The organism is Mesorhizobium sp. M1050, assembly GCF_040318715.1.
Taxonomy (GTDB): Bacteria; Pseudomonadota; Alphaproteobacteria; order Rhizobiales; family Rhizobiaceae; genus Mesorhizobium.
In genome coordinates, this window is record NZ_JAMYMV010000001.1 from 1 (window position 1) to 56305 (window position 56305).

At 62.7% G+C, this 56305-nt stretch carries 51 protein-coding genes, 2 tRNA genes and 3 pseudogenes (1 of these 56 cut by a window edge); 20 read left to right on the forward strand and 36 right to left on the reverse strand.

Annotated features, from left to right (window positions below; translation table 11 throughout):
* Window positions 1–10 precede the first annotated feature (10 nt).
* The 10 genes and pseudogenes from NKH57_RS00005 to fdnG form a co-directional block, all read right to left on the reverse strand.
* Entirely contained in the window at window positions 11–685 is a 675-nt protein-coding gene (locus tag NKH57_RS00005; protein WP_352940725.1) for a protein-L-isoaspartate(D-aspartate) O-methyltransferase, read from the reverse strand.
* Window positions 686–1298: 613 nt separating this feature from the next.
* Entirely contained in the window at window positions 1299–1754 is a 456-nt protein-coding gene (locus NKH57_RS00010) for a hypothetical protein (protein WP_352940727.1), read from the reverse strand.
* Window positions 1755–1769: 15 nt separating this feature from the next.
* Window positions 1770–1865 (reverse strand) — tRNA-Sec (locus NKH57_RS00015).
* Window positions 1866–1988: 123 nt separating this feature from the next.
* A pseudogene (selB, locus tag NKH57_RS00020) lies at window positions 1989–3824 on the reverse strand (selenocysteine-specific translation elongation factor); the annotation flags it as partial.
* Entirely contained in the window at window positions 3821–4609 is a 789-nt protein-coding gene (locus NKH57_RS00025) for a tetratricopeptide repeat protein (protein WP_352940729.1), read from the reverse strand. The gene NKH57_RS00025 and the pseudogene selB, both read right to left, overlap by 4 nt.
* Window positions 4596–6017 carry an L-seryl-tRNA(Sec) selenium transferase gene (gene selA, locus NKH57_RS00030; RefSeq protein ID WP_352940731.1) on the reverse strand — a complete coding sequence of 474 codons (1422 nt, stop codon included), beginning with the start codon at window positions 6015–6017 and terminating at the stop codon, window positions 4596–4598. Before selA ends, NKH57_RS00025 begins: the two co-directional genes overlap by 14 nt.
* Before the next feature lie 7 nt (window positions 6018–6024).
* Entirely contained in the window at window positions 6025–6945 is a 921-nt protein-coding gene (gene fdhE / locus NKH57_RS00035; RefSeq protein WP_352608795.1) for a formate dehydrogenase accessory protein FdhE, read from the reverse strand.
* 114 nt (window positions 6946–7059) lie between these two features.
* Entirely contained in the window at window positions 7060–7758 is a 699-nt protein-coding gene (locus NKH57_RS00040; protein ID WP_352608796.1) for a formate dehydrogenase subunit gamma, read from the reverse strand.
* Window positions 7745–8695, reverse strand: coding sequence for a formate dehydrogenase subunit beta (fdxH, locus tag NKH57_RS00045; RefSeq protein ID WP_352608797.1), 951 nt, complete (start codon window positions 8693–8695; stop codon window positions 7745–7747). The genes NKH57_RS00040 and fdxH overlap by 14 nt, the downstream gene beginning before the upstream one ends.
* A 12-nt stretch (window positions 8696–8707) precedes the next feature.
* Entirely contained in the window at window positions 8708–11794 is a 3087-nt protein-coding gene (gene fdnG, locus NKH57_RS00050; protein ID WP_352940734.1) for a formate dehydrogenase-N subunit alpha, read from the reverse strand.
* Window positions 11795–12237: 443 nt separating this feature from the next.
* Here fdnG and selD point away from each other — a divergent pair, with 443 nt between their 5' ends.
* On the forward strand, window positions 12238–13314 hold the full coding sequence (gene selD / locus NKH57_RS00055; protein ID WP_352608799.1) for a selenide, water dikinase SelD: 1077 nt from the start codon (window positions 12238–12240) through the stop codon (window positions 13312–13314).
* 386 nt (window positions 13315–13700) lie between these two features.
* A pseudogene (locus tag NKH57_RS00060) lies at window positions 13701–14024 on the forward strand (SAM-dependent methyltransferase); the annotation flags it as partial.
* A 313-nt stretch (window positions 14025–14337) separates the two neighbouring features.
* On the opposite strand, the gene NKH57_RS00065 reads toward NKH57_RS00060, so the two are convergent.
* Together NKH57_RS00065 and NKH57_RS00070 are read right to left on the reverse strand one after the other, a co-directional pair.
* Entirely contained in the window at window positions 14338–14838 is a 501-nt protein-coding gene (locus tag NKH57_RS00065) for an ATP-dependent DNA ligase (RefSeq protein ID WP_352940737.1), read from the reverse strand.
* A gap of 246 nt (window positions 14839–15084) precedes the next feature.
* Complete coding sequence (locus NKH57_RS00070; protein ID WP_352940739.1) at window positions 15085–15369, reverse strand: DUF4242 domain-containing protein; 285 nt, start codon at window positions 15367–15369, stop codon at window positions 15085–15087.
* 107 nt (window positions 15370–15476) lie between these two features.
* Here NKH57_RS00070 and NKH57_RS00075 point away from each other — a divergent pair, with 107 nt between their 5' ends.
* Window positions 15477–16406, forward strand: coding sequence for a LysR family transcriptional regulator (locus tag NKH57_RS00075; RefSeq protein ID WP_352837465.1), 930 nt, complete (start codon window positions 15477–15479; stop codon window positions 16404–16406).
* Window positions 16407–16626: 220 nt separating this feature from the next.
* Here the strand turns inward: NKH57_RS00075 and NKH57_RS00080 are convergent.
* Window positions 16627–16702 (reverse strand) — tRNA-Ile (locus NKH57_RS00080).
* 134 nt (window positions 16703–16836) lie between these two features.
* Here NKH57_RS00080 and NKH57_RS00085 point away from each other — a divergent pair.
* A complete protein-coding gene (locus NKH57_RS00085) occupies window positions 16837–17547 on the forward strand; it encodes an SIMPL domain-containing protein (protein ID WP_352940741.1) in 711 nt (236 codons plus the stop codon).
* 303 nt (window positions 17548–17850) lie between these two features.
* On the opposite strand, the gene NKH57_RS00090 is transcribed toward NKH57_RS00085, so the two are convergent.
* The 3 genes from NKH57_RS00090 to NKH57_RS00100 form a co-directional block, all read right to left on the reverse strand.
* Window positions 17851–18231, reverse strand: a complete 381-nt coding sequence (locus NKH57_RS00090; protein WP_352607940.1) for a hypothetical protein — start codon at window positions 18229–18231, stop codon at window positions 17851–17853.
* A 278-nt stretch (window positions 18232–18509) separates the two neighbouring features.
* Window positions 18510–18956 (reverse strand): YcgN family cysteine cluster protein, encoded by a 447-nt coding sequence (locus NKH57_RS00095; protein WP_352941016.1) that lies wholly within the window; start codon window positions 18954–18956, stop codon window positions 18510–18512.
* Between the two features lie 358 nt (window positions 18957–19314).
* On the reverse strand, window positions 19315–20094 hold the full coding sequence (locus NKH57_RS00100) for a hypothetical protein (RefSeq protein WP_352940744.1): 780 nt from the start codon (window positions 20092–20094) through the stop codon (window positions 19315–19317).
* Between NKH57_RS00100 and NKH57_RS00105 the strand changes: the two genes are divergently transcribed.
* The gene (locus tag NKH57_RS00105) at window positions 20053–21288 is read left to right on the forward strand and encodes an OmpA family protein (protein WP_023761814.1); all 1236 of its coding nucleotides are present in this window, start codon (window positions 20053–20055) and stop codon (window positions 21286–21288) included. The genes NKH57_RS00100 and NKH57_RS00105 overlap by 42 nt on opposite strands.
* Window positions 21289–21782: 494 nt before the next feature.
* Here NKH57_RS00105 and NKH57_RS00110 read toward each other — a convergent pair whose 3' ends face one another.
* Window positions 21783–22649: an SDR family oxidoreductase gene (locus NKH57_RS00110; RefSeq protein WP_352940746.1), complete on the reverse strand. Its 867-nt coding sequence runs from the start codon at window positions 22647–22649 to the stop codon at window positions 21783–21785.
* Between the two features lie 167 nt (window positions 22650–22816).
* Between NKH57_RS00110 and NKH57_RS00115 the strand changes: the two genes are divergently transcribed.
* Both NKH57_RS00115 and NKH57_RS00120 read left to right on the forward strand, forming a co-directional pair.
* Entirely contained in the window at window positions 22817–23083 is a 267-nt protein-coding gene (locus tag NKH57_RS00115) for a type II toxin-antitoxin system VapB family antitoxin (protein WP_352607932.1), read from the forward strand.
* Complete coding sequence (locus NKH57_RS00120) at window positions 23080–23466, forward strand: type II toxin-antitoxin system VapC family toxin (protein ID WP_352607930.1); 387 nt, start codon at window positions 23080–23082, stop codon at window positions 23464–23466. Before NKH57_RS00115 ends, NKH57_RS00120 begins: the two co-directional genes overlap by 4 nt.
* Window positions 23467–23473: 7 nt before the next feature.
* On the opposite strand, the gene NKH57_RS00125 is transcribed toward NKH57_RS00120, so the two are convergent.
* A complete protein-coding gene (locus NKH57_RS00125) occupies window positions 23474–24109 on the reverse strand; it encodes a helix-turn-helix transcriptional regulator (RefSeq protein ID WP_352940749.1) in 636 nt (211 codons plus the stop codon).
* A gap of 8 nt (window positions 24110–24117) precedes the next feature.
* The gene (locus NKH57_RS00130) at window positions 24118–24990 is read right to left on the reverse strand and encodes a S1C family serine protease (RefSeq protein WP_352940751.1); all 873 of its coding nucleotides are present in this window, start codon (window positions 24988–24990) and stop codon (window positions 24118–24120) included.
* A 226-nt stretch (window positions 24991–25216) separates the two neighbouring features.
* Here NKH57_RS00130 and NKH57_RS00135 point away from each other — a divergent pair, with 226 nt between their 5' ends.
* On the forward strand, window positions 25217–26182 hold the full coding sequence (locus NKH57_RS00135; protein ID WP_352940753.1) for a S1C family serine protease: 966 nt from the start codon (window positions 25217–25219) through the stop codon (window positions 26180–26182).
* 9 nt (window positions 26183–26191) lie between these two features.
* On the opposite strand, the gene NKH57_RS00140 is transcribed toward NKH57_RS00135, so the two are convergent.
* Window positions 26192–26617 carry a VOC family protein gene (locus tag NKH57_RS00140; protein ID WP_352940755.1) on the reverse strand — a complete coding sequence of 142 codons (426 nt, stop codon included), beginning with the start codon at window positions 26615–26617 and terminating at the stop codon, window positions 26192–26194.
* A gap of 66 nt (window positions 26618–26683) precedes the next feature.
* On the opposite strand from NKH57_RS00140, the gene NKH57_RS00145 reads away from it, so the two are divergent.
* On the forward strand, window positions 26684–27310 hold the full coding sequence (locus tag NKH57_RS00145; RefSeq protein ID WP_352940757.1) for a TetR/AcrR family transcriptional regulator: 627 nt from the start codon (window positions 26684–26686) through the stop codon (window positions 27308–27310).
* Here NKH57_RS00145 and NKH57_RS00150 read toward each other — a convergent pair.
* Window positions 27243–28199, reverse strand: coding sequence for a LysR family transcriptional regulator (locus NKH57_RS00150; protein WP_352940759.1), 957 nt, complete (start codon window positions 28197–28199; stop codon window positions 27243–27245). The genes NKH57_RS00145 and NKH57_RS00150 overlap by 68 nt on opposite strands.
* 111 nt (window positions 28200–28310) lie before the next feature.
* Between NKH57_RS00150 and NKH57_RS00155 the strand changes: the two genes are divergently transcribed.
* The gene (locus tag NKH57_RS00155) at window positions 28311–28946 is read left to right on the forward strand and encodes an FMN-dependent NADH-azoreductase (RefSeq protein WP_352940761.1); all 636 of its coding nucleotides are present in this window, start codon (window positions 28311–28313) and stop codon (window positions 28944–28946) included.
* 58 nt (window positions 28947–29004) lie between these two features.
* Here the strand turns inward: NKH57_RS00155 and NKH57_RS00160 are convergent, their stop codons facing one another.
* Together NKH57_RS00160 and NKH57_RS00165 are read right to left on the reverse strand one after the other, a co-directional pair.
* Window positions 29005–29304, reverse strand: a complete 300-nt coding sequence (locus tag NKH57_RS00160) for an AzlD family protein (protein ID WP_352940763.1) — start codon at window positions 29302–29304, stop codon at window positions 29005–29007.
* A complete protein-coding gene (locus tag NKH57_RS00165; RefSeq protein WP_352940765.1) occupies window positions 29301–30035 on the reverse strand; it encodes an AzlC family ABC transporter permease in 735 nt (244 codons plus the stop codon). The genes NKH57_RS00160 and NKH57_RS00165 overlap by 4 nt, the downstream gene beginning before the upstream one ends.
* Before the next feature lie 169 nt (window positions 30036–30204).
* Between NKH57_RS00165 and NKH57_RS00170 the strand changes: the two genes are divergently transcribed.
* Window positions 30205–30663, forward strand: coding sequence for an Lrp/AsnC family transcriptional regulator (locus NKH57_RS00170; protein WP_023761827.1), 459 nt, complete (start codon window positions 30205–30207; stop codon window positions 30661–30663).
* A 184-nt stretch (window positions 30664–30847) separates the two neighbouring features.
* A complete protein-coding gene (locus NKH57_RS00175) occupies window positions 30848–32050 on the forward strand; it encodes an MFS transporter (RefSeq protein ID WP_352940768.1) in 1203 nt (400 codons plus the stop codon).
* A 138-nt stretch (window positions 32051–32188) separates the two neighbouring features.
* Here NKH57_RS00175 and NKH57_RS00180 read toward each other — a convergent pair whose 3' ends face one another.
* The 9 genes from NKH57_RS00180 to NKH57_RS00220 all read right to left on the reverse strand — a co-directional run bounded on the left by NKH57_RS00180 (window position 32189) and on the right by NKH57_RS00220 (window position 40588).
* Window positions 32189–32629, reverse strand: a complete 441-nt coding sequence (locus NKH57_RS00180) for a lipid-binding SYLF domain-containing protein (RefSeq protein WP_023761829.1) — start codon at window positions 32627–32629, stop codon at window positions 32189–32191.
* A 132-nt stretch (window positions 32630–32761) separates the two neighbouring features.
* Window positions 32762–33244, reverse strand: a complete 483-nt coding sequence (greA, locus tag NKH57_RS00185; RefSeq protein ID WP_352607912.1) for a transcription elongation factor GreA — start codon at window positions 33242–33244, stop codon at window positions 32762–32764.
* A 106-nt stretch (window positions 33245–33350) separates the two neighbouring features.
* Window positions 33351–33647 (reverse strand): HlyU family transcriptional regulator, encoded by a 297-nt coding sequence (locus tag NKH57_RS00190; RefSeq protein WP_023761831.1) that lies wholly within the window; start codon window positions 33645–33647, stop codon window positions 33351–33353.
* Window positions 33648–33760: 113 nt separating this feature from the next.
* Complete coding sequence (locus NKH57_RS00195) at window positions 33761–34429, reverse strand: PadR family transcriptional regulator (protein ID WP_352940771.1); 669 nt, start codon at window positions 34427–34429, stop codon at window positions 33761–33763.
* Window positions 34430–34630: 201 nt separating this feature from the next.
* Window positions 34631–34999 carry a thiol-disulfide oxidoreductase DCC family protein gene (locus tag NKH57_RS00200; protein WP_352941019.1) on the reverse strand — a complete coding sequence of 123 codons (369 nt, stop codon included), beginning with the start codon at window positions 34997–34999 and terminating at the stop codon, window positions 34631–34633.
* Window positions 35000–35133: 134 nt separating this feature from the next.
* Window positions 35134–35427 (reverse strand): GYD domain-containing protein, encoded by a 294-nt coding sequence (locus NKH57_RS00205; RefSeq protein ID WP_023761834.1) that lies wholly within the window; start codon window positions 35425–35427, stop codon window positions 35134–35136.
* 181 nt (window positions 35428–35608) lie between these two features.
* Window positions 35609–37630, reverse strand: coding sequence for an RNA polymerase sigma factor RpoD (gene rpoD / locus NKH57_RS00210; RefSeq protein ID WP_023761835.1), 2022 nt, complete (start codon window positions 37628–37630; stop codon window positions 35609–35611).
* 511 nt (window positions 37631–38141) lie between these two features.
* Window positions 38142–40076, reverse strand: a complete 1935-nt coding sequence (gene dnaG / locus NKH57_RS00215; protein ID WP_352731860.1) for a DNA primase — start codon at window positions 40074–40076, stop codon at window positions 38142–38144.
* 140 nt (window positions 40077–40216) lie between these two features.
* The gene (locus NKH57_RS00220) at window positions 40217–40588 is read right to left on the reverse strand and encodes an RcnB family protein (protein ID WP_352940774.1); all 372 of its coding nucleotides are present in this window, start codon (window positions 40586–40588) and stop codon (window positions 40217–40219) included.
* A gap of 397 nt (window positions 40589–40985) precedes the next feature.
* Between NKH57_RS00220 and NKH57_RS00225 the strand changes: the two genes are divergently transcribed.
* From NKH57_RS00225 to NKH57_RS00235, 3 genes are all read left to right on the forward strand, one after another.
* Window positions 40986–42650: a Na/Pi cotransporter family protein gene (locus NKH57_RS00225; protein ID WP_023761837.1), complete on the forward strand. Its 1665-nt coding sequence runs from the start codon at window positions 40986–40988 to the stop codon at window positions 42648–42650.
* 107 nt (window positions 42651–42757) lie between these two features.
* Window positions 42758–42955, forward strand: coding sequence for a DUF2061 domain-containing protein (locus NKH57_RS00230; RefSeq protein ID WP_023761838.1), 198 nt, complete (start codon window positions 42758–42760; stop codon window positions 42953–42955).
* A 174-nt stretch (window positions 42956–43129) separates the two neighbouring features.
* Window positions 43130–44314 (forward strand): MFS transporter, encoded by a 1185-nt coding sequence (locus tag NKH57_RS00235; protein WP_352940776.1) that lies wholly within the window; start codon window positions 43130–43132, stop codon window positions 44312–44314.
* Here the strand turns inward: NKH57_RS00235 and NKH57_RS00240 are convergent.
* Window positions 44257–44517: pseudogene (locus tag NKH57_RS00240) on the reverse strand (hypothetical protein); the annotation flags it as partial. The gene NKH57_RS00235 and the pseudogene NKH57_RS00240 sit on opposite strands and share 58 nt — an antisense overlap.
* Before the next feature lie 176 nt (window positions 44518–44693).
* Between NKH57_RS00240 and NKH57_RS00245 the strand changes: the two are divergent.
* Both NKH57_RS00245 and NKH57_RS00250 read left to right on the forward strand, forming a co-directional pair.
* Window positions 44694–45797 carry a glycosyltransferase family 4 protein gene (locus NKH57_RS00245; protein WP_352940778.1) on the forward strand — a complete coding sequence of 368 codons (1104 nt, stop codon included), beginning with the start codon at window positions 44694–44696 and terminating at the stop codon, window positions 45795–45797.
* Window positions 45798–46002: 205 nt separating this feature from the next.
* Complete coding sequence (locus NKH57_RS00250) at window positions 46003–48171, forward strand: amylo-alpha-1,6-glucosidase (protein WP_352940780.1); 2169 nt, start codon at window positions 46003–46005, stop codon at window positions 48169–48171.
* A gap of 103 nt (window positions 48172–48274) precedes the next feature.
* On the opposite strand, the gene NKH57_RS00255 is transcribed toward NKH57_RS00250, so the two are convergent.
* On the reverse strand, window positions 48275–50485 hold the full coding sequence (locus NKH57_RS00255) for a heavy metal translocating P-type ATPase (RefSeq protein ID WP_352940782.1): 2211 nt from the start codon (window positions 50483–50485) through the stop codon (window positions 48275–48277).
* Window positions 50486–50592: 107 nt separating this feature from the next.
* Between NKH57_RS00255 and NKH57_RS00260 the strand changes: the two genes are divergently transcribed.
* Entirely contained in the window at window positions 50593–51009 is a 417-nt protein-coding gene (locus NKH57_RS00260) for a MerR family transcriptional regulator (protein WP_352940784.1), read from the forward strand.
* A gap of 185 nt (window positions 51010–51194) precedes the next feature.
* On the opposite strand, the gene NKH57_RS00265 is transcribed toward NKH57_RS00260, so the two are convergent.
* Entirely contained in the window at window positions 51195–51752 is a 558-nt protein-coding gene (locus NKH57_RS00265) for a GNAT family N-acetyltransferase (protein ID WP_352940786.1), read from the reverse strand.
* 167 nt (window positions 51753–51919) lie between these two features.
* Window positions 51920–54115 (reverse strand): catalase/peroxidase HPI, encoded by a 2196-nt coding sequence (gene katG / locus NKH57_RS00270; protein ID WP_352940788.1) that lies wholly within the window; start codon window positions 54113–54115, stop codon window positions 51920–51922.
* 259 nt (window positions 54116–54374) lie between these two features.
* Here katG and NKH57_RS00275 point away from each other — a divergent pair, with 259 nt between their 5' ends.
* Both NKH57_RS00275 and NKH57_RS00280 read left to right on the forward strand, forming a co-directional pair.
* A complete protein-coding gene (locus NKH57_RS00275; protein WP_352940790.1) occupies window positions 54375–55322 on the forward strand; it encodes a hydrogen peroxide-inducible genes activator in 948 nt (315 codons plus the stop codon).
* Window positions 55323–55417: 95 nt separating this feature from the next.
* Window positions 55418–56305, forward strand: the 5' portion of a protein-coding gene (locus tag NKH57_RS00280) for a hypothetical protein (RefSeq protein ID WP_352940792.1). Its footprint extends 90 nt past the window's final position; 888 of the gene's 978 nt are visible here — the first part of the coding sequence; the start codon lies at window positions 55418–55420; the stop codon falls past the right edge of the window.

The window sequence follows — 56305 nt, forward strand, 5'->3', positions numbered from 1 at the left end:
GCGGTCCTCATTAGACGGTTTCGAGCCGGCTGAACCGAACGGGGATGAGTTTCCGAGTCTTGAGTTGCCCTGCCACGTCCTTGTCTATGACAGTCAGAAACTGTGCGTCTTCAGACGCCAAAGGCAGAACCAGGCGTCCCCCTGGCTTGAGCTGGTTCAGCAAAGCCGGCGGCGTCCGCTCAGCGGCTACGCTAACCAGGATCTTGTCGAATGGGGCGTGCTCGGGCCAGCCGCGAGACCCGTCTCCGACACGAATGGCGACATTGGAGAAGCCAAGGCCCTGCAGCAGAGTCTCGGCATGGCTTGCGAATTCCTCGATGATTTCGACGCTCCAAACTTGCCCGGCGAGCTCCGCAAGAATTGCGGTTTGATAGCCCAGGCCGGTGCCGATCTCGAGCACTGCCTCGTGCGGTTGGGGAGCAAGGAGATCGGTCATCAGAGCGACAATGAAGGGCTGCGAGACGGTCTTGTCGAAGCCGATCGGCAGCGGCATGTCCTGGTAGGCATAGGACGCGACCTGGGCTGGTACGAAGAGATGCCGCGGGACCCGCCGCATCGATGCCATCACTCGCTCATCGAGCGTTGCCTTGCCGAGTTCTTCGCTTGCAAGGTCGGCATGGATCGCAATCATCTCGACCATGTGCCTGCGTAAAATCGCAAGGTGCTCTTCGGTCATCGGTTTCATGACGGTGGCGCTTTCTCCAACCAGTCTGCTGCCAGGTACAGTCTACCACTGTCGCGAATCGAAAGGCGATCCTCGGTGTGCGCTCGAAGTGGCGGGCCCGGGCCTGGAAGCAGGAAGGCTGACGCTCCGCAGAGGCCAGTGCCGCCGCCGAGATTCTCGGCGCGGACATCGAGTTCTTCGACGCCGACGACTAAATCCACATGTCACAGGCCGATTGGCGAATGTGGTGCAAGTTTCTTGTCGCTGAGAGTAAAGCCGGTTCTTCTGTCGTGCAGAAGATCTCCCCTGGCAAACAGCGCGGAGCATAAGGGCTGTCCCGACAATAGTGCCAGTCTCCGTGGGGAACGCACGACAGTGGCTAGGGCTGCATCGTTGATCGCGACATGCTGTAGGTGTGGAGCCTCAACAGGTAGCCCGTCAATTTGTGAACATCGACGACATAAGTTCGTAATATGGCTCCTATGTCATGGGAGTGAACGCCTTGCGGCGTCCGCGCCCAAAGCAGCTGCTTGCGGCGGTGAGCGAGGCGCCGGTTCCCGCATCGTGTCGTCGGCAAAAAAAGCGACGTTCCGCTCTTTGCTTTCACGTCCGGGTACGCCGACAAGTCCGGCGGTCAAAAATCGACCAGCGGCGTGTCCACGATCTGGTGCTCGAACAGCAGCCAGAACGGCGATCCCCGGGATTCGGAGTACCAATGCTCAAAAATCGCAAGGGCCTCGCCGATATTGGTGGCGGGTTCGTCCTCGGGTGGCTTCGCGGCCTGGAACAACGCAAGCGCAACGGGACCAAAATGCGTGATCGCTTCCGTGCGCGCCTCGCTGTCCGCACTCCAGCCGAGCCGCAAGCGCAGGACGGCCAAAGCGCTGGCCACGGCGATCTCCTCACTTTCGGCCGAGGCCACGGCATCCGAGCTCGCCTGCATGAGGTTGAGCCGCCTGAAGGCGAAAGCGCGCTCCTGCTCCAGAACCGCGATCTGATTGGCCGCTTGTCGCCTGAAGCTTGCCTCGGTTGTCCTGGCGGTCTCAGCCGTCGTCTTCAGGTCATTCAGATACGAAGCCGTCGGGTTCATCTTTGCTCACCAGGATGGCGGAAGAGAGTGGGAGTCGAACCCACCAGAGACCGACTCGCGGCCCCTCCCGGATTTGAAGTCCGGACGCCCCACCGGGGGCGATGCTCCTCCAGAAATTTGCGCCGTCGGCGGCTCACCCTCGCCTGTCAGGCGGAACAGGTCCAGCTTGCGCCTGTTCAGGCGGCGCAAGTCTCCCCGCCGCAGCGTCACGCCGTGCCGATCGAGAAATTCGAGGATATGGATGGCGACCTTGCGTCCGCTGCCCACGCGATCGCGAAATTGAGCTGCGGTGAACTCGTCTGTGGGCATCGACGCAGCGAGGTCGCGCGCGATCTCGACGATCTGCGCCAACGCCTCGCGCTGGAAGAAGTGGTCATGAGCGACCTCATGGACCTTCCCCATGCGGCCGGCAAGCTTCAGAAGCCGCCGGATTTCCGTCTCCGGCGCGGCCAGCGCCTCGGCAATATCCCACACTCTCGGCGGATGGAACCGTTCGGGTCCGCTGATGAGAGGCTGGATTTGCAGCCAGAAAGTTTCATCCTTTGCCGTCAGGTGCGCCTCATGACCCGGCAGCCGCACCCAGGCGCCATTCAAGGCAACTTCTCCAGCGTGCGAAAGGCTCCGCAGAACTGCCGTGAAAGCGGGCGCCGGCAGACGTGGATCGAGCCCAATACGCAGTCTCTCCATTCCTACGCCCGGCAAATCCGGATTGTCGGCATGGAAGGCCCCCAGGGTCGCGGCCAAGTCGCGCTTGAATCGCAACCAGCGCTCCGGCGACAGCACGAGAAGCATCTCTCCCACGGCAAAACGGACAAGCCCGAGTTGATCGATCAGGCCTTCCGTCTCGCAGTCGCTAAGCGCCCTGTCGCGCGCGAAACCCTTCAGGTCGAAATAGTGGGGCGGCGCGCCAAGGAGTGCGGCGGCGGCCAGTTCAGGCGCCAACAGCGCATGGGCATCGAGTTGGATCAGCCGTTCCGGCGCGCGGCGTTTGCGGCTGGGTGCCCGCAGATCGAGAAAATGTCCGCCGCCGATGGTTCGCTGCGCGGAGGTGTCGCGCACCACGTAAACGTCGCCGGCAGCGGCCGCGATCGGACTGTCCAGCACCAATTGAACATTGGCCGTGCCGCCAGGCCCGATCGGTTCGTCCGCGAGGAGTACGATGCGTGCCCCGACGTCCGTCGCGGCATGGTGGAGCCGCACCGGAAACCATTGGCCGATCGGCTTGCGTTCATCCGGCAGAACGCGAAGGCTTGCATCAATCCGGTCCGTCGGCGCGTGAAGCTTCGGATCGACAATCACGTCGCCGCGCCGGATCGCCTCCTTGGAAACCCTTTCGCCGGTCAGATTGAGCGCGCAGCGGTCTCCCGCTCGACCACGTTCAGCCGGCCGGTTCTGGGCGTGGATCGATCGAACCCGCGCAAGCAATCCCGACGGGCTTACGACCACGTTGTCTCCAATACCGAGAGAACCCGAAAGCACGGTGCCCGTCACGACGGTGCCCACGCCGCGCAGCGTGAACGAGCGGTCTACCGCTAATCGAAAACGGCCCGAAACTGCACGCCGGGCAAGATGCGACGCCTCCTCGAACAAGAGATACCTGAGTTCATCGATACCTTCGCCTGTAACGACCGAGACGGGAATCAGGTGGGCCTCGGCAAGCATCGTCCCGGCAAGCACCGAGCGGATATCACTCGCCACCGCATTGCGTTGCTGGGGACTGGCCAGATCGCATTTCGTAAGCAGGATGGCGCCGCGCTTGACACCGAGCAGATCGATGATGGCGAGATGCTCCCGGGTTTGCGGCATGACGCCGTCATCGGCAGCCACCACGAGCAAGACGAAGTCGATGCCGCTGGCGCCGGCGAGCATCGTGTGTACGAAACGCTCGTGCCCGGGAACATCGACGAAGCCGATGCTATCCCCACCCGGTACCGGCAAATAGGCGAAGCCGAGATCGATGGTCATGCCGCGTGTCTTTTCGTCCTGCAAACGATCGGTGTTTATACCGGTCAGCGCATGCACCAGCGCGGTTTTGCCATGATCGACATGTCCCGCCGTGCCGACGATCATGATGCGGTCTCCGGCAACGGCGCGGCGGCGCGACGCTCGGCCTCGGCGGCATCGCCCGCGCTCAATTCGGCCCGCACCGCAGCCAGATAGCGGCGGGCAAGGGCGCTGCCGCCAGCCTCGGCACGCAGGAGCCAAGCCAGCGCCTCGACCGCGTCGGGCGGCACGCCCGTGCCAAGATGGCAGGCGGCGCCGAGCATTGCCTGCCCTTCGGCGTCTCCTCGCATGGCAGCACGGCGCCACCAGCGGACAGCCTCGTGCGGATCGCGCGGCACGCCGAGCGCATTGTGATAAAGCATGCCAATCCGGGTCATCGCGCATGCGATGCCCCGATCGGCCGCGGCAAGCGCCCAGCGTCGCGCCTCGCCGGCATCGGGAGCCATCACTTCGCCCTCCAGCAGCATCCAGCTCAGCATATCCTGCGCCGGTCCGTCGCCAGTTTCCGCTGCGGCCCGATAGAGTTCGGCAGCCCGGCGAAAGTCCTGCTGAACGCCTTCGCCGCGGAAATAGAGCGACGCCAGGTTCCTTTGCCCGACAGGATCTCCTGCCTCGGCGGCGAGCGCCAGCCAGCGAAACGCCATATCCGCGTCACGCTCGACGCCGAGCCCTTCGGCGAAGCAGGCGCCGACATTGTTCTGAGCGCGGGCAACGCCCTGGTGAGCCAACGGTTCCCATATGGAGAGAGCCACGGCATGATCGCCTCGCCGAGCGGCTTCGAGGGCCTCGGTCATGCGTGCGGCCATAGGCGTCTCGGCTGGGCGGCGCGAAAGGCGGTCAAGCCAGCGCATCGGTTCCTCCCGGATTTAAGCCGGCTAGATTGGCGACGAAGTTCGCCTCGTCTTCCAGGCAGCGCAAATCGAGCACGAGCGCCTGGCTTTCGATGCGCCCGATGACGGGGACGCCCAGCCCGCGCAGCGCAGCCGCAAGCGCTTCGAGCGCCCGGCTGCTCCCTGAGCGAGGCTTGAGAGCAAGCCCAGCGCTTGGCACAGTTTCGAGCGGCAGCGCGCCGGATCCGACTTGGCTCCGGCACTCCACCTTGTCGACCGCAAAGGCTTCGCCCACGGCGTCAGCAACCAGGGGAGCAAGGCGCTTTGCCTGCGCTGCAATCTCCCTCACCGGGCGCGCCAGCAGCCTTAGCGTCGGCAGGCGCTCGGCCAGGCGGTCGGGGTCGCGGTAGAGCTTCAACGTCGCCTCGAGCGCGGCCAAACGAAGCTTGTCGACCCTGAGCGCCCGCTTCATCGGGTTGCGGCTGATCGCTGCGAGCAGGTCCCTGCTGCCGACGATGAAACCCGCCTGAGGACCGCCAAGCAGCTTGTCGCCGGAGAATGTGACGAGATCGGCGCCTTCGGCGACCGCCTCGCGCACGGTCGTCTCGCGCCCAAGGCCGTAGCGGGCTAGATCGACCAGCGTGCCCGAACCGAGATCATGGACCAGCGGTATCCCATGCTCCTTGGCGATTGAAGCGAGCTCGGGTGCCCGGATCTCGGACGTGAACCCTTCGACCCGATAGTTCGATGTGTGCACCTTGAGGATGAGCCCGGTCTCCGGGCCGATCGCCGCGACGTAGTCTTTGCGATGCGTCCGGTTGGTGGTGCCGACCTCGACAAGCCTGGTGCCGGCGCGCGTCATGATCTCGGGCATCCGGAAAGAGCCGCCGATCTCGATCAACTCGCCTCGCGAAACGATCGCTTCGCGACCGAGCGCCAGCGTGTTGAGGACGAGAAGGACGGCAGCCGCATTGTTGTTGACGACGGTTGCATCCTCGGCTCCGGTCAGCTCGCAAACGAGCGATCGAAGATGATCGTCCCGTTCGCCGCGCTCGCCTTTCTCGACATCGAATTCGAGAGCCACCGCTTCGCGCATCGCCAGCCGAACAGCCTCGACTGCCTCTTTCGCGAGGAGAGCTCGTCCGAGATTGGTATGCAGCACCGTTCCGGTCAGGTTGAAAACGGGACGCAGGGAAGAGCGTTCGCCGTCCCTGAGCTGCCCGAGCGCGTCGCCGGCAACATCGTTCGCCTCCGGCACGACGGCTCCGGCATTGCGGGAGGCCATTCGTGCATCGGCGAGGGCCCGGCGAATGGCCTCCGTCGCGGCCTGCCGCCCGAAGCGCTCGATTGCGGCCGCCGCCAGCGGGGTCCTCAGCACGTGGTCGACCGACGGAAGATTGCGCAAAGGGTTTGCGGATGAAGTGGTCATCGCATCCTCAATAGCCAACAAGGAACGGATTGAACGATCCGCGGCGATGGCCGCCCTCGCGGACGAGCAGGTCGAGGCCGAGCGTCGCCACGTCGTCGGCGACTGGATCGAGAGCCGGATCCTTGTATTGGTACAGGATCTTTGCGTAGCAGCCGCATGCATCGCAGGTCTCGGCCTTGACCGTGCCAGGACCTCCCTCGATTTCCTGATAGCCTATCCCCTTGGTCGAGCCGCACAGCGTACATTTGATGCGGACGTGGTTCCACAATGTTCCACACAGCGCGCAGGCGCAGAACCGCGCCCCATGTGCGCCGTGCCAGCCGACGATGATCGAGGATACGGGCGGCCCGCCGCAGGCCGGACAGGCGCCGTCGGCAACCGCAACGAGCTTCGAGCTGTCGAGACATGCCGCGAGGCGGGCGAAGTGAACCTGCAGCGCGGCCGCAACATAGACATGCTCGGCAAGCGCTTTGATTGGGATCGCATCGGTGAGCACATTGCGCACCATGGAATCGACCCCCGACGCATCGATGTTTACCAGCCTGCCCAAGGCGGCTGCGGCCGCTTCGGGTTTTTCGATCGTGGCTGCCACTTCGAACAGGCGGCCGAGTGTCATTCCAAGGGCGGCATCCGAAGTGAATTGGTTGCGATCGAGCGGCGGCATACCGAAGATTCGTGCGCGCTCGCGCGCCTCCGCGGTCGGCAATTCGATCTCCGGCAAGCCGTCCTGGATGCGGTGCTGCGCATCCGTCAGTGCGGCGAGGAAGCGGAGATAGGGGCCGAGCTGGTGGTCATCCGCCAACACAATCAATCGTTCGGAGCGGCGAATGAACAAGGTCCGCGGATCAGGCACGCGCGCAAAGGGTGGGGCCGAGACTTCGCCGATTACAGTCGGGTCAGGGCGTGACGGATCTTGTTGCCTTGGCATTTCAACCTCACGAACCTCACGGGCCACGTGGTCGGCTTGATACTGCTCCAGAGCAATTCCACGAAAAGTGTATACCGGTTTTCCGTCCGGAATTGCGTAAAAACAAATACCTGGTCATTCGGCGGGATTCGATCCCGAACGTCCGTTCGGCTTGCCTGCGATCAGTTCACGCAGCCATTTGCGATGATGCCGCCACGCCCAGCCGCCGGTCACCCGTCCGCGCGTCATGGCGGGAATGGTGCCGCGTACCCAGATGGCCGAGTAGAAATGAATAATCCAGACGCCGATGATCGCCACGGCAGCGATCGAATGAACAAGCAGCGCTACCCGCTGCTGGCCGATCGTGGTGTAAGCGGCGAAATATTGTTGCCAGATGACGACGCCGCTCGAAATCAGGATGATGATGAGGATCGACATTGACCAGAAGACGAGCTTCTGGCCGGCGTTGTACTTGCCGACTTCGGGGACGTTGTCCTCGTGATTGGACAATACGTCACGGAAACGGGCGAGCCACGTTCCGTCCTCGGGCATCCACAAATTGGCCTTCCAGAACCGAAGGAAAAGCCCAAGGAAGCTAACGAAGAGCAAGACGCCGATCCATGGGTGAATGAAGCGCGTGAACTGGCCGCCGCCAAACAGCCGCGACAGGAAGAACAGGCTCGGGTGAAACATGGCAAGGCCGGACAAGGCGAGCAGGATCAGGCTGGCCGCCGTGATCCAATGGTTGATCCGCGCGCCCACCGTGTAGCGGTCCACGATGACTGGCTTGCCGGGATGTACTTGCTCGTTCGACTTCACGTCATGCGCGGCCATCGTTGTTGCCTTCCGTCAGCTGTTCGGCGTGCTCCTCATCCGTCTCGGAGACCCGGTTCGGTCCCATGACCAGATGGTGAAGCAGGCCGACGCCGGCCGCCACGCCGAGAATGGTGAGGCCGGCATATTTGGTCACGCCCTTCCACGCCTCCACCAGCGGACTGATCTTCGGCTCCTTCGGCAGACCCGAATAGAGCTCCGGCTGGTCGGCGTGGTGCAGCACATACATCACATGCGTTCCTCCGACGCCGGGCGGATCGTAGAGGCCGGCATTCGAATAGCCGCGCGATTTCAGGTCCTTGATGCGGCCGTCGGCGTGCTTTTTCATCTCGTCTTTCGTGCCGAACACGATCGCCTGGGTCGGACAGGCCTTGGCGCAGGCCGGCCCCTGGCCGACAGCCACGCGGTCGGAGCAGAGCGTGCATTTGTAGGCCGTGTGATCGACTTTGGAGATGCGCGGAATGTTGAACGGGCAACCCTTGATGCAATAGCCGCAGCCGATGCAGTTCTCATGGACGAAATCGACGATGCCGTTCGAATACTGCACTATGGCGCCTGGTGCCGGACAAGCCTTGAGGCAGCCCGGATCAGCACAATGCATACAGCCATCCTTGCGGATCAGCCATTCGAGTTCGTTGGTCTCGGGATTGTCCCATTCGCTGTAGCGCATCAGCGTGAACATGTCCGGCGTGAGATCGGCAGGATTCTCATAGACGCCGGCATTGAGGCCGATCTCCGGATGCGTGTCGTTCCATTCGATGCAGGCCGTCTGGCATGCCTTGCAGCCGATGCATTTCGAAACATCGATGAGCTTGGCGACTTCCGTCAATTGCTGCTCGGGCGCGGGAACCGTCGAGGCAGAGCGGCGGATGAGGTCCTTGTCGGAAAAACGCGGTGCGGTATCCGTCGTCGAAGGATTTGGAAGTGGAGGAAACATCGCTTACTCCTCCTACGCTACCGGCCCGGCGACGGGCTCGATGTTGACAAGGAACGCCTTGTATTCCGGCGTCTCGATGTTGGCGTCGCCGACAAAGGGGGTGAGCATGTTGGGGCCAAAGCCTTTCTTTGCCGCTCCCGTGAAGCCCCAGTGCAGCGGTATTCCGACGATGTGGACGGTCTTGCCATCGCAGGTGAGCGGCCTGATCCGTTTGGTCACCATGGCCTTCGCCACAACGGAACCGCGCTTCGACCAGACGCGCACCCAGCCGCCTTTGGTGATGCCTTTCTCGGCCGCAAGCTGTTCCGAAATTTCCACGAAAAACTCCGGCTGCATCACCGCATTGGTGATGACGTGCTTGGTCCAGAAGTGGAAATGCTCGGTCAGTCGGTAGGAGGTCGCCGCGTAGGGAAACTCCTGCGAAGCCGATTCGGCGAACTGGGCCATATCGCCTTCGAACACCCGCGCTGCGGGGTTGCCGCGGACTTTGGGAGCTATCGGGTTCGCGATGGGCGACTCGAATGGCTCGTAGTGCGCCGGGAATGGTCCGTCGCGCATCATGCCTCGGGTAAAGAGGCGCGAGACGCCTTCCGGATTCATGATGAACGGGCCTACTTGATCGGGCTTTGCCGTTGGCAAGATGTCGGGGACATCGTAGCCTGACCATTTCGTGCCGTCCCATTCAATCACCTTGCGGCTTGGATCCCAAGCCTTTCCGGTGAGGTCAGCCGACGCCCTGTTGTAGAGAATGCGACGGTTGGCAGGCCATGAGAACGCCCATTTGGAATAGGCGCCGGTTTCGTCAGGATCGGTGGTGTCCCGCCTGGCCATGTTGTTGCCGTTCTCGTTGAAGCAGCCGGAATAGATCCAGCAGCCGCAGGAGGTGGAGCCGTCGTCGCGCAGCGCGGCGAAGCCCGGCAAGAGCTTTCCGGCCTCGGCCAGCACCTTTGTCGGGTCGGCCGTGTCGGTTACCCTGGCGAGCGCCCTGCCATTGATCTCCTGGGCAAGCTCCTCGGCCTTCGGATCGCCGGGATCGGCATAAGGCCAGTTGAGCTTAACGATCGGATCCGCGAAGGCGCCACCTTCCTTGGTGTAGAGCTCCTTCAGGCGCAGATAGAGCTGTGCCATAATCCAGGTATCGCGTTTGGCCTCGCCGGGCGGCGTGCCGCCGGCCCAATGCCACTGCAGCCAGCGCCCCGAATTGACCAGCGAGCCGTCGTCCTCGGCGAAGCAGGTGGAGGGAAGCTGGTAGACTTCCGTCTGAATCTGCGACGGATCGACATCGTTGTACGGCCCGTGGTTCTCCCAGAACCGGCCCGTCTCCGTGTCCAACGGATCCATGATGACGAGGTATTTGAGCTTCGAGAGGGACTCGATCACCTTCTTCTTGTTCGGAGCTGCCTGTAGCGGGTTGAAGCCCTGGCAGAAATAGCCGTTCATCTTGCCTTGATGCATCAGCTCGAAAGCCCGCAGCAGATCGTAGCCCGGCAGGTCGAGCTTCGGCAGGTAGTCATAGGCGAAGCCGTTCTCCGGCGTTGCCGCGTTGCCCCACATTGACTTTTGGAAGCTTACGAAGAACTTCCTGTAGTTCTGCCAGTAGCTCATCTGGTTCGGCCGGAGCGGCTTGAAGCCTCGGGTCGACATGTAGGCTGCCAGATCGACCTCCTTCTCGGTCGGCAGCGTCAGATAACCGGGCAGCAGGTTCGACATCAGCCCGAGGTCGGTCAGCCCCTGGATATTGGAGTGACCGCGAAGCGCGTTCATGCCGCCGCCGCGTATACCAATGTTGCCGAGAACAAGCTGCAGCATCGCCATGGCGCGGATGTTCTGCGAGCCCTTCGAGTGCTGGGTCCAGCCGAGCGCGTACATCGAGGTCATCGCCTTGGTCGGAGACGACGTCTCGGCGACCATCGCGGCCACCTTCAGGAACCGGTCCTTCGGTGTGCCGCAGATGCGCTCGACCATCTCCGGCGTGTAGACCGCGACATGCTTCTTGAGCAGATTCCAGACGCAGCGGGGATTGGCCAATGTCGCGTCGATAACGGCAAAGCCGTCCGGGCCTATGTCATAGTCCCAACTGGACTTGTCATAGTCTCGCTTCGCCTCGTTGTAGCCGGAGAAGAGGCCGTCCTGATAGGTGAAGCCCTCCTTGACGACATACGTCGCGTTAGTGAAGGCCTTCAGATAGTCCCATTGCACCTTATCGTTCTGGATGCAGTAGTTGATCAGCCCGAGCAGGAAGGCGATGTCCGTTCCCTGGCGGATCGGCGCGTAAAGATCCGACACCGAAGCCGAGCGCGTAAAGCGCGGGTCGACGACGATGAGCTTGGCGCCGCGGTTGGCCTTCGCCTCTGTGACCCATTTGAAGCCGCAAGGATGCGCTTCCGCGGCATTGCCGCCCATGATGACGACGAGATCCGTGTTCTTGATGTCGGTCCAGGAATTGGTCATTGCGCCGCGGCCGAATGTTGGGGCGAGACTCGCCACCGTCGGGCCGTGTCAGACACGTGCCTGGTTGTCGAACACCAGCATGCCCGCGCTGCGGACCACCTTGTAGGTCGCGAACGCGGTTTCATTGGTCGAAGCCGAGGCGGCGAGGAAGCCGGTGGTGATCCACCGGTTGACCGTCACGCCGTCATTGTTCGTCGCGACGAAGTTCTTGTCGCGATCGTCCTTCATAAGGTGGGCGATGCGGCCGAGCGCGTCTTCCCAGCTTATCGGCTCGAACTTGTCCGAGCCGGGTCTGCGGATCATCGGATGTTGCAGACGGGTCGGCGACTTGACAAATCCGAGCAGGGCCGACCCTTTGGGGCACAAGGTGCCGCGATTGGTCGGATGATCAGTGTCCCCCTCGATATGGGTGATCTCGGCCGGCTCGCCCTTTCTGAGATCGCCCTTCGAATACAAGATTATGCCGCAAGCCACCGAGCAGTATGGACAGGTGTTGCGTGTTTCGGTGGTGTTCGCGAGCTTGAACGGCCGTATAGCCGCCGCGTGTGCGGCCTCGCTATCGCCGAAGCCGAGAGCTCCAAGCGAAGTACCGGCGACACCCGCGCCTGCTGTTTGCAGGAACGCGCGTCGAGAAAGATTGATGTTCATGGGTTCCTCCCGAAGCCGATGCCCCACAAGGCAACTCGAACCAACGGTCAATCCGACTAACTAGTGTCGGACCAAATAAAATCAATGCCAAGGAACAAGGCGCGTACGGTGCAGCAAAAGTGCCCCTTCGAACCGCCTTCCTGCAACAGGTTTGTGCCCGCAAATCGGCATTGTGACCGCGACTGCGATTGACGAAAATGAACGCATTGCCATAGAGTAAGGCGTGGCGATGAAACAGCTCCCGCGGGTCGGGGCGCCTTTCGATCGATACCCAATGACGGCGATGCCTCGCACGCCGGATAGTGCCCTTGGCTTTTCTAACTCAACGAAATCCGCTGAAAGCAAGCGTGCTCCAAACGTGCCATGCGTTGGGCGATCTTATTTTCCATGCCGGTTGACTTTGATCCCCACTAAAGCGTGCTAGCAGAGGAGGCTATACGATCATGGCAATCGCCCTCTCGCCTGAAATCACCAAAGCGCCCGTTGTGCGCCTGACCAGCCTCGCCCATGGCGGCGGTTGCGGCTGCAAGCTGGCGCCGTCAGTGCTGCAGCAGCTTCTCGCCGATCCGACGGCTGCCAGCCCCTATCATCAACTTCTCGTCGGCACGGAGACCGGGGACGATGCGGCAGTTTGGCAACTCGACAGCGCGACTTGCGTCATTGCGACCACCGACTTCTTCATGCCTATGGTAGATGACCCCTACGATTTTGGTCGGATTGCCGCGACCAACGCCCTGTCCGATATCTATGCGATGGGTGGCCGGCCGATCATGGCGTTGGCCATTCTCGGCATGCCTCTCGACAAGATCCCGACGGTCATCGTCCGCGAAATCCTCAGAGGTGGCGAAGCTGTCTGCGCCGACGCCGGAATCCCGGTTGCCGGCGGCCACTCAATCGACTCGCCGGAGCCGATTTACGGCCTTGCAGTCATCGGCACCTGCCGACCCGAGGACATCCGACGCAATTCTGACGCCAGACCGGGCGACGCCTTGATCCTGACGAAAGGGCTCGGCGTCGGCATCTATTCCGCCGCCATCAAGAAGCAGGCGCTTTCCGAGAGCGGCTATCGCGAAATGATCGCCTCCACCACCCTTCTCAACCGGATCGGATCGGAACTGGCGCAGGACGCGAGCGTCCACGCCGTAACCGACGTGACCGGATTTGGCTTGCTCGGACATGCCCTCGAGATGGCACGCGGTTCCGGGTGCACGCTCATAATTTGCAGCCACGACGTGCCGCTCTTTTCCGAAGCTGCCTCGCTCACGGTCGACGGCCACGTTACCGGCGCATCGCGGCGCAACTGGGCGAGTTATGGCGACGCGATAAGCTTACCTCCCGGCATGCCCGACTGGCGACGCCATCTTCTCACGGATCCACAGACTTCGGGCGGGTTGCTGGTTGCTTGCGAGACCGACCGCGCAGCGGCGCTCGTTGAGAGGATCGTCGCGGACGGCTATCCTTCGGCTCGCATCATCGGCCATGCCAGGCCCGGCGCGCCGACAATAGTAGTAGAGGCCTGAACGGCCGCTCCGCTTCCCGCCAGATGACGGGGTGCGCCCTCCAGTTCGCGGCACTCCACCTCCTGCCACCACTGGATCGGCAGGCAAAGACGCCGCCTGCCCTGTCCACGCTGGATTGGCGGCGAACGCTGCGGAAACATCAGCTCCTCTATCCGGAGAATCGTTCCACTTGGCCATGCGTTCGGAACGCGTGCTCGCCATGGTCACACCCGTGAACCACCGCGACGTGACGCTCATCGCGATGTCGCGGGCGCCCTGAGGCGACCGATCCCCCGCTCCCACCCGAAAGCTTATCACCGCTGTTCAGTGTCGATGTCCAAGCGGCGGTCGCGTCTATCGGCGGAGTACCGAATCGGCCGGGCGCAGGAGCGGTTGGTCCGCGACGGCTGTCGGCGCAGACGGTGGCCGGCTATGTCGAATATGACGAGGCGGGCGACAGCTTCTACCTCAGCCCCGAGCAGGAGCAGGTCTTCGTCAACGAGGACAGCCCCGCCTTCATAGCCGGTGCGTTCGAGGTCGTCTTGGCGCTGTGGCTCGACGGGGAGAAGGTGCGGCAGGCCTTCCGCACCGGCAAGGGACTGGGCTGGCACGACCACAGCGCCTGCCTGTTTCGCGGCACCGAACGCTTCTTCCGGACAAGCTACAACGCCAATCTGATCGGCTCCTGGTTGCCGGCGCTCGATGACGTAATCGACAAGCTGGAGCGGGGGCATAGGCGAAGTCGGTGAAATGGTGGCCATAGCCGCCCAGCGAATTTCTGTCGCTCGGTATCAACTCACCGGCTACGAAATGATGCAGCGAGCGGAGCGGATCGTGGCGCTGTTGCGGCGAGCCGCAGCCTCGCGGTCAAGACTGGGGCGATGAAGCCGGCCGAGACGCACCCTTCTTAAGCGTTACTACGAGATCTCTCGACGAGATCGTTGAGTAAGGCAGATGCGTCAGGACTTCGAAGATGTCCGGTTCGGTTCCTGCTGCCGACATGGATGCGACGCTGACCTATTGCGGCCGCCTCGCTTCGGTCACTTAGAAATCGGGTGCCTCGAAGCAATTTGCCTTCAGCCATGTATTCGAGGGTCCGCTCCTGTAGCGGCTATCGGCGCGCTTCGAGATAATGCTTTCGAGCCCCATTTTTTCGATGACGCGGAAAATCGCTAGCGCACTGCCCTCGAAATACTCGCTGTACTGGAGCTTGCCGAGGCCATGCTCAACCAGTTGCCACAGCGCCTGCTTGCGTGCCAGCAGCGGCAAGGAGCCTAGATTGCGACCGTCGAGATGGAGGATGTCGAACGCGACGAACACCAGCCGGCTCGGTTCGTTCCAGATCGCGGCTTCCAGCGCAGGGCAATCGGGAGCGCCCTGCTCGCCTGGCACCATGACCTCGCCGTCGATAATGGCAGCCCGGCATGGCAGCTCGACAGCCAGCGCGATGGGCCAGTATTTCGTGGTCCAGTCACGGCCGTTTTTGCTGTAAAGACGCACGCCGCCTTGATCGATGATGATCTGCGTTAGGTAGAACCAGCACACCGATTGACATGACGAAGCTAACTATTGGCAGCACTTTGACCGTGTAGCTCTGGACCTCGGTGGTTCCGTTGGCAATGAATTCTCGACGTGCAATCTCCTGCATGAAGGCGTCCTCCCCGTGGGGACCGACCTACCGATGAGAAAAGATGGACCGATCAGTTGTTTTTTACCGGACGAGCAGTCTGTATCGGTACAAATGGAATTTAATCCCGGTGTCAAAGTCGAGACTCGGGCGAAGCGATCAGTTCAGTTGTTGGCGGTAAGTGGATCGATGACTTGTGTGATCTCGGTGATGGCCGCAATCGGGATCCCACTCAGCTCCGAGTGCCTGCGGATTGCCGCTTCATCCTTGGCCAGGTAGACACAAAACGTCTTGTCCGCGGCCACGTAGCTGTGTTGCCATTGGATTCCAGGACCGACCTTGTCGATGGCTTGGTTGGAGGCACGAGCTGCGCCGCAAAGCTCCACAAGCGACATTGCACCGATACCGGGAATGTCTCGTTCGATGACAAACCGTTTCATCTGCGACATCTTTAAAACTCCTCCGCGAATTACCGCCAGGTCATTGTCCTCCAAGGGCGCGCTAAAGCAATCCAAATGTTCTTTACGAGTCTAAAGCTAACCTTTACCAACGGTGGATGATTCCGACGCATCTCAAATCGCTGCAGGCACTGGAGCTTGCCATGCGGACCGGCTCTTTGACGGCGGCGGGAAAGCTGCTGGGGATTACAACGGCGGCCGTCGGGCAAAGGATCAAGACGCTAGAAGAGCATCTCGGCTTCGACCTTCTTGTGCGCGCAAGGTCCGGCATTCGCTTGACGCCGGAACTTTCAGCTGCTCTCCCGCACATTGCGGCAGCGTTCAGGGAATTGGAAACGGCCGCGCACCTTCTTGATTTCCAGAGAGGGCTCGAAATCCATGTCCTGGCGAACACAGATTGGGCCGAGCTGTGGCTGAAAACACGGCTCTCGGAATTCAAAGCAGCGAACCCGAACATCCTATTCTGCGTCAACGGCGTGGGCGACGTGCCTCTGCGACTGGGACAGGCCGATTGCGAGGTCTGGTTCGGCGAGCCACGCGGAGGGTACGGCGAGGAGATGCTATTTCGAGACTATCTGCTTCCCGTCGCATCGCCAGAAAATACCAAGCGTGTGTCGAGTTTGGACGCAGCGGAACGTCTTGAGGGATTTCCCCTGCTCCATCTCAATTGCTACCGGACAGACCCTGTCGCCATCGGCTGGCCGGAGTGGATCAGCGCACACGGCTACAGGAAGACTGCTGCGGAACGGGGCATCCGCTATGCCCATGTCCTCCAAGCACTTGAGGCGGTATTTTCCGATGCCGGGATGCTGATCTGTGGCCTAGCTCTGGTTCAGAGCCAGTTGGAGAGCGGGATAATCTCTTTGCCGTTTGCAATATCCCAGGGGGCATGGACAGAGCATGCATATTACGCGGCTTTCCGCGAAAGCGCCGTTCGCCGGACGCAAGTTGCCGCATTCCGCTCTTGGCTCCTGGAAAAAAGCAGCGAAACAACTGGGCATCTGGAGAAACTGTTGGCGCGAGATTAATCGTTCAAGCCCGGTCTTCGGAGAGCATCCACAAATCTGATGTCCCGATGAGCCGACCCTGCCCGACAAGGCGCGGATGTCCGGTCGCCAGGCCGGCCAGGCAGGGAACGCTCCGCTGGCAAAGCGAGAATGGGGGCCGCATCACCCGCCATTGCTTCTGACGATAAGCCGGAAAGTTGGGGTTCTGAGCCGGAGTTCATAGTGGTGGTGGCGGACTGAATGGTGGGCCCGGAGGGACTCGAACCCCCAACCAAGCGGTTATGAGCCGCCGGCTCTAACCATTGAGCTACAGGCCCCACGCCGGCTGGATTAATGTTTTTCCTGTCGCCGCACAAGGCTTTCCCGACGGGCTTCCGCAGATCGCCCAAATCAACCCATAATCGCGCTCTACGCAACCTTTGCGAGCAGATCGCAGACCAAGGAGATTTTCATGACCAGACACCTTTTGCCTCTCGCGCTCACCGCTGCAATCGCTTTTCCGGCGATGGCTGGAGCCACCGATTTGCCGACGCCGCCCCGCATCATCGTGTCAGGCGAAGGCGAGGCAACCGTAGCCCCCGATCTGGCGGTCCTGACGCTGAGTGTCATGCGAGAGGCCAAGACCGCGCGCGCCGCGCTCGACGCCAACAATGACGCCATGGCCGCCGTGATCGCGGCGATGAAGTCGGCCGGCATCAACGACCGCGACCTGCAGACCGCAGGCATCCAGATCAATCCGCGTTACAATTACACCAACAAGCCGGACGGCAGCCAAGAGGCCGAACTGGTCGCCTATCAGGTGACCAACACGCTTTCGGTGCGGGTGCGCGATGTCGACAAGACCGGCGAGATCCTCGACAAGGCGGTGTCGCTTGGCGTCAACCAGGGCGGCGGCATCGCCTTCACCAATGACAACCCGGCGGCAACAGTCACCGAAGCGCGCAAGAAGGCGGTCGCCAATGCGATGGCCAAGGCCAAGACGCTGGCCGGGGCCGCCGGCGTCAGCCTCGGCAAGGTACTCGAGATCACCGACCAGAACATCGCGCCGACGCCGATGCCGATCAACGCCAAGGCCTTCGACGCCGCGGGTGCCGCGGCTCCGGTGCAGGCCGGCGAGAATTCCTACAATGTGCAGGTCACCGTCACCTTCGAACTGAAGTAAGCGGGCTCTGACGATCCATGGCTGAGGCTTGTCCAGCCACGGATCCGACCACCAGCCACCAACGCGCATGAAAAACCCCGCGGGATCGCCCCCGCGGGGTTTTTCGAGCCACACCCTTCCGGCGGAAAGGGGGCCCGTTAGTCCAGACCGACCTTCGCAGAAGGTCGTATCCCGGCTGATCCTCGCAGAGGATCATGCCGCCTGATCTTCGCAGAAGATCATGTTCTCAGGTTGATAGTCGCAGCAGGCTCATCCACGCAGAAGATCATGCTTCTATGAGTACGGACGAGTCCGGCCTCAGCCTTAGCGGTAGATAACCGGGCAACCGCGCTCGTTGGCGAACACGACCACGACGCGGTCGCCGTCCTGGCGGCCCATCACCTTCACCGTACGACGGCTGACGTCGACGATGCGGGCACGGTAGAGGCCCATGCGTTCGGCCTTGTCGAGGGCGCGGTCCGGCGAACAGCCACGATGCCAGCCGCCGCGGCGTTCATCACGCCAGTCGCCGCGGCGTTCATCATGGCGATAGCGATAGCCGTCGTCGCCGGTATAGACGCCGAAACGCGGGTCGTTGTTGTTGCCGAAGCCAAGATAGAGGCTGTCGGCATGAGCGGGAATAGCCGTCAGCGTGCCGAGACCGACCAGAGCCGAAAGGGCTGCCGTCTTGATGGTGGTGAACATTGTCTTCTCTCCTTTATTGCGGGCTTTCGCCCGTCCTCGTGAACCGATGGAGGGAGAATGCACTGGCCTGTCTGAACTCTTTGCGAACCTGACGTTCATCTCTGGTTCATGTGGCGGGAAAAAGGAAATTGCCGACCATTCGTCCCCATCCCGGTGAACGATAGGAACGCCGCCTGTTTCCGATCCAACCGATTGGCTGAGGGTCAGGCGTCCCCGGCGCGAACCCTGTGGTTCGTCGTCCCAGCGCGAGCCTCTGGCTCGTCGTCCCAGCGCGAGCCTTACGGCTCCTCGTCGAGCATGTAATCAAAATAGTCTTCCGGCTCGGCGAGATCGGTTTCGCTCGCCTTGACCCGGCCGCGCATCGACATGCCGGCTTCATGCACGGTCTCGGCGCTGCCCGACACCAGCCGGTGCCACCAGTAGAGATCGTGGCCCTCGGCCACCAGCCGGTATGCGCAAGTGCTGGGCAGCCAGCTGATGGTGCGGACATTCTGTGGCGTCAGCCCGACGCAGTCGGGGACGCGTGCCAGCCGGTTGGCGTAGTCCGAACAGCGACAGGTCTGGGCGTCGAACAGCCAGCAGCCGACGCTGGTCCAGTAAATCTCACCAGAATCCTCATCCTCAAGCTTCGACAGGCAGCATTTGCCGCAGCCGTCGCAGAGCGATTCCCACTCGGTCGGGCTCATCGCCTCCAGGGATTTGGTTTTCCAGAATGGCGTTTCCATCCCCGGCATGTGGCCCCAGCCGCCGGCAAGGTCAAGCATGGCAACGGGAGGAATGCGCCGGCGGCGGGTGAAAGACACGAAGTTGCCTTAAAAAGGGCGGCCAATCGCCCTGCGCGGCCTCTATTCACGCCAAACCGGAACCAATCGGCGCAAGATAGGTTTCGGCAAGGATGGGACCCCATAAGGAGAGTTTTCGATGAAACGCCAACCACGGATTCTGGCCGGTACCGCACTTGGCCTGCTGATGGCATCCACGCCTTTGGGCGCGTTCCCGCTTCAGGAAAGTGCCGCGTTCGGCCCTACCCAGCGCACGTCGGTCCCATTCAATTTGGCGCAAGCAGCCTGCGCCGAGGGCGAATCAGCAGAAGCCTGCGCAAAGAAGCAGCAGGCGGAGCCGAAACAAAAGCCCGAGCGCAAGAGGCCCGAGCCTGAACAGCAGGCAGCGCCTGCCCAGCGCGAGCAGCCCGCCGAGGAGCAGCAGCCACGCAGGAAGAAGCGCGATCAGCAGCAGCAGATCCAGCAGGCGCCGACCGAACAGGCCGCTCCAGCCGAGGAACAGCAGCCGCGCAGAAAGAGGCGCGATCAGCAGCAGCAGATCCAGCAGGCGCCGGCCGAACAGGCCGTTCCGGCCGAAGAACAGCAGCCGCGTAGGAAGAAGCGCGATCAGCAGCAGCAGACCCAGCAGGCGCCTGCCGAACAGGCCGCTCCGGCCGAGCAACCACAGCCGCGCAGGAAGAAGCGCGACCAGCAGCAGCAGACGGAGCAGGCGCCGGCTGAACAGCCTGCACAGCAGGCCGCCCCGGCAAACGACAACAATCCACAGCCCCTGCGCAAGAAGCACAAGCAGGACCAGCAGATCGAAGCCGCACCCGCCGAACAGGCGCCAGCCAGGAAGCAAGCGCCCGCCGGCGAGCCGGTTCCGCAGGCCGAGCCGCTTCAGCCCGAGCAACAGGCGGCGCCGGCCGAGGGCAAACAGCCTCAGGAAAAGAAGAAGCGCGGCAAGAAGCCTGTCGGCGAACAGCCGGCAACGGCAGAGCAGCCGGCCACCGGAGAACAACCGTCGACGGCCGAACAACCCGCCAATGGCCGGCAGCCGGTGACTGGCAAACAGCCGGCCCCAGGTGAACAGCCGGCCCAAGGTGAAAATGCGACCCAGACTGAGGCCCCGGCCGACAAGAATGCAGCCCCCATCCTAGACAGCCAGAAGGATGTCCTGCGCAAGCGCAAGGGCAAGAATGGCCGGCAGGGAGGCGAGAATGCGAGTGAGCAGGCCAACCAGCCCACCCAGCAGAATGGTCAGCAGGCGCAGGCTCCAAAGCCTGCTCCGGTCGACCAGGGACCACCACCCACCGACGACAGGGCGGCCCAGCAGGCAATCCAGCCTGAAAAGATCGCTCCCGTGACGGAGGAAAAGGGCAAACGCGTCGAGCGCGCACCCGATGAGAACGTCCGCGACCGCCGGCGTCCGCAAGGCGTCGACGTCGTCAGGGAACTCGGCGACCGCGTCATCCTCCAGTTCAACAACCAGACGATCGTGGAAAGCAGTGACGCTCCACGTATGCATCGCGGCGCCAGGAACGTGTATTATGAGGACCTGTCGGGCGATCGCACCCGGGAAATTGTCGAGCGTGACAACGGTGTCCGGATCATCACCATCCGCAACCGCTACGGCGACATCATCCAGCGTTCGCGAATCGCTCCGGATGGGCACGAGTATGTGCTGAGCTATGTCGACGAGAGCCAGTATGAGGATGAGGGCGACTGGCGCGATCCGGGCGACGACCTGCCGCCGATGCGGCTCACCATTCCGCGCGAGGAGTACATACTGGACTCCGAGAATGTAGAGGATCCGGACGACTACTACACCTTCCTCGAACAGCCGCCGGTGGAACGGGTGCAACGCCTCTACTCAATCGACGAGGTCAAGCGCTCGGCCCGTGTGCGCGACATCGCACGGCGCGTCGATCTCGATACGCTCAACTTCGATTTCGGTTCGGCCTCGATCTCCGACACCGAGGTGCAGAAGCTCGAGGGCGTCGCCACCGCCATGGAGAAACTGTTGAAGAAGAACCCGGCCGAGACCTTCCTGATCGAAGGCCACACCGACGCGGTGGGCACGCCGGAGGCAAACCTGGCTCTGTCCGATCGCCGCGCGGAAGCGGTGGCGCAGGCGCTGACCAACGCGTTCGGCATTCCGCCGGAAAACCTGACGACACAGGGCTATGGCGAGGAGTATCTGAAGGTCAACACGGCGGGACCCAACCGCGAGAACCGACGCGTTGCGATCCGCCGTATCACCCCGCTGGTGGCGCCTGTCGCCAGCAACAATTAAGCCATGATTTCAATGCCATGACCTGGTTTGTGGAATCGGCACGAGAAGCATCCATCCCCGGCTTCACCGGGGATGGATCGACGTCCCAAGTTCAAGAAATGTTCCGGTATGCAACCGGGCTCATTGAATAGAAGGCGCACCTACCCCAGATTCAGGATTGGGCGTTCCCTGCCCCGTCCCGACTCCAGCGGGACGTATTGAGCCCCGCCGGACCCTCTCCGGCGGGGTTTTGTCATGCAAATTGCAAACCGGAGCGACCTGACCTAAATACGGCTCCGCAGCCCGCAGCGCCGACCGGAACCAGGCGGCGCTCGCTCAGCCCATGGACACGCCATCACGGATCAGCTGACAGCTCGTCAATCGACGCGCTTGTGGCTCCACGCTTCTGAGTTCTCCGGAAAACTGCTCTAATTCTTGTTTTGACGCAATTCCCAAGGGAAAGCGCTATGCGCTTCTCCCGGGAAAACCGTTTTCACACTTTTCCTGGAATTACTCTAATAGATCCCTCTTATCTCCGTGCTCGAATTAGCAAACACCTCGTCCGGCACAAAAAAGTCGCCGGCCAGAGGCCCGTTCGCGTCAGGTGAATAGACCGAGAAATCGCTGACGCCCTCGGCGCGCAGCACCTCTTCATCGATGTAGAAATTGCCCGTGGTCTCGCGCGCCGGCCGCATGAAGATGGCATGCGCGGCATCGGCAATGATGTCGGGCAAACGGCTCATCGCCGCCACTGTCGCGCCGCCGAGCAGATTGCGCACCGCCGCCGTGTCGATGGTCGAGATCGGCCACAGCGAATTGACCGCAATGCCGTCCCTGGCGAATTCGGCGCTCATCCCCAGCGTGCACATCGACATGCCGAACTTGGCCATCGTGTAGGCGACGTGGTTCTTGAACCATTTGGCCTTCATGTCGAGCGGCGGCGCCAGATTCAGGATATGAGGATTGCTGGCTAACCTCAGGTGTGGAATGCACATTTTGGACACGAGGAAGGTACCGCGCGTGTTGATCTGATGCATCAGGTCATAGCGTTTCATGTCGGTTTCCAACGTGCCGGTGAGCTGGATGGCGCTGGCATTGTTGACGCAGATGTCGATGCCGCCGAACTTTTCGACGGTTCTGGCGACCGCGTCGGCAACCTGCGCCTCTTCACGGATATCGCACAGCACAGGCAGCGCCTTGCCTCCGGCCCGCTCGATCTCTTCAGCCGCCGTGTAGATCGTGCCCGGCAGCTTGGGATGCGGCTCGGCGGTCTTGGCGGCGATCGTCACATTGGCGCCGTCACGCGCGGCACGCAGCGCGATCGCCAGCCCGATGCCACGCGACCCGCCGGAGATGAACAGCGTCCTTCCCTTGAGCGACATTTTTCCTCCGCCTGCGTATTTTTCCTTGCGCAATCCTTGCCTGTGGCGGTCACGGATACAAGAGCTTGCGGCGGGATGCCATGGTGACGCTGCGGCCTACGGTCCAAACCTATTGGAATTGCTGAGCGTTCGATGTATATATTCTATACAGAAAGGTAGAATATAGCATGGCACTGTCGATTAAGAACATGGAAGTCGAGCAAATGGCGCGCGAACTCGCTCGCCGCCGCCGCGTGTCGGTGACCGAGGCCATCCGCCAGAGTCTCGAGCGCGAAGTTGCGCGCGAGCGATTGGTGCCGCGCGATGAAACCAGCGACCTGTTTCAGCGGTTGATGGCTATCTCCGACAGTGCCGGAAAAATCCCCAAACGCGAAAATGCGATGACCGACGACGAAATCCTCGGTTACGACGAGTTCGGGATCCCGACGAAATGATCATCGATTCCTCGGCCCTGGTTGCTATCCTGCGCGCCGAGCCTGGTTACGAGCGTTTCGTGTTGGCGATCGCACAGGCCAAAAGGCGGCTGTTGGCGGCGCCAACGTTTCTTGAAACGACGATGGTGCTCGCTGGCGGCAGGCAGGATGAAATCCTTGATCGCCTAGACGACTTCCTGCGCACCGCCTCGATCGAGACCGTTGCCTTTACCGCCGACCATGCCGCGGTCGCACGCCAGGCCTTCCTGCGCTACGGCAAGGGCCGGCATCCGGCCGCGCTGAATTTTGGCGACTGCATCGCCTACGCCACGGCGCGTCTCGAAGCCATGCCGCTGCTGTTCAAGGGTGATGATTTCCGGCTAACCGACATCGAAGCGGTGTGATGTACAATTAAACCAGCACCAGCCCCTGCCGCATCGCGATGGCGATGGCATCTGTGCGGTTGACGGCGCCAAGCTTGATCAGGATCGCGGCGACATGAAACTTCGCCGTGTGCACGGAAATGTTCAGCCGTCGTGCGATAACTTTGTTGGGCGCTCCCTCGGCCAGCAGCGCCAATACTTCCGCCTCGCGCGGCGACAGTGTTGGGCGGATCGCATGCTCGTCGGAGGCTTCATCCTCGAACGGCTCGCCGTCGCCCGGATGGAAGTCCTCAAGGCGCCCGCTTCTGCCGTCGCCCGATACGCGATAGCCGGCCGCTGCCAGTCGCGCCGCGGCAGCGATCAACAAATCGTCCGCGTCCGCAGGCATGACGGCCAATATTTCGCCAGCGGGTCGCCCGCCATTGGCGCGTCCCGACAGCAGCACCCGTGGCGTGGACACCGGCACGGCGTCGCCGCTCCTGTCGTCGACTATGGCGACATCGGCTTTGCCATCACCGGCCACGACCGGCAGCAGGTCTTCGCTCGCGGCAAGCGAGGCAGCCAGGCGCTCGGCGCGCGACGCGTCACCAAGCGCAATCAGCACCACCAGCCGCCGCGAGACGGCACCGTCAGTCATGATCCGGTCGCTGGTGAGCGTGTCCATCACTCCTCTCAGGAAAGCGGCTTTTCGCCGACGGTCAGCGCGACATCGCGCTGTTCGCCGCCGCGTACGACGCCGAGCGTCACCGAAGCGCCGGCGCTGTCGGGCCCGAGCCTGCGGATCAGGTCGCGCGGACCATGCACGGCCTCGCCGTTCCACGCTACGATGATATCGCCAAGAGAGAGGCCGGCAGCCTTGGCCGGGCCATCCTCGTCGAGGCTCATCACCATCGCGCCATGCGCGTCGCGGTCGCGCACCGGATGCAGACCGGCGCCGAGATAGCCGCGCGCGACATGACCCTTTTCGCGCAGCGTCGCGACCGCTCGCTCGATCGTCTCGTAAGGCATCACCAGCGCCCGGTGACGCGGTCCGAACAAGAGCATGCCGATCAGTGCGCCCTTGGCGTCGAGCACCGGGCCACCCTCGAAGCGGCCGCCGACACCGACCGCAAGATTGATGCGCCGGTCGATGCTGCCGCCGCGCATCGAGCGCCAGGCCGGACCGACCTCGCCGACCGAGCCCGACACGGCCAGAGCGGAACCGTCACTGTTGCCGATGGCGATGGCGACATTGCCGGGCCGAACCGCACCGGCCTTGGCCAAGGGCGCTGCGTTGACGGCAGCAGCCGGCTTCAACAGGGCAACGCCGGTCGAAGGATCGCGGCCGACGAGCTCGGCCTTAACCGTCTCACCCGAGGCCAACACCAGCTCGATCTCCTCGCCTGCCTCGACAGCCTCTTCGGCGGTGACGAAGTAGCCGTCACGCCAGTGGAAGGCGCTTGCCGTCCGATGCTGATGCGTGGCGAAACTTGCCGTTGCCGGTGCCGCCTTGGCGGCGAGATCGGCGATGGCTTCCGAAAACGCACTCATATTGAAATCGCTCATATTGGTCTCCTGGGTTTTCTCATGCCCCAGATATCGCTCGACAGCGCGCCCGAAGGTACTCGCCTGACGGCTAGTTGGCGGTTTGACTGGCCATCTGGTCAGGTCGCGGCCGGTCCAGCCGCTCCGCACATATAGTGCGTGTCGCTCAAAAGTGCTCAGCGGTTTTGGGACAACGGCACGCGCAGGAAAAAATCGCCCTTGCGCCCGACAACATGGAACCCCGCCGATGGCCCTCCTCGCCCCGAAATTCGAAACTGACGACAGATTAGCCGACGGCACGCTGCTCGACGCCTATTCGACGACGGTTGCCGACGCGGTCGACCGCATCGGCCCTGCCGTCTGCCGCATCGAGCGCATCAGCGGTCAGGGCGGCCATGGCTCGGGCTTCGTCATCGCGCAGGACGGGCTGGTCGTCACCAATTTTCACGTCGTGGGCGACGCAAGAACGGTGCGCGTCTCGATGCCGGACGGCGCCTCGCGAGAAGGCCACGTGCTCGGCCGCGACCCGGACACCGACATCGCGCTGGTGCGCGCCGACGGCAGCTTTGCCGATATCGCGCCGCTGGGTGATTCCAAACGGCTGCGGCGCGGCCAGATCGCCATTGCCATCGGCAACCCCCTGGGCTTCGAGTGGACCGTCACCTCCGGCGTTGTCTCGGCGCTGGGGCGCTCGATGCGCGCTTCCACCGGCCGGCTGATCGACGATGTCATCCAGACCGATGCGGCACTCAACCCCGGCAATTCCGGCGGACCGCTGGTTTCTTCGGCCGGCGAGGTTATCGGCGTCAACACCGCCATGATCCATGGCGCGCAAGGCATCGCCTTCGCGGTCGCTTCCAACACCGCCAACTTCGTCATTTCGGAGATCATTCGTTTCGGCCGCGTGCGCCGCGCCTTCATCGGCGTCTCGGCCGACACCACCATTCTGCCACGCCGCGCCGCGCTTCTGTCGCAAGTGTCGAGCAAGACGGCGGTCCGGCTGCGCAGCGTCGAGAAAAACGGCCCGGCGGCAAAAGCGGGCTTCAAGGAAGGCGACATCATCGCCGCCATCGATGGCCGCCCGGTCACCGGGGTCGACGATTTGGTGCGTATGCTCGACGCCGATCGCATCGGCCGCGAAACGCTGTGCACCGTCGTGCGCCGCACCGGCGTCAGCCAGTTGACGGTGACACCGGTGGCAAGGGCTGGCTAGGGCTGGCGCTCACGCTGCCGCCGCCCCTTCCGCATACTGCGCCAGAAATTCCTCACTCGGCGCAATCGGCTTGATGACGTCGATCAGTACGCCATTGGGATCCTTGGTGATGAAATGGCGCTGGCCGAAGGGTTCGTCGCGCAGAGAGCGCAGGATCGGCAGGCCGGCAGCAAGGATCCGCTCATAGACCGCGTCCGGGTCGCGGACCTCGAAATTGATCAACAGGCCCGATGTGCAGCCCCGCCCCTCCTCGGGGATCGTCTCGTGGTCGCCTTGGACAATGCCGAGATTGACACGTTTGCTCTCCACCGATTGCAGATGCACGTACCAGTCGCTTTCAAACAGCGGCTGGAAGCCGAAATGATCGACATAAAAAGCCGTTGTGCCGGCGACGTCGCCGGTCATCAGCACCGGATAATAGCTCGTGGTCTTCATCTTTCCTTCTCCCGTCTATTAACATACAGTCTGCATGTAGATTGAATTAACATACAGGCTGCATGTATGCAACAGTACTCCGCGCGCCGTTCCAACCGCGACCGCACCGAGGCGACGCGCGCCGATCTGATTGCCGCTGCGCGAAAGCTGTTCACCGAAAAGTCCTATGCCGAGACCGGCACGCCCGAGATTGTCGCCGCCGCCGGCGTCACGCGCGGCGCGCTCTATCACCATTTCACCGACAAGCAGGCGCTATTTGCCGCCGTGGTCGAGCAGGAGGCGGCAGCTGTCGCCGAGGAGATCGAGCACGCCTCGCCGCCTTCGCTCAATGCGCGCGACGCGCTGATTGCCGGTTCGGGTGCCTATCTCGCCGCCATGCGTGCGCCCGGCCGCACACGGCTGCTGTTGCTCGATGGGCCGGCCGTGCTTGGCCGCGCCGCCATGGACGAGATCGACAACCGTCACGGCAACCGCTCGCTGCGCGAAGGTCTGGTTGCGGCAATGCGGGCGCAGACAATGACGAGATTGCCGGCGGAGGCGCTGACGGCGCTCTTTGCCGCTGCCTTCGACCGCGCCGCGCTCGCCATCGAGGCCGGCGCATCAGCGCAGGATTATCACGCCGTGCTCATGGCGCTGATCGATGGGCTGTCTCCGGCCCGTCTTCAGGCACCTCGCCCGGTTCGAACTCGTTGAAGCAGCCGAGCTGGCGTTTGAATTGGTCGATCAGCCAGGCCGCTGCCGGCTTCGGGCTGCGATCGTTGCGGTGCATGGCAAACAAGGGAGAACTCACCTCCCTGAAGGACTCGAGATCGATTTCGACCAGCCGGCCGCTCGCCATATCATCGGCGATCAGCCAGCGCGGCAGCCCGCCCCAGCCCAACCCCTCGCGCATCAGCGTATGCTTGGTGCGCATGTCCGTCAGCCGCCAGGTGCGGTAGGCGTAGACGCCAAAGTCACGTCCTTTGGTGCGCTCCGACTGGTCGGTGACGACCAGCTGAGTGTGTTCGCGCGCATCCTCGATCGCCACCGGTTTTGGCAGCAAGGCCAGCGGATGAGTGGGCGCGGCTGCCAGCACGATCGACATGAAGCCGATACGCACAAGATGCACATCGACCTCGCCCAGCAGGCCACCAATGCCAAGGTCGGCCTGCCCGCTGACGACATGATCGGGGATCAAGCCAAGCGTACCGATGTGCACGCGTAACATCACCGTCGGAAACTGTGCCTCGAATGCCTTCAGCACTCGAACCAGCACCGGTGAGGGCAGCGCCGCATCGACCGACAGCGCAATTTCAGCCTCAAGTCCCTGATGATGGCTGTCGACGCGCGAGCGCATGCGCTGCAGCACGCCGATCATACGACGCGCATCTTCCAGCATCGCCCGCCCGATATCGGTCAGCTGCGGCTCGCGCGTCCCCTCGCGCTCGAACAGCTTCAGGCCGAGCTGCGCCTCAAGATTGGCAATGCCGTAGCTGATGACGGATTGCGATCGGTTGAGCTTACGGCCGGCCGCCGAGAAGCTGCCGGTTTCGGCGACCGTCACCAGTATCTGAAGTTGGTCGAGCGTCGGGTTGGGCTGCATCGCTATATCTACTTTATGGATGGATCGTATAGAAATTATACCCGTTTATCGAATGGGTTGGTAGCCCCATATGTGCCGGGACAAATCATCACAACCCGCTGGAGAGCCAACATGTCCATTCTTCTTGTCACCTCAAGCCCGCGTGGCGCTGCTTCGCACTCGACCCGCATCGCCACCGAATTCGCCGAGAAACTGCTTGCCGCCGATCCGTCCAACACGCTCGTGGTGCGTGATCTCGTCGCCAACCCGCTGCCGCACATCGATGCCGACTATGCGACCGGCATCTATACGCCGGCCGAAGCCCGCTCTGAGCGTCAAGCCGAGGTGGTCGGCGTTTCCGATGTGGTGCTGGACGAGCTGTTCGCAGCGGATACGGTGATCCTCGCCACCGGCTTCATCAATTTCAACATCTCCTCGACGCTGAAGTCCTGGGTCGATCACATCGCCCGCTCCGGCAAGAGCTTTGCTTATGGCGAGAACGGCCCCAAGGGCCTCGTCACCGGCAAGAAGGTCTATATCGTGCTGGCTTCCGGCGGCATCTATTCGGAAGGTGCTGCCGTGCAGTTCGATCACGCCATTCCCTACCTGCGCGGCGTGCTCGGCTTCCTCGGCATGACCGATGTCGACGTCATTCGCATCGAAGGCGTCAGCATGGGGCCTGACGCGGTGGCATCAGCGCTCGCCAAGGCGACCGCAAAGGTCGACGCCGTGGTGGCCGCCAGCCGCGATGTCGCCGCTGCGGCGTAAGCCACACCGATCATCTGGACTGAGAAAGGCAGGCGCGGCGCGCCTGCCTTTTTTCGTTCTAGCCAATCAGATACCGCAACAGCCCCGCCGAAGCGACCCCGATCAGAACGGTCGGCAGCATGGACAGCCGCGTCGCCGCGATCAAAGTGATCGCCAGCGCCAGAAGGTCGGCCGGATTCCGCGACACGAAGGCAGGCGCGATGACCGAGATCAGCACGCAACCGGGCGCTGCCTCCATCACCGCCGTGGCGCGGGCACTGAGCGTGCGGTTGCGCAGCAAGACATAGCCGCCGATCCGCGTCAGGTAGGTAACGCCGGCCATCAGCACGATGGTAAGCACGGTCGTTGCGTCGATCATACATCACCTGCCATCAGCCAGGCCGCGACCAGCCCCGACACCGCACCGGCGGCGACATACCAGGCGCCCGGGATGAAGAGATAGAACATCGCCGCGACGACGAGGCTGACCAGCCAGGGCCGCGCGGCCGCCACGCCCGTCCACATGCCGCGCATCAGCACCAGGAAGACGGCCGGGAACGCCATGTCGAAACCGTAGGTCCCGACGTCGCCGAGCATCGGGCCGAGCAAGGCACCCAGCGTGGTGAAGGCCACCCAGGTGAGATACATCGCCAATGCCGCGCCCATGTAGTAGCGCGGGCTGAAGGCCGGCGTGATGCCGGCAGCCCTGCGCTGCCTGGCGTCGGCGAGCCCGAGTGCCCAACTCTCGTCGCACATCAAGAACAGCGCCGGAAAGACCTTGCGCCTGGGCAGGGAGCGCAGGAACGGCGCCAGCGCCGCCCCCATCAGCAAATGACGGCTGTTGACGAGGAAGGTGATGGCGACGATGAGCACGATGTGCGGCGGCGACGTCCACAACTGGATCGCCGCGAATTCCGAACCGCCGGCAAAATTCAGTCCCGTCATTGCCGACAGTTCGACAACGCTCAAGCCTCTCTGCGTGGCCTGTGCGCCAAGCACCAGCGCGTAGGGGATGGTGCCGAACAGGACAGGCGCGCATGACGCCACGCCACGCCGGAATTCGGATCCGGAGCCATCGCCCGCCGTCTCGACTGCCTGTGTAAAACTCATGGTTATCCATCGACTGGCCTCGCGGCCGCCGCTTCCCTGCGTTTGAAATCAACTGATGTCGCGGCAAACATACCGATATCGGCCCGCAATTTGGTTGCAAAGATTGTTGTGTTTCATGGAATTTTGGCATTTGGTGTCACCAATCACCGTATAAATGGAATCGAACGCCATGAAACTTGACGAGATCGACAGACGGATCCTGCGGGCGCTGCAACGCGACGGCCGCATGGCCAACAACGATCTGGCCAATGAGGTCGGGCTTTCGCCTTCACCTTGCCTACGGCGCGTGAAGCTGCTGGAGGAAGCCGGCATCATCGACCGCTATGTGGCAGTGCTCAACCCGGCCAGCATCGGCAAGGGCCTGACCTTCTTCACCCGGATCTGGCTGAAGGCACAGGACGAGGACACGATCGAGCATTTCGCCACCGAAGTCGCCAAGCTGCCGCAGGTGATGGAGTGCTATCTGATGCTCGGCGACTGCGATGCCATGGTGCGCGTGGTGGCGGCCGGCATCGATGACTACCGCCGCTTCCAGTCGGAGCATCTGAGCCGCATCAAGGGCGTGCAGAACGTCAAGACGGACGTTCCCAGCCAGACGATCAAATACACGTCGGAACTGCCGATCTGACGCATGTCGCCCAAAAGTGCGAAACGGTTTCAGGATAATGACGTGCGTCCAAAAAAGGACCACCGAAAAACAGCGCCGTTCAGACTGGATAAAAAATGCAACCGGATTGTAGGATCGGCCTCGATGCCAGCGTCCTTCGGATGCAAGCAGCGTGCAGCGCTGCCCTCTGGCATGGGAGATTTGAATGAGCCTTTCCTATCGTTGGGTCATCGTCGCCGCTGGCGCGCTGATGTCCTGTGTCGCCATCGGAACGATGTTTTCGCTGGCGATCTTCCTTGAGCCGATGGCGATCGACACCAACTGGTCGCGCGCCGGCATTTCGAGCGCCATGACGCTCAACTTCCTGGTGATGGGCCTTGGCGGCTTCGCCTGGGGCGCCCTGTCGGACCGTTTTGGGGCCCGCATCGTCGTGACGATCGGGGCGGTACTGCTCGGGCTAGCGCTGGTGCTGGCCAGCCGCGCCGACTCGCTCCTCACCTTCCAGATCACCTATGGCGTGCTGGTCGGCCTCGCCGCCAGCGCCTTCTTTGCGCCGATGATCGCATTGACCACCGGCTGGTTCGACACCAACCGCAGCCTTGCGGTCTCGCTGGTCTCGGCCGGCATGGGCGTGGCGCCGATGACGATCTCGCCCTTCGCCCGCTGGCTGATCTCGGCCTATGACTGGCGCACTGCCATGTTCGACATCGGCATCACAGCTTGGGTGCTGCTGTTGCCGGCCGTGCTGCTGGTCCGCCAGCCACCGAAGCCAGCCGTCGCTGACACTGGTTCCGCGCCGGCTGCCGATGGTGCCGGCCTGACGGTCGGCCAGGCGCTGCGTTCGCCGCAATTCATCGTGCTGGGGCTGACCTTCTTCGCCTGCTGCGCCGCGCATTCCGGGCCAATCTTCCACATGGTCAGCTATGCCATGCTATGCGGCGTCGCCCCAATGGCGGCCGTTTCGATCTACAGTGTCGAGGGCCTTGCCGGCCTCGGCGGGCGGCTTTTCTACGGCGTGCTTGCCGATCGCCTGGGCGTCAAGCCGGTACTGATCGCTGGCCTGGCGATCCAGGCGATCGTCATCGCCGCCTATCTTTCGATCAGCCGGCTCGAGCAGTTCTATATGCTGGCAGTCATCTTCGGCGCCACCTATGGCGGCGTCATGCCGCTCTACGCGGTGCTGGCGCGCGAATACTTTGGCCAACACATCCTCGGCACCGTGTTCGGCGCCGCCACCATGCTGTCCAGCCTCGGCATGGCGCTCGGACCTCTGGCCGGCGGCATGGTGTTCGATGCCTACGCCAACTATTCCTGGCTGTTCATCGGCTCGGCCCTCGTCGGGCTTGGTGCGGTCGGCATCGCCATCGCCTTCCCGCCGCTGCCGCGCAGAGAGTTGCAGCCGGCTTAGTCTTCGGCCGGATCGAGTTCCGACCGGACAGGCCAGGCGCGCCATGAGCCTGGCCTGTCCGGTGCGATTGCAGGCGTTTGAGCCGGAGGGCACGCGGCGCCGCCGCAGCAAGGTCCATTTTAAGGACTGACGAACCTCTTACTTCACCGTGATGGACATACCGCTGAGATCGGCGTTGACCTGCAGGCCTACCTGCTTGCCTGACAGTTCGAGCTGGGCGCCCTTGTCATTGGTCATGACGATCACCTGAGCCCCTTTGCCGAGCGTGCCGCCACCGCCCGCCGCCCCGTATACGCCTGTCACATCCCGGGCGCGCCTGATATGGCGCACGGTGCCTTGGAAATACGTCTTGGAGACCCCGAAGGCGAGGCCGCCCGAGACGCCGGCGACCGAGATGGGGTAGCGACGACCATGGAAGGTCAGCGTGCCCTCGCCTCCGGATCCACCCACGAAGAAGGCCGCCTTGTAGACGGCAAAGCGGATCGTGCCGCTGTCGGCATGCGCGGCGCCGGAAACGCTGACTGCCCCTGCCGCGATGACGGCAACCGCGAGTGAACGAATTCTGGACGAAATCATGATAGGAACTCCTCAAGGTGGCCGCTTGCCCAACGGCTGGGCTCGTCAGCGTTTTGTCGAAGTTACAATTGAACAGTCTCACCCGTCATTGGTTCCAGGCACTCGCACTGGTCGTGCGCCATACCCGATGCCCAACTAGGAAATGGACAGGATCTCAAGTTCGCGCGGCCCCAGTTGGACAAAGTCGCCAACGGTTTTGCCGGTCAGCGCGATGCCAACCGGAGAACCATGCGAAATCGAAGCTTGAGACGGGTTTGCCTCATCCTCGCCGACGATGCGGAAGGTCTGGATGCGGCCATCATCACGCTTGAAAGTGACCGTGTGCCCGAAGGCGATCACTTCATTGGACGTGGGCACCGACATAAGTTGAGCTGTACGGACGCGCTCGGCATAATAGCGCATATCTCGAACCGGAACCGCCGACTGCCGTCGCCTCTCATTGACATCCTCCAGCATGCTGGCGGCCTCGAGAGCCTGCTGAGCGCCAGCCAATTCATCCTGCAGCATCTTGAGGCCCGCCTCCGTGACGAGGTTGATCCGATCGGAGACAGGGCGAGCCGGCAGGATCGTTTCCGATGCTGCCTCAGCACTTTCCTCCTTGGCGAATGCTACGCTCAATTGTCGAGACTCTCTGCTTGCCGCCTACTGCCGTCATTCGAGAAACTGGTGGCGGATTTCCGCCTCCTGCGGGGGCTGACGTTTGTCGCCACGACCAATCCCGTCCCTATCCGAAAATCCGCTCGCCCTGCTCGTCGACCAATTGAATGCCCTTCTTGATCGAGATGTCGACGGCATCGTCGAGCCCGGCGAAGCGGTCGGCGCGGATGAATTTGTGTTCCTTCAGCACACCGTCGACCTCCTTGGAGACGACGCCGCAGGTCTGGTACTGGCCGTCCGCCTTGTAGGGCGTGGCGCTGATCAGAAAACCCTTGTGCTCGACCTGCTTGGCTGGTGCCGCGTTTTTTGGTTCGGCCGCTTCATTGCCGCCACCACCGCCGAAAAGACGCTTCAGAAAAGACATCGGGCTTCCTCCAACAGCATTCATCCCACACCATGTAGCGTGGCGCGGGATGAATTTCACTATCGGTCCTTGCCCCAGCGGGCAAGGGCTGCGTCCGGCCGTGCCGGCAGACCTTACTTGTGCGACAGCGCTTCCAGCGCCTCGGCTGTAGCTTCGAGGATGGCGATCGCCTCGGCCTGCTTGTCGGCCGGGGCATCGACGAAGTCGCCGAGAGCCGCGCGCAGCCGGTGGCGCACGGCACGGAACTCGTCGCGTGCTTCCGAACGGCCACCACGACCGCCACGACGGCCGCGCTCGTCGCTCTCGTCGTTCCAGCCGAACCAGTCGCGCGCCTTGGCCATCTTGCGGCCGAAACGCTCGAGATGGTCGAGCACGCTGTCGATCATCTCGCGGTTGTCGGCAAGATGCGCCTGGCCCGCCTCGGTGATCGAGAACACCTTCTTGTTGCCGTCGGCGGCGGAGACGACGTAGCCGGCCTCTTCCAGGAAGGTCAGGGTCGGGTAGACCACACCCGGGCTCGGGCTGTAGATGCCGCTGGTGCGTTCCTCCAGCGCCTTGATGATGTCGTAGCCGTGGCGCGGTGCCTCGGCCAGCAGCGACAGCGTGATCAGCTTGAGGTCGCCGTCGGCCAGCATGCGGCCGGCGCGGAACATGTCGCCGGGGCCGCCGCGTCCACCGCCACGACCACCGTACCCGAACGGGCCGAACCCTCCGCCACGTCCGCCGAATTTGCCGGCCATGTGCATGAACATGCGCTCGCCGAAATGATTGTGCTTGTGCATTGATTGCTCCATGAGTTGTATCTTACGATATATCTTAAGTAGGCAAGCCAATCGATAGAGTCAAGATATATCTTACGATGTATCTGAATGCGACGCCAGAGGCTTGCTTTCGCTCTGCGAGCCGGCCAGCCGATAGCTCGCACGAAAAAGATCCGGAGATGTCCTCCGGACTTTGCACTTCTGGTCATTAATGACGAACCGCTACCAGCGCCCCTTGCGCCGGTTCCAGGCATAGAGCAGATCGGCGAAACGATCATAGGCAAAGCGTGTCAGCGGCAAGACGAGGGGATTGCCGAACAAAGTCGCCAGCCAGCCCTCGCTCGGCGTGACCTTCCACACGGCGATCGCCACATCGGCGCCGACCAGCAGTTGGCCACCAGCGTCGGTGGCGTGCAGCCGGCGGCGGATATCCTCGAGGGACGCGCCGTATGCGGCAAGCGCTGCCGGTTCGAAATTGATGTCGCGGAATTCGATCCGTCCGGCCTTGACCGCTTCGATCAGCCGCCGCTTCTGCCTGCTGATGCCTGCATCGCAAACCGGACAGCGCGTGTTGTACCAGACGGTCAGCATAGTCTCGGCATTTGTTTGGTAACGCAACCTGAAGGACCACAAACGATCGGGCGCCGTCAAGACGTCGCTCGATCGGTTGCGTGCGAACGAGACTACCCTCGGACCAGCCGGTTCCGGCCCTTTCACCACAGAGCCTATCCGAGCGAGGTGATGATCTCGCGGTAGGCTAATTCGGGAAAGGCCTTCAGTGTCCGCGTCCTGACATTGCCGGCCGCCGCCAGCATCAACGAGAAACGCGCCAGGACAGCGTCGTCGGGGGCTTCGACCACCGCCACCATGTCGTATTCGCCCATGGTCAGGTAGAACGCCTTGAACGATCCGCCCATGTCTCCCAGCTGCTTCCTGGCGGCGTCGAGCCGCTTCGGCGAATCGCGAACGTTTCTGGCGCCCTGCTCGGTCCAGTTCATCAGCACGATGTAACTTGTCATGGCACACCTCCCTCCGGGGCCACGGAGCACGGCGGCTTCGCCGGGGCGGGCATCCGGGTTGTCGCCCAAAAAATGCATCCGACGCCGAATTATCCTCCCGAAGGGTGCGAGCCGCAAGAGCACGCCCCGGAACGAAAAAGGGCGCCAGTGGCGCCCTTGAACTCTTTGATCTCGGCAGGTCTTAGCTGTCCAGGAAGCTGCGCAGCTTGCGGCTGCGGCTCGGGTGCTTGAGCTTGCGCAGTGCCTTGGCCTCGATCTGGCGGATGCGCTCGCGCGTGACCGAGAACTGCTGGCCGACTTCTTCCAGCGTATGGTCGGTGTTCATGCCGATGCCGAAGCGCATGCGGAGCACACGTTCCTCGCGCGGCGTCAGCGAGGCCAGCACGCGCGTGGTGGTTTCGCGCAGATTGGCCTGGATCGCCGCGTCGATCGGCAGGATCGCCATCTTGTCCTCGATGAAATCGCCCAGATGCGAATCCTCCTCGTCGCCGACCGGCGTTTCGAGCGAGATCGGCTCCTTGGCGATCTTCAGCACCTTGCGCACTTTTTCGAGCGGCATGGCGAGCTTTTCGGCCAGTTCTTCCGGCGTCGGCTCGCGGCCGATCTCGTGCAGCATCTGGCGCGAGGTGCGCACGATCTTGTTGATCGTCTCGATCATGTGCACCGGGATGCGGATGGTGCGTGCCTGATCGGCGATCGAACGGGTGATCGCCTGCCTGATCCACCATGTCGCGTAGGTCGAGAACTTGTAGCCGCGGCGGTATTCGAATTTGTCGACCGCCTTCATCAGGCCGATATTGCCTTCCTGGATCAGGTCGAGGAACTGCAGGCCGCGATTGGTGTATTTCTTGGCGATGGAGATGACGAGGCGCAGATTGGCCTCGACCATTTCCTTCTTGGCGATCGCGGCTTCGCGCTCGCCCTTCTGCACCTGGTTGACGATCTTGCGGAATTCCAGGATCGAGATCGCCGTTTCGGTGGCGAGGTTCTGGATCTCGGCGCGCAGGTCCCTGATCGCGTCCTTCTCGTTCTTGGTGAATTCCTTCCAGCCGCGCGAGGTCAGGTTGCCGATCGCGCGCGTCCAGTTCGGGTCGAGCTCGGAACCCTGATATTCCTTCAGGAACTCCTCGCGGCGCACGCCGTAGCTTTCGGCGAGCCTGAGCAGCTTGCCTTCGTTCTGCACCAGGCGCTTGTTGATATCGTAGAGCTGCTCGACCAGCGCCTCGATGCGCGCCGTGTTGAGCGACAGCGACTTCACCGCCTTGATCAGCTGGTCCTTGAGCTCCTTCAGCCTGCGGTCCTGGCTGGGCGACAGCGTGCCGGCGGCGGCCAGACGGTTCTCGACCTGCTGGTCCTGCAGCTTGCGCAGCTTCTTGTAGGTGTCGGCGATGACGTCGAGCGTCTCCATGACCTGCGGGCGCAGTTCGGCTTCCATGGCCGCCAGCGAAAGGCTCGCTTCGTCCTCGTCTTCTTCGTCGTCATCGACCAGCCCGCGCGTATCGGCGGCGACATTGGTGACGTCGTCTTCCTCGTCGCGCGAACGGCGCGGCTTGTCCTCGACCTTGGCTTCCTCGATGCGCTCGACCACCGGCGCCTGCTTGGCTTCGGGTCCGGCATAGGTGGCTTCGAGATCGATGATCTCGCGCAGCAGGATCTTCGATTCGTTGAGCTCGTCACGCCAGATGATGATAGCCTGGAAGGTCAGCGGGCTTTCGCACAGGCCCGCGATCATCGTCTCGCGGCCGGCCTCGATGCGCTTGGCGATGGCGATTTCGCCCTCGCGCGACAGCAACTCGACCGAGCCCATCTCGCGCAGATACATGCGCACCGGATCGTCGGTGCGGTCGGTCGGTTCTTTCTTCGTCGTGGTGGCGGCAACGGCCGTGCCGGTCTGCTCGGCCAGCTCGTTGGCGTCTTCCTCGGCATCGGCCGCGGTGTCGGCGGCCTCGGGCTCCTCACCCTGCTCGTCGTCCTCGACCACGTTGATGCCCATGTCGGACAGCATCGCCATCGTGTCCTCGATCTGCTCGGAGGTTACTTCCTCGGAGGGCAGCACCGAATTCAGCTCGTCCATCGTGACATAGCCGCGCTTCTTGGCGGCCTTGATCATCTTCTTGACAGCATCATCGGAAAGGTCGAGCAGAGGGCCATCGGTGGCGCCTTCGCGTTCGGTTTCGACCTCTTCCTTTTCCTTTGTCGCCATAGTCTTTTTCTTCTCCTAGCGGCCGAACATCAAAGCCGCGTAAGCTGTCGGACCAGTCAAATCGGATGCGCTCGCTTATGAACGCGGTTCACCGGGCCAGTAACTGCATCAACTCGTCGTTTGGTGCATGTCGTTGTCCCCAAAACCGGTTTCCTTTTGGGCGACACGCATTAAGTCCAGATTAACCCTGGTATCTGTGGCAGGCAGGCTGCCTGTCCAGTGACCAGTACCCCCACATCGCTTATTTCCCGTCGACGCGGGTTCGGGTTAACGTTTCGAATCGTCCTGATTCCGTCATTCTGCCAGAAGGTCAAGCGCCTCTCGCATGATTCGCCTTAAAAAAGCGAATCAATTACCCGACTTAGCCCGCCGCGCACCATTTGGACGCGCAACGCCTCACTGTCATTCTCTTGCGAGGCCCGTTCCGCTCCTTGGATCGGAAAGGCCTTGTCATTCTTGGTGGAAGCATGATCTTCTCCGAAAACCGGTTCCCGCTTTTCGGGATCATGCCTTAAGCCCGCCCGGCCCTGCCCGAGGACACACCGAATCCTTCGATCAGCGCTTCCGTTGCCTGTACATCCTGAAATTGCGCCTGAATTTCGATCAGGTGCCGGTAATTTTCGTCTGTGGGATCAGTAGCGAGCGCCGCTTCCGCCTGTTTCAGCTCCTTATGTAAGGTGCGCGCGCTACGCTGCAAGTGCAGTGCCTGGCTGAAAGCGTCGCGGGCATCGTCAAGGGCGGCGGTCTCCAATGCCGGCCATTGCCGCATTCGCCGGATCAGGCCGACGGCACGCTCCCAGATCTCGGCGCAGCCGGCGCGTTCGATCGTCGCTATAACGGCCTGACGGTCATTCGCCATGTCATGCGCCATTGCATCGAGGATCGCGCCATGCAGCCGCCTCAGGTCCGAGTTGCCAAGATCGAGAAACTCGATATGGGCGAAATTCTCGTCGATCAGCGCCGGATGGTTGACCAATGCGACGATGATCGTCGCCTCGCGCACCGACATCCCCTCGCTGCCGCGCTTGACCAGTGCCGACTGGCCAAGGCTTTCGGTGATGGCGATGCGGCCGCCACCGCTCTTGGCGAACTGACCGCCGGGCGCGGCGGCCTTGCCCTGGCCCGGTCGTCCATCCTGGCGCCCTTGCCTAGTGCTGCGCTGGGAGCCGAAAAAGCTCAGCACGCGTTCGCGCATCTCCTGCTGATAATGGTAGCGCAGACTTTCGTCGCGGATGCGGCTGGTCAGCTCGCGCAGCGTCTTCTCGAGTTCGGCCCGCCGCTCCGGCGTGTCGAAGACGCCGCCCGCCGTCTCACGCATCCACAACAGATCGACCAGCGGTCGCGCCTCGGCCAGCACTATGCGGAACGCATCCGGTCCGTCGGCCCTGACCAAATCGTCGGGATCCTTGCCTTCCGGCAGCAGCGCGAAGCGCGCCGAGCGCCCGGCCTGCACCGACGGCAGCGCCATGTCGGCGGCTCGCCAAGCTGCCTTGAGCCCGGCCTTGTCGCCGTCGAAACACAGCATCGGCTCCGGCGCCATGCGCCAAAGCAGCTCAAGCTGATTTTCGGTGAGCGCGGTGCCGAGCGGCGCCACGACATTCTCGAAGCCGGCCTGCGCCAGTGCGATCACGTCCATATAGCCTTCGACTGCGATCACCGTGCCGCCCTTGGCGAGCGCCTTGCGGGCGCGGGCGAAATTATAGAGCACGTTGCCCTTGTGGAAGAGCTCGGTATCGGGCGAGTTCATGTATTTGGCCAGCGCATCCGGCTGCAGCGCGCGCCCGCCGAAAGCGATGATCTTGCCGCGCGAATCCGGGATCGGGAACATGATGCGGTCGCGGAACCAGTCATAGGAAACCGGGATGTCGTCGCCGTGGCGCACCAATCCGCAGGCCTCGATATCGGCCTTGGGAATGCCCTTGGCGGCGAGATGCTCCTTCAGCGCATTGCGGCTGTCGGGTGCGAAACCGAGCCGGAACGATTGCTGTGTCGCCGGTGTCAGGCCGCGATCGCGCAGATAGGCACGGGCTTTTGCGCCTTCCGGCCCCTGCAGCCGCTCCTGGAAGAAGGTGGTCGCCATCTCCATGACATCGGTCAGGCTGGCGCGCTCCTTTTCGCGCCGCTCCTCCTGCGCATCGCGAACCGGCATCGGCACACCGGCCATGTCGGCGATCTTTTCGACCGCTTCGGGAAAGCTCATCCCGTCGAGTTCGGTGAGGAACTTGAAATGATCGCCCGACACCGAGCAGCCGAAACAATGGTAGCGGCCCTTCTTGTCCTCGCAGTGGAAGGACGGGCTTTTCTCGCCATGGAACGGGCAGCAGGCCCAATAGTCGCCGCGCGGCGCGTTGGTCTTCTTCCTGTCCCACGCGACCCGCTGGCCGATAAGCTGGGAAATCGGCACGCGGTCGCGTATCTCGTCGAGGAAAGCGGGTGGAAAGCGCATCGGGGAACTCGTTTCCCCACCATATAATCATGCCCGCGAAATCCGACGACCCCTAATGCGGGCCGTACCCGGTTTCCACAGGGCAAAAAGAAAGGCGGCCGTTGCTGGCCGCCCCCTTTCGCTGCCCGGTAAGCTGCCGGTTACTGCGCGTCAAGCGCGCCGAAGACGACGCCGGAGAGGATGCCGACCAGCACGTAGTCGTTGCCGACGCGGATCCATTCCTGACCGCGACCGGGACGATGCAGGCCGTACCGGCGATAATCGCGGATCGGTTGGTGACGCTTCCAGCTGGAATATTTCTGGCCATTGCGCCAATGGCTGCGCTTCACGACGACCTTCTTCTTCACCACGACGCGCTTACGCACGTCGACATGCTTGCCGGGCTTCTGCCAGTCGACCTGGCTGTAGTTCGACTGCGGCGCGACCGGCGCATTCAGCGACGCGGCCTGGCCGGTGAATGACGTGGCGGCCAGCATCGAGAAAGCGAGGGCCGAAAGGATAATGCGTTTCATGAGAAGTCTCCTTGGTTTTCGACATCAGAGGAATGGCGGGACATCGATGAACCGAAACTGAACGCCTGCATTACAATTGTGTAATGAATTCATCTATTTATCCGAGAGAGTTGGACGTCATCGCAAAATTAAGAGCCCAAACGCGCGGCAAACTTGGCCGATCCGCCGCCCCACAGCGGCTTGGCAATGCAACCATTTGCGCCTCAATCCATTTTCCGACACCGCCTGTCGCGGCCTGTCGCGCGGCAACGGCCATTAAAATCGACAATATTTTATTATCCGGCTAAAATATTCGAGTATTATCGGCGACTGCCATGAACATGATTCGTAACCCCGCTTTTCATCCCGCCCGCCACGCTGGCCGCGTCGGACGCCCTATTCGCATGCGTGCGGCAAGATGAGCGGCTCCGTCGTTCTTCTGCATCTGGCCGGCGCCGTGGCGCTGATGCTGTTTGCCACCCGCATGGTCAAGACCGGCGTCGAGCGCGCCTATGGCGACGTGCTGCGCCATCGTCTGCGCGCCACCATGCGCAATCCGGTCATGGCGGTGCTGGCCGGCACCGGCCTCGCCATCGCGTTGCAGAGCTCCACCGCCGTCACGCTTCTGGTCGGCTCCTTCGCCGGCTCCGGCATCGTCTCGGGCGCCGCGGGCCAGCTTGCCGTGCGCGGCGCCGAGATCGGCTCGGCGCTGGTGGTCAAGCTGCTGACCTTCGATCTCACCCTGCTGGTACCGCTCTGCCTGATCACGGGCACGGTGATGTTCATGGCTACCGAGCGCCGCGATTGGCGCCAGTCCGGCCGCATCCTGGTCGGCATCGGCCTTCTGATCCTGTCGCTGGAAATGATCGGCCAAGCATCGGAGCCGCTGCGCAACAGCCAACTCCTGCCGGTCATCATCAACTATTTCTCGACTGATTCCATAACCGCCTATCTGCTGGCGGCGCTGATCACCTGGCTGTTCCAGTCGAGCATCGCGGCGGTTCTGTTGATGGCGACGCTCGCCGGCCGCGGCCTGATCACGCCGGAACTCGGCGTCGTCCTCATCCTCGGCGTCAATCTCGGCTCCTCGATCATCGCGCCGATGCTGACCCGCTCGTCGAGCCCCGAAGTGCGCGTCGTGCCGGTCGGCAATCTCCTGATGCGCGGGCTTGGCTCTCTGGTCATGCTGATCCTGGTCATGATCTTCAGGCCGCACTTCGCCTTTCTTGGTTCGACGGCCGCGGACCAGATCGTCAACGCCCACATCCTGTTCAATGTGCTGATCCTGCTCGCCGGGCTGCCGCTGGCCGGCTTCGTCTATCGCGCTTCCGAAAAGATTGTCGCGCTTGGCATCAAGCCAGTGCCGGCCGCCTCGCTCGATGTCGTCGAGCTATCCGCGCTTAACGAGAGCGCTCTCGACGTGCCAAGCCAGGCGCTAGCCAATGCCACGCGCGAAGTGGTGCGGGTCTGCGAGACAGTCGAGATCATGTTGAAGCGCATCATCGAACTTTATGAAAGTACCGACGCCGACAAGATCAAGGCGCTGGCTGCACTCGACGACCGCGTCGACAGAAAGCACGCCGCGATCAAGCTCTATCTGGCCAAGCTTACCAGGAATTCGCTGACCGAGGACGAGGCGTTGCGCTGCCAGGAGCTGATCGGCGCCTGCGTCAAGCTGGAGCAGGTCGGCGATATCATCGTGCGCAACATGCTGGTGCATGTGAAGAAGAAGTTCGAGCGCGGACTGGAATTCACCGACGAAGGCTGGAGCGAGTTGTTCGCCTTCCACAGCTCGGTGCTCGCCAATGCACGGCTAGCCTTCAACGTCCTGGTTTCGCGCGACCCCGAGACAGCCCGCCAGCTGGTGCTGGAAAAGGACCGGCTGCGCGATCGCGAGAAGGAAACCAGCGCCAGTCATTTCGTACGACTGCGCGACGGCACCGCCAAAAGCGTCGAGACCAGTTCGATCCATCTCGACACCATCCGCGACCTGAAGCAGATCAACTCGCTGCTGGCCTCGATGGCCTATCCGGTGCTCGAAGAGCGCGGCCTGCTCACCGGGTCGCGGCTGAAGGCGAGCTGATCCACGACACCATCAGGTGCCGTACGCCCTTCTGCGGCAAAATACCTTTGCTCTGTTTCCTCCAGTCGGGATAAGGGTTCATTAGCCCAGCCTTTCGGAGGAAATCGATGGATACCCACTCGCGCAGTTTTGCCAAGGCGCTCTCCTGGCGCGTGACCGGCACCATCGACACGATGATCATTTCGCTGGTCGTGACGGGAAGCGTCAAGCTCGCCGCGACAATCGGCCTGACCGAGGTCGCCACCAAATCCTTGCTCTACTATGCCCATGAACGCGCCTGGCTGAGAATTCCCTACGGGCGCTAGACCGTAGCATAGCGGCGTTCGCGCGACCGACCCGGCGCGCCCTCACCGGCTGTCACGCCAGCAGGTTGCGTTGGGTCTCGATCAAGAAAACCTAAACCGGCGCCAACAATTTCTGAATTGTCCGCGACGCCCGTCCGTGGTTTGACGCCTGCAATCGAGGATCCAATTCCGGCCATGTCGCTTCCGCTCATCGCCCTGTTCATCGCCGCCTTTGCCTTCGGCACCACTGAATTCGTGATTGCCGGAGTGCTGCCGCAAGTGGCGCAAGGGCTCGGCGTTTCGGTTCCCTCCGCCGGTTATCTCGTCTCCGGCTATGCCTGCGACATCGCCGTCGGCGGCCCGCTGCTGGCGCTCGCCACCAAGTCGCTGTCGCGCAAGAACTTGCTGCTTGGCCTCGCCGTCGCCTTCACCATCGGCCAGGCCGCCTGCGCGTTGGCGCCCGACTTCACCTCGATGCTGCTGTTGCGCATTGCCGTCGCGGTCGCTCACGGCGCCTATTTCGGCGTCGCCATGGTCGTCGCCGTCGGTCTTGTGCGCGAGGATCAACGCGGCATGGCGGTCGCCGTCATCCTGTCCGGCCTTACCGTCTCCAACGTCATCGGCGTGCCCGCCGGCACCGCGATAGGCAACATCTGGGGCTGGCGCGCCACCTTCTGGGTAATGTGCGCGCTGGGCGTGGCGGCAACGCTTGCCATGGCAGCGCTGCTGCCGCGCGCCACCGGATCGTCGACGAGGCCCGCCGGCTTTGCCCGCGAGGTTCGCGTGCTGGCCCGCCAGCAGGTCTGGACCTCGCTGATCCTGATGTTGATGCTGATGATCGGCCAGTTCGGCCTGTTCACCTACATCACCCCGACACTGCTGGAGGTCACCGGGCTCGACGAGGGCTGGGTGCCGTGGGTGCTGCTGCTCAATGGCGTCGGCGCCACGCTAGGCGTCTTCCTCGGCGGCAAGCTCTCCGACTGGAAGCTGATGCCGTCGCTGATCTCGATGCTGGCCCTGCAGGCGGCGACGCTGGCCGTCATCTATGTCGTCAGCCCCTATCCCTTGCCGATGGTCGTCGCGATCGTCGTCTGGGGCGGCCTCAACTTCGCCATCGGCACACCGATCCAGACCCGCATCCTGGCCTGGACGGCGGACGCCTCGAACCTCGCTTCGTCGCTCATTCCGTCCGGCTTCAATGTCGGCATAGCGATTGCCGCGTCGCTGGGCGCCGCCACGCTCAATGCCGGCTACGGCTATCGCAGCCTGCCGCTGCTCGGCGCCGTCGCCATGCTGGTCGCGGTCGCGGTGGCGCTCGCCTCTTATGTCTGGGAAGGACGCAGCAAAGCCACGCCGCCGCTGACGGCCCCAGCGGAGTAGAGCTCGAACAAAGCACTGATCCGCGCCAGGATCGCCGCCCACAGGCCGCCGGCGATGGTGGTGACCAGGAACACCGCCTTCAGCCCCAGCGTCAGGGTGATGTTCTGTCCGATATCGGCCATCATCGCACGCGACAGTTTTGCTATGCGCACGAGGTCCATGCCCCGGCCATGCAGGATCGCCGCATCCGCCCTTTCTACGGCGGCTCGCGCCGAGATGGGCGTCCCTTGTCGTTGTTCGGGGCGGCGTCGCAACGCAGCGATTGTTCCCCGGAACAAATCAGCAATCCGAAAGTTGGCGGTGATGTGAATAGGTGAAGGAGGGTCGTGCCATCGCCGGTTGGTTTGAAGGCTGACTTCCGCTTTCAGGTATTCCGCAGATGAAGATAGCCCAGATCGCACCTCTGATCGAGTCGGTACCGCCGAGGCTTTATGGAGGGATTGAGCGCATCGTTTCCTATTTGACGGAAGAGCTGGTTCGACAGGGCCACGAAGTGACGTTGTTCGCCAGCGGCGATTCAAGCACCTCGGCCGAACTGGTCGCGTGTTGCAATGCTGCACTACGCCTGAACCCTAGCGCCCAGAACCATGTTCCGTATCACGTCATGATGCTTGAACAGGTTCGCAGACGGGCGAATGAATTCGATGTGCTGCATTTTCACGTCGATGTTCTCCACTTTCCAATGATCCGTGAGTTCGCGCGGCGAACCGTTACCACCCTACATGGCCGGCTCGACCTTCCGGACCTGGCGCAACTTTACGCGATGTTCGACGACCTTCCACTGGTCTCGATTTCCAATGACCAGCGCCGGCCCATGCCACCGGTCGACTGGCTCGGAACAGTTTATCACGGCCTGCCGCCCGACATTCTCCCCTTCCGGCCGAATGCCTTGGGTTATCTGGCGTTCCTTGGCCGAATCTCACCGGAAAAGGGGCCGGAAGCCGCGATAGAAATCGCAGCGCGCGCCGGGATGCCGCTGAAGATCGCCGCCAAAATCGACGCGGTGGACCAATCATTTTGGACTGAGAAGGTCGAACCCAAGGTGCTTCGACATTCGAACGTCGAGTTCGTTGGCGAGATCGATGAACGGCAGAAGGCAGATTTTTTGGGCGGAGCGACAGCGCTGCTGTTTCCGATCGACTTGCCCGAACCGTTCGGCCTTGTAACCATCGAGGCGATGGCCTGCGGCACCCCGGTGATAGCCTTCAACCGCGGCGCCATTCCAGAGGTCATCGACGATGGAGTGTCCGGACTGATCGTGGAAGGTGTTGGCGAAGCTGTCGAGGCCGTCCGGCGGGTAGGCGATCTCGATCGTGCACGGGTGCGGGAAATTTTCGAAAAGCGGTTCACGGTTGGACGCATGTGCCGCGACTACATGGCGGTCTACCGCTTGCTCGCGGGCACCAGGCGACTTGCACCTGGCCCCCAAAATGGCTGCGCTGCGGATGCGGCTGCGATGGTCGTGGCCGAACCGGCCGCCTAGAACCGATGGTTCGAACCGCGTTTGATCGAGCCGAAAGAGCGAAAGTTGCCAATCATTCGCCAAGAATTCGAACCACGCTATCCGCGACCGCACGCCCGAGTACGGGACTGATGCGAATATTATTGATGAGGGAGGTTCGGCGCAAGCGAGTGGGAGCATGTGCGCGCCTCTGCCGCCCAAGCCTCTTCTGAACAGGAGGGCTGACATGACCATTGAAGTCGAAGACCGAAAGCTTGATCCAGCTGTGGCTCTCCCGGCACTGGACGAATCGGCACCGCGCGAGCCGCACAGGCAATTTGCTCTGAAGCATGAGGACTGCTTCATCGTCACCGACAGCTATGGTGACATACGCGGCACTGGCGACGGGCTTTTCCGCGACGATACGCGTGTGCTGTCGCGCTTCCGTCTGTTCATTGGCGGCCGTATGCCCTCGCTGCTCGGCGCCTCGCTGTCGCAGGACAACATTCTATTCAACGCCAATCTCACCAATCTGGCCACCATCGGGCCAAACGGCAGCGAAACGCTGCCAGGCGTCGTCCACATCAATCGGACCCGGTTCATCTGGCAGGACCGGATGTTCGAGCGGATCACGTTCTCGAACTACGCCAGGCGCGAGGTGCTGCTGCCGGTCCGTTTCGACTTTGACGCCGATTTCCGTGACATGTTCGAGGTGCGAGGCACTACCCGAAGCCGCCGTGGTCGTGCGCATGATGCGTTGGTCGGCGAGACGAGCGTCACGTTCCGATACGAAGGCCTCGACAATGTATCGCGCCAATCTGTCATCGCGTTTTCGATGGGGCCCGATCAGGTGCATCCCAATCACGCCGAGTTTCGCATTCTGGTGGCAATGCGCGACAGAAGAGAGCTGTATCTGGAGGTCGGTCACAGCGAAGAAGCCCCATCCAGTGATCGTTTCCGAGCGGCCGCGGCACGGGCGCGGTTTGCCATGCGCTCAAAGCGTAGACAGGGCGCCACGGTGTTCAGTTCCGGCCGCGTGTTTAATGACTGGCTCACGCGCACGCGCGCCGACATCGCCTTGCTGACCACTGATCTGGAAACTGGGCCATATCCGTACGCGGGGATTCCCTGGTTCTCTACCGCCTTTGGCCGCGACGGCGTCATTTCCGCCTTGCAGATGTTGTGGCTGAACCCTGAGCTCGCTCGCGGCGTCCTGGCGTTCCTTGCCCGTTATCAGTCGACAGAAACGTCGATATTTGACGATGCCGAGCCCGGCAAGATCATGCATGAAACGCGCAAGGGGGAAATGGCTGTACTGCGCGAACTGCCGTTCGGCCGCTACTATGGTGGAGTCGACACCACTCCGCTCTATGTCTACCTGGCTTGCTCCTATGCCGATCGCACCGGCGATCACGAATTCGTCGATCGCATGTGGGATTCCCTGTGTGCGGCGATCGCGTGGATGGAGGAGGTCGGAGCTCGCAACGGAGAGGGCTTCGTGACCTACAACAGGGGGGCGGATACGGGGCTTTTCAACCAAGGCTGGAAGGACAGCGCCGACGCGATCTTCCATGCCGATGGCACGATACCCAAGGGACCAATCGCATTGGTAGAGGTGCAAGGCTATGTCTTTGCGGCCTACCAAGGCATGGCTGCACTGGCGGCAAAGCGCGGCGACGACGCCAAGGCCGCACGCTGGAGCGCCATGGCAGAAAGGATCCGCAGCGCGGTGGAGACGCGGTTTTGGATGCCGGAGAGCAACTTCTACGCCTTGGCAATAGACGGAGAAGGCAAGCAATGCGCCGTGCGTGCCTCCAACGCGGGTCACCTGCTTTATGTCGGGCTGCCGTCAGCGGAACGGGCGCAGTCGATTGCCGCGCAGCTGCTGTCAGCTCACCTCCACAGCGGTTGGGGCGTTCGCACCCTGGCCGACGACGAGCTTCCATTCAACCCGATGTCCTATCACAACGGTTCGATCTGGCCGCATGACACGGCGATCTGCGCCGCTGGGCTCGCCCGCTACCAGGAGCGGACAAGCGTTGTAAAGCTGATGAGCAGTATGTTTGAGGCAGCGGTCCGCTTCAACATGCGGCTGCCGGAACTATTCTGCGGCTTTACGCGCGCGATCGGCGACGCGCCGATCGCCTATCCCGTAGCCTGTCTGCCACAGGCATGGTCGGCCGGATCCGCCTTTATGTTGCTGCAGGCCTGCCTGGGGATTCGAGTCGACGGTTGGAAACACGAGATCAATGTCCAGCAGCCCCGGTTGCCGATCGGCATCGACAACATCGTGATCCGGCACTTAGCGGTCGGTAAGGCGAAGGTCGACCTTACGTTTCAGCGCATCGGCGACCACATGGTCTGCTATCTCGATGAGCGGCACGAGGGCCTCGTGCCGCTGGTGGTGCACTCTTAGTGATCGGATCGCACAATGCGATCACTGATGCCCGACGTGCGCGTCGGCCAATGCACGCTGCTCAACACCGGCGTGACCGCGATCCTCCGGTAAGACTGTCGACTCACCCGCGCCAGCGCAGCAGGCGCATGGCTTTGGCGGTGACCAGCACGGTGGCGCCGGTATCGGCCAGGATCGCCGGCCACAGTCCGGTGATGCCGGCGATGGTGGTGACCAGGAACACCGCCTTCAGCCCGAGTGCCACCCCGATGTTCTGGCCGATATTGGCCATCACCGCCCGCGACAGTTTTACCATGCGCACGACGTCCATGACCCGGCCATGCAGGATCGCAGCGTCGGCGGTTTCCAGCGCCACATCGGTGCCGCCACCCATGGCGATGCCGATATCGGCGGCGGCGAGCGCCGGCGCGTCGTTGATGCCGTCGCCGACCTTGGCGACTTTCAACCCCTCGCACTGCAGCTCACCGACGATGCGCAGCTTGTCCTGTGGCAGCAACTCTGCCCGCGCCTCGATGCCGAGCGAAGCGGCGATGGCTTCGGCGGTGCGGCGGTTGTCGCCAGTCAGCATCACCGCCCGGATGCCCTCGGCCTTCAGTGCCGCAATACCCGACGCCGCATCCGGTCTCGGCTCATCGCGCATGGCGATCAACCCCGCCACCACGCCATCGGCAACAAGCACCGACACCGTCTTGCCTTGGCCGTTGAACCTGTCGACGGCAAGGCGCTGCGCTTTGGTCATCACGGCGCGTTCGCTCGCCGCGTGACCGGAGCCCAGGAAGACAGCGACGGCGCCGACGCTGCCCTCGACGCCCTTGCCGGAAATCGCCTTCGCCGCCAGCGCCGGCGGCACCGGCGCCTTGTCGGTCTTGGCCCTCTCCAGGATCGCCATCGCCAACGGATGGCTGGAGCCCTGCTCCAGTGCTGCCGCCAATGCCAGCACGGTGCGTTCGTCGCGCCCATAGGCCGCGATGTCGGTGACGACTGGTTTGCCGGCCGTCAGCGTGCCGGTCTTGTCGAAGGCGACCGCCGTAATGCCGCGAAACCCTTCCAGCACGGCACCGCCCTTCATCAACAGGCCACGCCGCGCGCCGGTCGCAAGACCTGCGGCGATCGCCGCCGGCGTCGAGATGACCAGCGCGCAGGGGCAGCCGATCAGCAGGATCGCCAGGCCCTTGTATATCCACTCGTTCCAGTCGCTGCCGGCAAGCAGCGGCGGCAGCAGCGCCCCCAGCGCGCCAACCGCGAGCACCGCAGGAGTGTAAGTGCGCGAGAATCGATCGATGAAGCGCTCGGTGGGCGCCTTGGCCTCCTGCGCTTCCTCCACCAGCCGCACGACGCGAGCGATGGTGTTGTCCGACGCGGCCGCCGTCACTCGTACCTTGAGCACGCCGTCGGTGTTGATCGTGCCGGCAAAGACGGCTTCCGCGACACTCTTGCGCTTCAGCGTGCTCTCCCCGGTCACCGGCGCCTCGTCGATCTCGCTCGCCCCTTCGACGATCTCGCCATCGGCGGGAATACGGTCGCCCGGCCGCACCACGATGACGTCGCCGACCGCAAGGTCTTCAGCGGGAACCTCCGATGTGCCGCCTGCGCGCTCGACCCGTGCTGTCTTCGGCACCAGATCGGCAAGTCCCTGTATGCTCGCCCGCGCACGGCCGGCGGCGACACCTTCCAGAAGTTCGCCCATCAGGAACAGCACCACCACGGCGGCGGCTTCTTCCGTGGCGCCGATCATCACGGCGCCTGTCGCCGCGATGGTCATCAGCGTCTCGATCGAAAACGGCGTGCCGGCCAGTCCCGCCATCAGCGCGCGCCCCGCGACCGGCACCAAGCCGACCAGCAGCGCGGCCAGGAACACCCAGCGCTCGGCCGCCGGAAACAGATAGCCGATGCAATAGGCAGCAAGAAGCGCTGCCGCATAAGCCAGCGTCAGCACTGCCCGGCGGGAACGCCACCACGCCTGCCCCGGCTCGCCACCCATGTATGAAGCGATGGCCTGCTTGCTGGCCGGCTCGCCATGATCGTGGCCTTCGTGGTCATGATCAGCATGGTCATACGCTTTGACTGCTGAAGCGTGCCCATCGATCCTGGCTTCGGCCTTTTTGATGCCATACCCAAGCCGCGCAACCTGCCGCAGCACCTTGTCTTCCGGCAGTGCGCCACCGTGACTGACCGTCATGCTGGCGCCGGTCACTGAAACCGAGACATCAGCGACGCCGTCGAGACGGCGAACCGCCGTGTCGATCTTGGCCGCGCAGGAGGCGCAATCCATGCCGCCGATAGTGAACCGCGTCTGCTTGAGGGGCATCGTCATCGCATCACCTATCTGTCTTGCCCACGCGGCGTCGCCGCATTGGTCTTGAATGCTGATGTGAGGCACTGTAATTGCTCTAGTCACTAGAGCTTCAAGAGGCAAAATTCATGTTTTCGATCGGCGATCTCTCCCGCCGCACCGGGGTGAAGGTGCCGACCATCCGCTACTACGAGCAGATGGGCCTGGTAGCCGCACCCGAGCGCTCGGAAGGCAACCAGCGCCGCTATTCCAGGCAGGAGCTGGAGCGGCTGGCCTTCATCCGCCACGCCCGCGACCTCGGCTTCGCCGTGGAAGACATCCGCTCGTTGATCGAATTGAGCGGCCACCCCGAGCAGCCCTGCGGCCACGCCGACAGGATCGCCGAGGAACAACTGATCTCGGTGCGGGAGAAGATTGCCCGGCTGAAGCGGCTGGAGGCCGAACTCGAACGCATCGCCACCTGCTGCAATGGCAAGACGGTCGGCGACTGCTACGTCATCCGCGCGCTGTCCGACCACGCGCTGTGTGCTGACGAGCATGGGTGAGAGGTTGGTAGCGATCCAGGAGCTGTGAGGACAGAAAGCAGACCTCGCACCGCCGCTGCAAGGCTTGGATTCCTCGCCCCACGAAAGTGGGGAGAGGTGGCCGCGAAGCGGTCGGAGAGGGGCCTGCGCCAGCGGATATAAGGGGATTTCTCCCAGCCTGCCCCGGATAAGATTGCGCCATTCCCCTACAACTCGATCCGAAACCGCAAACTCTCCGCCCCGCCATAGGCGGCGTCCTGGAAGAAGCGTTCGACGAGCTTGCCGCCATTGGCAAGGATCACCTTGTGCGATGCTGGATTGCCTGGTTTGGCGGTGATCTCGACATAGGGCAGGCCGACCGCCCTCGCCTCGTCCAGCATCAGCCGCAGCGCGTCGGTGGCGTAACCGCGCCGCCGCTTCCACGGCACCACCGCATAGCCGATATGGCCAAGCACATGTGGCGGCAGTTCTGCCGTGCCCTGCTGCCAGCGGAAGCCGATCGAGCCCGATGCCTCGCCGTCCCAGATCCAGCGGCGGAAGCCCGGCAGGCGCGGCACTTGCTTGCCGTCGGGCAAGGTGATCGGACCGCCTTTGGCCTGTGGATCGTCAAGGTCGGCGAGAAAGGCCACCGGATCTTTTTCGATTGCCGCAAGCTGCTCGCGCGTCGCTTCCATCAGCCGCACATTGTCCGGCGACCAGCCGCGCTCGAGCGCCGCCTTGTAGGACGGCAAATGTTCAAGCGCGGGTTTGACGATTTCGACCATGGTGCACCAGCGGAGACGCTATGCAGACAAGATAGCAGCATTGCCCGGCAAGGCACGATCCACCAAGGGGCAGCCTCTTGCGACAGGGCCGCATTCCCATCGCTGGAAACGCGGCCCTGATCCTGGTCGATTGGCGCTCCGGCAAGGCCGGATCGCCGCTGGCAATGTCAGGCGATGTCGAAGCGGTCGGCGTTCATCACCTTGGTCCATGCCGCCACGAAATCCCTGGCGAATTTCTGCCCGGCGTCCGCGGAGCCATAGACCTCGGCAAGTGCACGCAATTGTGCGTGCGAACCGAAGATCAGGTCTGCGCGCGTGCCGGTCCACTTGACCGCCTTGGTCTTACGGTCGCGCGCTTCGTAGACTTCGTCGGAGCCGGCGGCCGGATCCCAGACCGTGTTCATGCTGAGCAGGTTGACGAAGAAGTCATTGGTCAGCGTCCCCGGCCGGTCGGTGAACACGCCATGCTTCGACTTGGCCGTGTTGGCGCCAAGCACCCGCAAGCCACCGACCAGCACCGTCATCTCCGGCGCCGTCAGCGACAGCAATTGCGCCCGATCGACCAGCATGGCTTCGGTCGACATCGGCTGCTTGCCTCTGGCATAGTTGCGGAAGCCATCGATTTTCGGCTCGAGCGGCGCAAAGGAATGAACATCCGTCTGTTCCTGAGAGGCGTCCATGCGGCCCGGCGTGAATGGCACCTTCACCTCATGGCCCCCATCCTTCGCGGCTTTTTCGACCGCGGCGACGCCGCCGAGCACGATGAGGTCGGCAAGCGAGACCTTCTTGCCGCCGGTCTGTGCCGCGTTGAACTCGCTCTGGATGCCTTCAAGCCTGGCAAGCACCTTCGACAGTTCGGCCGGCTGGTTGACCTCCCAGTCCTTCTGCGGCGCGAGGCGGATGCGGGCACCGTTGGCGCCGCCGCGCTTGTCGGAATTGCGGAACGTCGAGGCCGACGCCCAAGCGGTCGAGACCAACTCGGAGACCGACAGGCCCGATGCCAGGATCTTCGACTTCAGGGATGCGATATCCTGCTCGCTGACCAATTCGTGGTCGACCGCCGGGATCGGATCCTGCCAGATCAGCACTTCCTTCGGCACGAGCGGGCCGAGATAGCGGACGACCGGGCCCATGTCGCGGTGGGTCAGCTTGTACCAGGCGCGGGCAAACGCGTCGGCGAACTGGTCCGGATGCTCATGGAAACGCCGCGAGATCTTTTCATAGGCAGGATCCACCCTCAGCGCGAGATCGGTGGTCAGCATGGAAGGCGCGCGGCGCTTTGACGGATCATGCGCATCCGGCACGGTGCCGGCACCAGCGCCGCCCTTCGGCGTCCACTGGTGAGCGCCCGCCGGGCTTTTCGTCAGCTCCCATTCGTAGTTGAACAGATTGTCGAAGAAGTTGTTGCTCCACTTGGTCGGCGTTGTGGTCCAGGTCACCTCGAGACCCGAGGTGATCGCGTCCCCGGCAATGCCGGTAGCGTACTTGCTCGACCAGCCGAGGCCCTGCGCTTCGATGCCGGCGCCTTCCGGTTCGGCTCCCACCAACGAGGCATCGCCGGCGCCGTGCGTCTTGCCGAAGGTGTGACCGCCGGCGATCAGCGCCACGGTCTCTTCGTCGTTCATCGCCATACGGCTGAAGGTTTCGCGGATGTCACGTGCCGAGGCCAGCGGATCAGGTTTGCCGTTCGGCCCTTCCGGATTGACGTAGATCAGGCCCATCTGGACGGCGCCGAGATTGCCTTGGAGTTCGCGGTCGCCGGAGTAGCGCTCGTCGTCGAGCCACTTGGTTTCCGAACCCCAATCCACGTCCTGCTCGGGCTCCCAGACGTCGGCGCGGCCACCGGCGAAGCCGAAGGTCTTGAAGCCCATCGATTCGAGCGCGACATTGCCAGCGAGGATCAACAGGTCGGCCCAGGAGATCTTCCGGCCATATTTCTGCTTGACCGGCCACAGCAGCCGACGCGCCTTGTCGAGATTGGCATTGTCCGGCCAGCTGTTGAGCGGCGCGAAACGCTGCTGGCCGGCGCCGGCGCCGCCACGGCCGTCGCCGATGCGATACGTGCCGGCACTGTGCCAGGCCATGCGGATGAACAGCGGTCCGTAGTGGCCGAAATCGGCGGGCCACCAATCCTGCGAATCCGTCATCACATGGTGCAGATCCTTGATCACCGCATCGAGATCGAGCGACTTGAATTCCTCGGCATAGTCGAACTCCTCGCCCATCGGATCCGAAAGGTTCGATTGCTGGTGCAGAACGCCGAGGTCAAGTTGGTTTGGCCACCAGTCACGGTTGCTCCTGCGGGAGGACCCATGCGCAACCGGGCATTTGCCCTTGCTGTTGTCGTCTGTGTTGGCGTCCATGTTTTTCTCCGATCGTGGCTGTGTTGAGCTGTTTCAACGGCTGCGTGAGCAAGGACACTGGATGCCCCTGGAGGTGGTCCGTTTCATGGCAGGCGCTATGACCTGCGCCCGATACGCGACCGAATATCTTGGATGTCCATCGCTGCGAGCGCCTGGACCAGATGGTCCCGGCTGCTCCTGATCTTCCTCGCAGTTCCTATAGCAAAGTCGCGTGATTAATTTAAGTTGGATTTCCTGATTGCAGCGATAAGATTACGCTATGACAAACCTGACGCTGAAGCAGCTGCGTTATTTCGAAGCGCTGGCCAGACACAACCACTTCGGACGTGCGGCGGATGCCTGCGCCATCTCCCAGCCCGCCATCTCGGTGCAGATCAAGGAATTGGAGGAAACGCTGGGCACGGAGCTTTTTGAAAGAGGTCCGCGACAGGTCCGGCTGACCAATTTCGGCGAGGAGTTTGCCTTGCGCGTCCGCGACATCCTGCGCTCGGTGGATGAACTGACGGATCTGGCCCGCGCCTCGCGCGACCGGCTCGTGGGCCGGCTGCGCATCGGCGTGATCCCCACGATCGCGCCCTACCTTCTGCCTGCCATCATCGGCAACCTCGCCCGCATGCATGACGGCCTCGATATCCACGTGCGCGAGACGCAGACGCAGAAGCTGATCCAGGAACTGGCCGACGGTCGGCTCGACGCGGCCATCGTCGCGCTGCCGGTATCGGAAGCGTCGCTGACCGAAATCGTGCTGTTTGCCGAGAACTTCGTGCTGGTCCGGCCCGGCGAGGACGAGGGAAAGCCGGTGCCCAATCGCGAAATGCTGCGCGAGATGCGGCTGCTTTTGCTGGAGGAGGGCCATTGTTTCCGCGATCAGGCGCTGTCGTTCTGCAATATGCATTCGGCACGGCCAAGGGAGTTGCTGGACGGCAGCTCGCTGTCGACCTTGGTGCAAATGGTCGGCGCCGGCGTCGGCGTCACCTTGATCCCGGAAATGGCCGTGCCGGTGGAGACACGCTCGGCGTCGGTTTCCATCGCCCACTTCGCCAGTCCTCAGCCGTCGCGGACCATCGGCATGATCTGGCGCAAGACAAGCCCGATCGCCAAACAGCTGCTGCGGATCTCCGAAGTGGTTCGCCAGTCATCCGATGCGCTGCGCGCGCAGTATGGTCCGGCATCGGTTGAGCAGGCTGAAACTGCCTCAACGCGCTAAACAAGATGTGTTTCGCCGATTGATGCGGGACCATTTATGATCGATTCTCGGCGGCGCAAGGAATCGCAAAGCGCTTCGATAGGAGAATTGATCCGGTGCGGTTGAGATCTGTCTATCTGGGTGTCGTCGCCAGCCTTCTTGTCATGGTCATCGCAGCGGCGGTATCGGCCCGATCCTTTGCCGCACCATCTGACGTTCCGGCCTGGCTACAGGCCCATGTCGGCGACAGCGACGGGCAGATCTCACAAGTGGTGCTGGAACGGGCGCGCGCGCTCTACCTCAAGAAGGTGGCGCAAGGTGCGGTCAAAAACCCCTGCTACTTCGCCATGGACGCGACGCGTCCCAGCGATCTGGGCGATGGCAAGCCCGGACACCGCTACTATGTCATTTGCGAAGCCAGCCAGTCGTTTCGCGCGATTTCGTCGGGCCACGGCAGCGGCCGGAATTTGAAAGGCGTCGTCGACTTCGCCAACGGCAGACGCTGCGCGAAGAACTTCGGCAATGCGATGGATTCATCATTGACCGCCGGAGGCGCCTATATGACCAGCGAGGCGAAAACCTCGTTCAAGGGCTACTACCGCATCGGCGCGAAACTGGACGCGGTTTTCCAGCGCACCTTCATACAGTTCGACGGCGAGGGCGAAGCCGCCAACGCCAGGCAACGGGTGATCGGCGGCCACGCTGCCCAGGTGCTGCACGGCATGTGCCTGCGCAAAAATCCCAAAAGCTCGCACGCCGACCATGATGGCTACGTGCCGTTCGGCAAGCTGGTGGACTATGCAAGCGGCCGCAGCAATGGCTGCACCAGCTGGTCGCCGGCGGATGCCCAGCAGATCATCCCAATGGTCAAGGACAACCCGACGACGCTCTACATCTACCCTGAATCGCGCGACATCGCCGCGGTAGGTTCGGGCCGTTCGCAGTCAGGCGCTTACTGGAACGCATCCTGCCTGAAGGAAATCGGCACTCCTAAATTCTGGCCG

What these genes read in the sequence shown, in the direction of transcription:
- NKH57_RS00120 (WP_352607930.1), top strand. Translation starts at nt 23,080, where the DNA reads ATGATCATCGATTCCTCGGCCCTGGTTGCTATCCTGCGCGCCGAGCCT.
- selD (WP_352608799.1), top strand. Translation starts at nt 12,238, where the DNA reads ATGGCAATCGCCCTCTCGCCTGAAATCACCAAAGCGCCCGTTGTGCGC.
- NKH57_RS00155 (WP_352940761.1), top strand. Translation starts at nt 28,311, where the DNA reads ATGTCCATTCTTCTTGTCACCTCAAGCCCGCGTGGCGCTGCTTCGCAC.
- NKH57_RS00145 (WP_352940757.1), top strand. Translation starts at nt 26,684, where the DNA reads ATGCAACAGTACTCCGCGCGCCGTTCCAACCGCGACCGCACCGAGGCG.
- NKH57_RS00090 (WP_352607940.1), bottom strand. Translation starts at nt 18,231, where the DNA reads ATGTTCACCACCATCAAGACGGCAGCCCTTTCGGCTCTGGTCGGTCTC.
- selA (WP_352940731.1), bottom strand. Translation starts at nt 6,017, where the DNA reads ATGACCACTTCATCCGCAAACCCTTTGCGCAATCTTCCGTCGGTCGAC.
- NKH57_RS00135 (WP_352940753.1), top strand. Translation starts at nt 25,217, where the DNA reads ATGGCCCTCCTCGCCCCGAAATTCGAAACTGACGACAGATTAGCCGAC.
- NKH57_RS00160 (WP_352940763.1), bottom strand. Translation starts at nt 29,304, where the DNA reads ATGATCGACGCAACGACCGTGCTTACCATCGTGCTGATGGCCGGCGTT.
- NKH57_RS00070 (WP_352940739.1), bottom strand. Translation starts at nt 15,369, where the DNA reads ATGTCGCAGATGAAACGGTTTGTCATCGAACGAGACATTCCCGGTATC.
- NKH57_RS00245 (WP_352940778.1), top strand. Translation starts at nt 44,694, where the DNA reads ATGAAGATAGCCCAGATCGCACCTCTGATCGAGTCGGTACCGCCGAGG.
- katG (WP_352940788.1), bottom strand. Translation starts at nt 54,115, where the DNA reads ATGGACGCCAACACAGACGACAACAGCAAGGGCAAATGCCCGGTTGCG.
- NKH57_RS00110 (WP_352940746.1), bottom strand. Translation starts at nt 22,649, where the DNA reads ATGTCGCTCAAGGGAAGGACGCTGTTCATCTCCGGCGGGTCGCGTGGC.
- dnaG (WP_352731860.1), bottom strand. Translation starts at nt 40,076, where the DNA reads ATGCGCTTTCCACCCGCTTTCCTCGACGAGATACGCGACCGCGTGCCG.
- NKH57_RS00190 (WP_023761831.1), bottom strand. Translation starts at nt 33,647, where the DNA reads ATGTCTTTTCTGAAGCGTCTTTTCGGCGGTGGTGGCGGCAATGAAGCG.
- NKH57_RS00150 (WP_352940759.1), bottom strand. Translation starts at nt 28,199, where the DNA reads ATGCAGCCCAACCCGACGCTCGACCAACTTCAGATACTGGTGACGGTC.
- NKH57_RS00005 (WP_352940725.1), bottom strand. Translation starts at nt 685, where the DNA reads ATGAAACCGATGACCGAAGAGCACCTTGCGATTTTACGCAGGCACATG.
- rpoD (WP_023761835.1), bottom strand. Translation starts at nt 37,630, where the DNA reads ATGGCGACAAAGGAAAAGGAAGAGGTCGAAACCGAACGCGAAGGCGCC.
- NKH57_RS00165 (WP_352940765.1), bottom strand. Translation starts at nt 30,035, where the DNA reads ATGAGTTTTACACAGGCAGTCGAGACGGCGGGCGATGGCTCCGGATCC.
- NKH57_RS00095 (WP_352941016.1), bottom strand. Translation starts at nt 18,956, where the DNA reads ATGGAAACGCCATTCTGGAAAACCAAATCCCTGGAGGCGATGAGCCCG.
- NKH57_RS00175 (WP_352940768.1), top strand. Translation starts at nt 30,848, where the DNA reads ATGAGCCTTTCCTATCGTTGGGTCATCGTCGCCGCTGGCGCGCTGATG.
- NKH57_RS00235 (WP_352940776.1), top strand. Translation starts at nt 43,130, where the DNA reads ATGTCGCTTCCGCTCATCGCCCTGTTCATCGCCGCCTTTGCCTTCGGC.
- NKH57_RS00255 (WP_352940782.1), bottom strand. Translation starts at nt 50,485, where the DNA reads ATGACGATGCCCCTCAAGCAGACGCGGTTCACTATCGGCGGCATGGAT.
- NKH57_RS00125 (WP_352940749.1), bottom strand. Translation starts at nt 24,109, where the DNA reads ATGGACACGCTCACCAGCGACCGGATCATGACTGACGGTGCCGTCTCG.
- NKH57_RS00275 (WP_352940790.1), top strand. Translation starts at nt 54,375, where the DNA reads ATGACAAACCTGACGCTGAAGCAGCTGCGTTATTTCGAAGCGCTGGCC.
- NKH57_RS00140 (WP_352940755.1), bottom strand. Translation starts at nt 26,617, where the DNA reads ATGAAGACCACGAGCTATTATCCGGTGCTGATGACCGGCGACGTCGCC.
- NKH57_RS00230 (WP_023761838.1), top strand. Translation starts at nt 42,758, where the DNA reads ATGGATACCCACTCGCGCAGTTTTGCCAAGGCGCTCTCCTGGCGCGTG.
- NKH57_RS00200 (WP_352941019.1), bottom strand. Translation starts at nt 34,999, where the DNA reads ATGCTGACCGTCTGGTACAACACGCGCTGTCCGGTTTGCGATGCAGGC.
- NKH57_RS00195 (WP_352940771.1), bottom strand. Translation starts at nt 34,429, where the DNA reads ATGCACAAGCACAATCATTTCGGCGAGCGCATGTTCATGCACATGGCC.
- fdhE (WP_352608795.1), bottom strand. Translation starts at nt 6,945, where the DNA reads ATGCCAAGGCAACAAGATCCGTCACGCCCTGACCCGACTGTAATCGGC.
- NKH57_RS00075 (WP_352837465.1), top strand. Translation starts at nt 15,477, where the DNA reads ATGATTCCGACGCATCTCAAATCGCTGCAGGCACTGGAGCTTGCCATG.
- NKH57_RS00040 (WP_352608796.1), bottom strand. Translation starts at nt 7,758, where the DNA reads ATGGCCGCGCATGACGTGAAGTCGAACGAGCAAGTACATCCCGGCAAG.
- NKH57_RS00010 (WP_352940727.1), bottom strand. Translation starts at nt 1,754, where the DNA reads ATGAACCCGACGGCTTCGTATCTGAATGACCTGAAGACGACGGCTGAG.
- NKH57_RS00265 (WP_352940786.1), bottom strand. Translation starts at nt 51,752, where the DNA reads ATGGTCGAAATCGTCAAACCCGCGCTTGAACATTTGCCGTCCTACAAG.
- fdxH (WP_352608797.1), bottom strand. Translation starts at nt 8,695, where the DNA reads ATGTTTCCTCCACTTCCAAATCCTTCGACGACGGATACCGCACCGCGT.
- NKH57_RS00260 (WP_352940784.1), top strand. Translation starts at nt 50,593, where the DNA reads ATGTTTTCGATCGGCGATCTCTCCCGCCGCACCGGGGTGAAGGTGCCG.
- NKH57_RS00220 (WP_352940774.1), bottom strand. Translation starts at nt 40,588, where the DNA reads ATGAAACGCATTATCCTTTCGGCCCTCGCTTTCTCGATGCTGGCCGCC.
- NKH57_RS00085 (WP_352940741.1), top strand. Translation starts at nt 16,837, where the DNA reads ATGACCAGACACCTTTTGCCTCTCGCGCTCACCGCTGCAATCGCTTTT.
- NKH57_RS00170 (WP_023761827.1), top strand. Translation starts at nt 30,205, where the DNA reads ATGAAACTTGACGAGATCGACAGACGGATCCTGCGGGCGCTGCAACGC.
- NKH57_RS00025 (WP_352940729.1), bottom strand. Translation starts at nt 4,609, where the DNA reads ATGCGCTGGCTTGACCGCCTTTCGCGCCGCCCAGCCGAGACGCCTATG.
- NKH57_RS00130 (WP_352940751.1), bottom strand. Translation starts at nt 24,990, where the DNA reads ATGAGCGATTTCAATATGAGTGCGTTTTCGGAAGCCATCGCCGATCTC.
- NKH57_RS00205 (WP_023761834.1), bottom strand. Translation starts at nt 35,427, where the DNA reads ATGACAAGTTACATCGTGCTGATGAACTGGACCGAGCAGGGCGCCAGA.
- NKH57_RS00225 (WP_023761837.1), top strand. Translation starts at nt 40,986, where the DNA reads ATGAGCGGCTCCGTCGTTCTTCTGCATCTGGCCGGCGCCGTGGCGCTG.
- NKH57_RS00250 (WP_352940780.1), top strand. Translation starts at nt 46,003, where the DNA reads ATGACCATTGAAGTCGAAGACCGAAAGCTTGATCCAGCTGTGGCTCTC.
- NKH57_RS00115 (WP_352607932.1), top strand. Translation starts at nt 22,817, where the DNA reads ATGGCACTGTCGATTAAGAACATGGAAGTCGAGCAAATGGCGCGCGAA.